The 54,363-nt window shown below is 72.5% G+C and carries 58 protein-coding genes and 1 pseudogene (2 of these 59 running past the window's edge); 31 read left to right on the top strand and 28 right to left on the bottom strand.

What is annotated here, in order from left to right; genetic code table 11:
- A protein-coding gene (locus AB0C12_RS16580; RefSeq protein WP_360548617.1) for an extracellular solute-binding protein crosses the window boundary here: on the top strand, positions 1–1,309 show its 3' portion. Its footprint begins 125 nt before the window's first position; only the last 1,309 of its 1,434 coding nucleotides appear in the window; its start codon lies beyond the left edge, outside the window; it ends in the stop codon at positions 1,307–1,309.
- A complete protein-coding gene (locus AB0C12_RS16575; protein WP_360548615.1) occupies positions 1,306–3,324 on the top strand; it encodes an ABC transporter permease subunit in 2,019 nt (672 codons plus the stop codon). Before AB0C12_RS16580 ends, AB0C12_RS16575 begins: the two co-directional genes overlap by 4 nt.
- 6 nt (positions 3,325–3,330) lie before the next feature.
- Here AB0C12_RS16575 and AB0C12_RS16570 read toward each other — a convergent pair whose 3' ends face one another.
- Positions 3,331–3,573: a hypothetical protein gene (locus AB0C12_RS16570; RefSeq protein ID WP_360548613.1), complete on the bottom strand. Its 243-nt coding sequence runs from the start codon at positions 3,571–3,573 to the stop codon at positions 3,331–3,333.
- Between the two features lie 122 nt (positions 3,574–3,695).
- Between AB0C12_RS16570 and AB0C12_RS16565 the strand changes: the two genes are divergently transcribed.
- A complete protein-coding gene (locus AB0C12_RS16565; RefSeq protein WP_360548611.1) occupies positions 3,696–3,893 on the top strand; it encodes a hypothetical protein in 198 nt (65 codons plus the stop codon).
- A gap of 313 nt (positions 3,894–4,206) precedes the next feature.
- A complete protein-coding gene (locus tag AB0C12_RS16560; RefSeq protein WP_360548609.1) occupies positions 4,207–4,422 on the top strand; it encodes a hypothetical protein in 216 nt (71 codons plus the stop codon).
- On the opposite strand, the gene AB0C12_RS16555 is transcribed toward AB0C12_RS16560, so the two are convergent.
- The 4 genes from AB0C12_RS16555 to AB0C12_RS16540 are packed head-to-tail and all read right to left on the bottom strand — an operon-like array spanning position 4,419 to position 6,679.
- Positions 4,419–5,213: a hypothetical protein gene (locus AB0C12_RS16555; protein WP_360548607.1), complete on the bottom strand. Its 795-nt coding sequence runs from the start codon at positions 5,211–5,213 to the stop codon at positions 4,419–4,421. The two genes, AB0C12_RS16560 and AB0C12_RS16555, sit on opposite strands and share 4 nt — an antisense overlap.
- Positions 5,214–5,229: 16 nt before the next feature.
- On the bottom strand, positions 5,230–5,547 hold the full coding sequence (locus AB0C12_RS16550) for a hypothetical protein (RefSeq protein WP_360548605.1): 318 nt from the start codon (positions 5,545–5,547) through the stop codon (positions 5,230–5,232).
- The gene (locus tag AB0C12_RS16545; RefSeq protein ID WP_360548603.1) at positions 5,544–6,275 is read right to left on the bottom strand and encodes a hypothetical protein; all 732 of its coding nucleotides are present in this window, start codon (positions 6,273–6,275) and stop codon (positions 5,544–5,546) included. Before AB0C12_RS16545 ends, AB0C12_RS16550 begins: the two co-directional genes overlap by 4 nt.
- Positions 6,272–6,679 carry a hypothetical protein gene (locus AB0C12_RS16540; RefSeq protein WP_360548601.1) on the bottom strand — a complete coding sequence of 136 codons (408 nt, stop codon included), beginning with the start codon at positions 6,677–6,679 and terminating at the stop codon, positions 6,272–6,274. Before AB0C12_RS16540 ends, AB0C12_RS16545 begins: the two co-directional genes overlap by 4 nt.
- A gap of 129 nt (positions 6,680–6,808) precedes the next feature.
- Between AB0C12_RS16540 and AB0C12_RS16535 the strand changes: the two genes are divergently transcribed.
- The 3 genes from AB0C12_RS16535 to AB0C12_RS16525 are packed head-to-tail and all read left to right on the top strand — an operon-like array spanning position 6,809 to position 8,606.
- Positions 6,809–7,471 (top strand): helix-turn-helix domain-containing protein, encoded by a 663-nt coding sequence (locus AB0C12_RS16535; protein WP_360548599.1) that lies wholly within the window; start codon positions 6,809–6,811, stop codon positions 7,469–7,471.
- Complete coding sequence (locus AB0C12_RS16530; protein ID WP_360548597.1) at positions 7,468–8,205, top strand: MIP/aquaporin family protein; 738 nt, start codon at positions 7,468–7,470, stop codon at positions 8,203–8,205. The genes AB0C12_RS16535 and AB0C12_RS16530 overlap by 4 nt, the downstream gene beginning before the upstream one ends.
- The gene (locus AB0C12_RS16525) at positions 8,202–8,606 is read left to right on the top strand and encodes an arsenate reductase ArsC (protein ID WP_360548595.1); all 405 of its coding nucleotides are present in this window, start codon (positions 8,202–8,204) and stop codon (positions 8,604–8,606) included. Before AB0C12_RS16530 ends, AB0C12_RS16525 begins: the two co-directional genes overlap by 4 nt.
- Here AB0C12_RS16525 and AB0C12_RS16520 read toward each other — a convergent pair.
- On the bottom strand, positions 8,581–9,399 hold the full coding sequence (locus AB0C12_RS16520) for a hypothetical protein (protein WP_360548593.1): 819 nt from the start codon (positions 9,397–9,399) through the stop codon (positions 8,581–8,583). The genes AB0C12_RS16525 and AB0C12_RS16520 overlap by 26 nt on opposite strands.
- A 140-nt stretch (positions 9,400–9,539) precedes the next feature.
- On the opposite strand from AB0C12_RS16520, the gene AB0C12_RS16515 reads away from it, so the two are divergent.
- Positions 9,540–10,001: a DUF4386 domain-containing protein gene (locus tag AB0C12_RS16515; protein ID WP_360548591.1), complete on the top strand. Its 462-nt coding sequence runs from the start codon at positions 9,540–9,542 to the stop codon at positions 9,999–10,001.
- On the opposite strand, the gene AB0C12_RS16510 is transcribed toward AB0C12_RS16515, so the two are convergent.
- Together AB0C12_RS16510 and AB0C12_RS16505 are read right to left on the bottom strand one after the other, a co-directional pair.
- A complete protein-coding gene (locus tag AB0C12_RS16510; RefSeq protein ID WP_360548589.1) occupies positions 9,947–11,350 on the bottom strand; it encodes an NAD(P)/FAD-dependent oxidoreductase in 1,404 nt (467 codons plus the stop codon). The two genes, AB0C12_RS16515 and AB0C12_RS16510, sit on opposite strands and share 55 nt — an antisense overlap.
- Before the next feature lie 212 nt (positions 11,351–11,562).
- On the bottom strand, positions 11,563–11,904 hold the full coding sequence (locus tag AB0C12_RS16505) for a hypothetical protein (RefSeq protein ID WP_360548588.1): 342 nt from the start codon (positions 11,902–11,904) through the stop codon (positions 11,563–11,565).
- Positions 11,905–12,036: 132 nt separating this feature from the next.
- Here AB0C12_RS16505 and AB0C12_RS16500 point away from each other — a divergent pair, with 132 nt between their 5' ends.
- The 3 genes from AB0C12_RS16500 (at position 12,037) to AB0C12_RS16490 (ending at position 13,616) form a co-directional block, all read left to right on the top strand.
- Positions 12,037–12,441 carry a helix-turn-helix transcriptional regulator gene (locus AB0C12_RS16500; protein WP_360548586.1) on the top strand — a complete coding sequence of 135 codons (405 nt, stop codon included), beginning with the start codon at positions 12,037–12,039 and terminating at the stop codon, positions 12,439–12,441.
- Positions 12,442–12,500: 59 nt separating this feature from the next.
- Positions 12,501–13,046, top strand: a complete 546-nt coding sequence (locus AB0C12_RS16495) for a hypothetical protein (RefSeq protein ID WP_360548584.1) — start codon at positions 12,501–12,503, stop codon at positions 13,044–13,046.
- A gap of 159 nt (positions 13,047–13,205) precedes the next feature.
- Positions 13,206–13,616: an HPF/RaiA family ribosome-associated protein gene (locus tag AB0C12_RS16490; RefSeq protein ID WP_360548582.1), complete on the top strand. Its 411-nt coding sequence runs from the start codon at positions 13,206–13,208 to the stop codon at positions 13,614–13,616.
- A 21-nt stretch (positions 13,617–13,637) separates the two neighbouring features.
- On the opposite strand, the gene AB0C12_RS16485 is transcribed toward AB0C12_RS16490, so the two are convergent.
- Entirely contained in the window at positions 13,638–14,186 is a 549-nt protein-coding gene (locus tag AB0C12_RS16485) for a dihydrofolate reductase family protein (RefSeq protein ID WP_360548580.1), read from the bottom strand.
- A gap of 124 nt (positions 14,187–14,310) precedes the next feature.
- On the opposite strand from AB0C12_RS16485, the pseudogene AB0C12_RS16480 reads away from it, so the two are divergent.
- From AB0C12_RS16480 to AB0C12_RS16470, 3 genes and pseudogenes are all read left to right on the top strand, one after another.
- Positions 14,311–14,412: pseudogene (locus AB0C12_RS16480) on the top strand (VOC family protein); the annotation flags it as partial.
- Between the two features lie 92 nt (positions 14,413–14,504).
- Positions 14,505–16,049 carry an aldehyde dehydrogenase family protein gene (locus AB0C12_RS16475; RefSeq protein WP_360548578.1) on the top strand — a complete coding sequence of 515 codons (1,545 nt, stop codon included), beginning with the start codon at positions 14,505–14,507 and terminating at the stop codon, positions 16,047–16,049.
- 27 nt (positions 16,050–16,076) lie between these two features.
- Entirely contained in the window at positions 16,077–16,898 is an 822-nt protein-coding gene (locus tag AB0C12_RS16470; protein ID WP_360548576.1) for a TrmH family RNA methyltransferase, read from the top strand.
- On the opposite strand, the gene AB0C12_RS16465 is transcribed toward AB0C12_RS16470, so the two are convergent.
- The gene (locus tag AB0C12_RS16465) at positions 16,895–17,311 is read right to left on the bottom strand and encodes a VOC family protein (protein WP_360548574.1); all 417 of its coding nucleotides are present in this window, start codon (positions 17,309–17,311) and stop codon (positions 16,895–16,897) included. The genes AB0C12_RS16470 and AB0C12_RS16465 overlap by 4 nt on opposite strands.
- Before the next feature lie 62 nt (positions 17,312–17,373).
- Between AB0C12_RS16465 and AB0C12_RS16460 the strand changes: the two genes are divergently transcribed.
- The 7 genes from AB0C12_RS16460 (at position 17,374) to AB0C12_RS16430 (ending at position 24,909) form a co-directional block, all read left to right on the top strand.
- The gene (locus tag AB0C12_RS16460) at positions 17,374–18,354 is read left to right on the top strand and encodes a YafY family protein (protein WP_360548572.1); all 981 of its coding nucleotides are present in this window, start codon (positions 17,374–17,376) and stop codon (positions 18,352–18,354) included.
- An 80-nt stretch (positions 18,355–18,434) separates the two neighbouring features.
- Positions 18,435–18,827 carry a type II toxin-antitoxin system RelE/ParE family toxin gene (locus AB0C12_RS16455; protein ID WP_360548570.1) on the top strand — a complete coding sequence of 131 codons (393 nt, stop codon included), beginning with the start codon at positions 18,435–18,437 and terminating at the stop codon, positions 18,825–18,827.
- Complete coding sequence (locus AB0C12_RS16450) at positions 18,827–19,141, top strand: helix-turn-helix transcriptional regulator (protein ID WP_360548568.1); 315 nt, start codon at positions 18,827–18,829, stop codon at positions 19,139–19,141. Before AB0C12_RS16455 ends, AB0C12_RS16450 begins: the two co-directional genes overlap by 1 nt.
- Before the next feature lie 57 nt (positions 19,142–19,198).
- On the top strand, positions 19,199–20,116 hold the full coding sequence (locus AB0C12_RS16445) for a phosphotransferase (RefSeq protein ID WP_360548566.1): 918 nt from the start codon (positions 19,199–19,201) through the stop codon (positions 20,114–20,116).
- A gap of 33 nt (positions 20,117–20,149) precedes the next feature.
- Positions 20,150–21,355, top strand: a complete 1,206-nt coding sequence (locus AB0C12_RS16440; protein ID WP_360548564.1) for an EAL domain-containing protein — start codon at positions 20,150–20,152, stop codon at positions 21,353–21,355.
- 110 nt (positions 21,356–21,465) lie between these two features.
- Positions 21,466–24,039, top strand: a complete 2,574-nt coding sequence (locus tag AB0C12_RS16435) for an AAA family ATPase (protein WP_360548562.1) — start codon at positions 21,466–21,468, stop codon at positions 24,037–24,039.
- A 60-nt stretch (positions 24,040–24,099) separates the two neighbouring features.
- Positions 24,100–24,909, top strand: coding sequence for a class I SAM-dependent methyltransferase (locus tag AB0C12_RS16430; RefSeq protein WP_360548560.1), 810 nt, complete (start codon positions 24,100–24,102; stop codon positions 24,907–24,909).
- Between the two features lie 3 nt (positions 24,910–24,912).
- Here the strand turns inward: AB0C12_RS16430 and AB0C12_RS16425 are convergent, their stop codons facing one another.
- Positions 24,913–26,148, bottom strand: a complete 1,236-nt coding sequence (locus tag AB0C12_RS16425) for a pyridoxal phosphate-dependent aminotransferase family protein (RefSeq protein ID WP_360548558.1) — start codon at positions 26,146–26,148, stop codon at positions 24,913–24,915.
- 236 nt (positions 26,149–26,384) lie between these two features.
- Between AB0C12_RS16425 and AB0C12_RS16420 the strand changes: the two genes are divergently transcribed.
- Entirely contained in the window at positions 26,385–28,445 is a 2,061-nt protein-coding gene (locus tag AB0C12_RS16420) for a methyl-accepting chemotaxis protein (protein WP_360548556.1), read from the top strand.
- A gap of 65 nt (positions 28,446–28,510) precedes the next feature.
- On the opposite strand, the gene AB0C12_RS16415 is transcribed toward AB0C12_RS16420, so the two are convergent.
- A complete protein-coding gene (locus tag AB0C12_RS16415; RefSeq protein WP_360548554.1) occupies positions 28,511–28,933 on the bottom strand; it encodes a protein-tyrosine phosphatase family protein in 423 nt (140 codons plus the stop codon).
- Complete coding sequence (gene dhaL, locus AB0C12_RS16410) at positions 28,930–30,630, bottom strand: dihydroxyacetone kinase subunit DhaL (protein WP_360548552.1); 1,701 nt, start codon at positions 30,628–30,630, stop codon at positions 28,930–28,932. The genes AB0C12_RS16415 and dhaL overlap by 4 nt, the downstream gene beginning before the upstream one ends.
- 195 nt (positions 30,631–30,825) lie before the next feature.
- Between dhaL and argS the strand changes: the two genes are divergently transcribed.
- The gene (argS, locus tag AB0C12_RS16405) at positions 30,826–32,484 is read left to right on the top strand and encodes an arginine--tRNA ligase (protein ID WP_360548550.1); all 1,659 of its coding nucleotides are present in this window, start codon (positions 30,826–30,828) and stop codon (positions 32,482–32,484) included.
- Here argS and AB0C12_RS16400 read toward each other — a convergent pair.
- Positions 32,481–33,431 carry an RDD family protein gene (locus tag AB0C12_RS16400; RefSeq protein ID WP_360548548.1) on the bottom strand — a complete coding sequence of 317 codons (951 nt, stop codon included), beginning with the start codon at positions 33,429–33,431 and terminating at the stop codon, positions 32,481–32,483. The genes argS and AB0C12_RS16400 overlap by 4 nt on opposite strands.
- Positions 33,432–33,471: 40 nt before the next feature.
- Here AB0C12_RS16400 and AB0C12_RS16395 point away from each other — a divergent pair, with 40 nt between their 5' ends.
- Together AB0C12_RS16395 and AB0C12_RS16390 are read left to right on the top strand one after the other, a co-directional pair.
- Entirely contained in the window at positions 33,472–34,467 is a 996-nt protein-coding gene (locus tag AB0C12_RS16395) for a stage II sporulation protein M (protein ID WP_360548546.1), read from the top strand.
- Positions 34,468–34,471: 4 nt separating this feature from the next.
- Positions 34,472–34,888 (top strand): hypothetical protein, encoded by a 417-nt coding sequence (locus AB0C12_RS16390; protein WP_360548544.1) that lies wholly within the window; start codon positions 34,472–34,474, stop codon positions 34,886–34,888.
- A 5-nt stretch (positions 34,889–34,893) separates the two neighbouring features.
- Here AB0C12_RS16390 and AB0C12_RS16385 read toward each other — a convergent pair whose 3' ends face one another.
- Genes AB0C12_RS16385 through AB0C12_RS16365 form a run of 5 tightly spaced genes read right to left on the bottom strand, consistent with a single transcriptional unit; the run spans position 34,894 to position 39,940 of the window.
- Positions 34,894–36,213 (bottom strand): DUF58 domain-containing protein, encoded by a 1,320-nt coding sequence (locus AB0C12_RS16385; protein ID WP_360548542.1) that lies wholly within the window; start codon positions 36,211–36,213, stop codon positions 34,894–34,896.
- A 7-nt stretch (positions 36,214–36,220) separates the two neighbouring features.
- Entirely contained in the window at positions 36,221–37,168 is a 948-nt protein-coding gene (locus AB0C12_RS16380) for a MoxR family ATPase (RefSeq protein ID WP_360548540.1), read from the bottom strand.
- Between the two features lie 23 nt (positions 37,169–37,191).
- The gene (locus tag AB0C12_RS16375; RefSeq protein ID WP_360548538.1) at positions 37,192–38,529 is read right to left on the bottom strand and encodes a DUF4350 domain-containing protein; all 1,338 of its coding nucleotides are present in this window, start codon (positions 38,527–38,529) and stop codon (positions 37,192–37,194) included.
- Entirely contained in the window at positions 38,526–39,107 is a 582-nt protein-coding gene (locus AB0C12_RS16370) for a DUF4129 domain-containing protein (RefSeq protein ID WP_360548536.1), read from the bottom strand. Before AB0C12_RS16370 ends, AB0C12_RS16375 begins: the two co-directional genes overlap by 4 nt.
- Positions 39,104–39,940, bottom strand: a complete 837-nt coding sequence (locus AB0C12_RS16365) for a hypothetical protein (RefSeq protein WP_360548534.1) — start codon at positions 39,938–39,940, stop codon at positions 39,104–39,106. The genes AB0C12_RS16370 and AB0C12_RS16365 overlap by 4 nt, the downstream gene beginning before the upstream one ends.
- A 142-nt stretch (positions 39,941–40,082) precedes the next feature.
- Here AB0C12_RS16365 and AB0C12_RS16360 point away from each other — a divergent pair, with 142 nt between their 5' ends.
- Positions 40,083–41,885: a 5'-nucleotidase C-terminal domain-containing protein gene (locus AB0C12_RS16360; protein ID WP_360548532.1), complete on the top strand. Its 1,803-nt coding sequence runs from the start codon at positions 40,083–40,085 to the stop codon at positions 41,883–41,885.
- Positions 41,886–42,152: 267 nt separating this feature from the next.
- On the opposite strand, the gene AB0C12_RS16355 is transcribed toward AB0C12_RS16360, so the two are convergent.
- Positions 42,153–42,935: a hypothetical protein gene (locus AB0C12_RS16355; protein ID WP_360548530.1), complete on the bottom strand. Its 783-nt coding sequence runs from the start codon at positions 42,933–42,935 to the stop codon at positions 42,153–42,155.
- A gap of 171 nt (positions 42,936–43,106) precedes the next feature.
- Between AB0C12_RS16355 and AB0C12_RS16350 the strand changes: the two genes are divergently transcribed.
- Positions 43,107–44,399 (top strand): vanadium-dependent haloperoxidase, encoded by a 1,293-nt coding sequence (locus AB0C12_RS16350; protein WP_360548528.1) that lies wholly within the window; start codon positions 43,107–43,109, stop codon positions 44,397–44,399.
- A gap of 27 nt (positions 44,400–44,426) precedes the next feature.
- Positions 44,427–44,756, top strand: a complete 330-nt coding sequence (locus tag AB0C12_RS16345) for a nucleoside triphosphate pyrophosphohydrolase family protein (protein ID WP_360548526.1) — start codon at positions 44,427–44,429, stop codon at positions 44,754–44,756.
- Positions 44,757–44,760: 4 nt separating this feature from the next.
- Here the strand turns inward: AB0C12_RS16345 and AB0C12_RS16340 are convergent, their stop codons facing one another.
- From AB0C12_RS16340 to AB0C12_RS16330, 3 genes are all read right to left on the bottom strand, one after another.
- Entirely contained in the window at positions 44,761–46,317 is a 1,557-nt protein-coding gene (locus tag AB0C12_RS16340) for a serine/threonine-protein kinase (RefSeq protein WP_360548524.1), read from the bottom strand.
- 138 nt (positions 46,318–46,455) lie between these two features.
- Positions 46,456–47,031, bottom strand: a complete 576-nt coding sequence (locus AB0C12_RS16335; RefSeq protein WP_360548522.1) for a YdeI/OmpD-associated family protein — start codon at positions 47,029–47,031, stop codon at positions 46,456–46,458.
- Positions 47,032–47,112: 81 nt separating this feature from the next.
- Complete coding sequence (locus AB0C12_RS16330) at positions 47,113–47,610, bottom strand: hypothetical protein (RefSeq protein WP_360548520.1); 498 nt, start codon at positions 47,608–47,610, stop codon at positions 47,113–47,115.
- A gap of 342 nt (positions 47,611–47,952) precedes the next feature.
- On the opposite strand from AB0C12_RS16330, the gene AB0C12_RS16325 reads away from it, so the two are divergent.
- Complete coding sequence (locus AB0C12_RS16325; RefSeq protein WP_360548518.1) at positions 47,953–48,321, top strand: STAS domain-containing protein; 369 nt, start codon at positions 47,953–47,955, stop codon at positions 48,319–48,321.
- A gap of 76 nt (positions 48,322–48,397) precedes the next feature.
- Positions 48,398–49,633, top strand: a complete 1,236-nt coding sequence (locus tag AB0C12_RS16320) for a serine/threonine-protein kinase (protein WP_360548516.1) — start codon at positions 48,398–48,400, stop codon at positions 49,631–49,633.
- Positions 49,634–49,637: 4 nt separating this feature from the next.
- Here the strand turns inward: AB0C12_RS16320 and AB0C12_RS16315 are convergent, their stop codons facing one another.
- From AB0C12_RS16315 to AB0C12_RS16295, 5 genes are all read right to left on the bottom strand, one after another.
- Positions 49,638–50,483, bottom strand: coding sequence for a 5'/3'-nucleotidase SurE (locus AB0C12_RS16315; RefSeq protein ID WP_360548512.1), 846 nt, complete (start codon positions 50,481–50,483; stop codon positions 49,638–49,640).
- Positions 50,480–51,418, bottom strand: a complete 939-nt coding sequence (locus AB0C12_RS16310; protein WP_360548510.1) for a PfkB family carbohydrate kinase — start codon at positions 51,416–51,418, stop codon at positions 50,480–50,482. Before AB0C12_RS16310 ends, AB0C12_RS16315 begins: the two co-directional genes overlap by 4 nt.
- 90 nt (positions 51,419–51,508) lie before the next feature.
- Positions 51,509–52,525 (bottom strand): methyltransferase, encoded by a 1,017-nt coding sequence (locus AB0C12_RS16305; protein ID WP_360548508.1) that lies wholly within the window; start codon positions 52,523–52,525, stop codon positions 51,509–51,511.
- A gap of 44 nt (positions 52,526–52,569) precedes the next feature.
- Positions 52,570–52,881, bottom strand: coding sequence for a hypothetical protein (locus AB0C12_RS16300; protein WP_360548506.1), 312 nt, complete (start codon positions 52,879–52,881; stop codon positions 52,570–52,572).
- Between the two features lie 76 nt (positions 52,882–52,957).
- On the bottom strand, positions 52,958–53,872 hold the full coding sequence (locus AB0C12_RS16295) for a cation diffusion facilitator family transporter (RefSeq protein WP_360548504.1): 915 nt from the start codon (positions 53,870–53,872) through the stop codon (positions 52,958–52,960).
- A 135-nt stretch (positions 53,873–54,007) separates the two neighbouring features.
- Between AB0C12_RS16295 and AB0C12_RS16290 the strand changes: the two genes are divergently transcribed.
- On the top strand, positions 54,008–54,363 hold the 5' portion of the coding sequence (locus tag AB0C12_RS16290) for a superoxide dismutase (RefSeq protein ID WP_360548502.1). It continues 568 nt past the right edge of the window; 356 of the gene's 924 nt are visible here — the first part of the coding sequence; the start codon lies at positions 54,008–54,010; its stop codon lies off the right edge, out of view.

Below are 54,363 nucleotides of genomic sequence, written 5' to 3'. Positions count from 1 at the left end.
GGTTCCGCAGGAGCTGATCGACGCCGCGGCGACGATGAAGGGCTCCTCGATGGGGGTGCTGTCGCAGAAGCTGTACTCGACGGCGGCGAACGAGGCGCTCGACAGCTCGATCGCCAAGTTCGCGTCGGCCACCGGCACGAAGATCGAGAACAGCCTGGTCCAGGCGGACGCCGGTGACGTGGTGGCCAAGATCGACGCCGAGGTCAAGGGCGGGGTGGCGCGCGACCTGGCGTTCATGACCGACTCGCGGTTCGTCGCGCAGTTCCAGGCGCTGGGCGACCTGGAGGACGTGACGGACGTCGTCAAGGCGCTGACGGCCAAGTACGGCGAGCCCTGCGCCGAGGCCAAGAACTTCTGCGTCTTCGACGGCAAGTGGTTCGCGATCCCGTACCACTTCATCGGGATCGGGTCGTTCCTGCGCAAGGACTGGATGCAGGACAAGGGCATCACCCCCAAGGAGGGCTACAGCTGGGAGGAACTGCGGGACCTGTGCCTGGCGATCTCCGATCCGAGCAAGCGCCGGTACGGCTGGGGCATGACCGTCAACCGGTCCGGCGACGCCAACGGCATGATCGAGGCACTGATCAACTCGTACGGCGGGGCGATCGCCACCAACGACGGCAAGAAGGTCACCTTCGACACCCCGGAGACGGTGCAGGCGGTGACGTTCCTGGGTGACATCTACACCAATCCCAAGTTCAAGCCGATGCTGCCGCCGGGCGTGGCCAGCTGGACCGACACCAGCAACAACGAGAACTGGCTGGCCGGGATCCTCGGCTACACCCGCAACCAGTTCAGCGTCTACGCCGACTCCCGGACCAAGAAGAACCCGGTCCACGAGAACACGTACGTCTTCTCCGACTGCACCGGGCCGGCGACCGACACGCCGCTGCTGCTCGGCCAGTCCCAGGGCTTCGTCGTCTTCAAGGGCGCCAAGAACCCCGGGCTCGCCAAGCTCCTGGCGCAGTACCTGGTCAGCGCGCCCGCGCTCGCCGGGGTGGCCAAGGAGGCGCCCGGCCTGGTCATGCCCGCCTGGCAGAAGGTCTGGGACGCCGACCCGTTCTTCACCAGCGGCGACCCGGCGTTCCCCATGCTCCGCAAGATCACCGAGCTGTCGCTGCCCCTGAAGACCAAGAACGGGCTGACCTTCCCGCAGAAGGCCAGCGCGGGCCAACAGGCCGTCGGTGGCGCGTACGTCCTGACCGACATGATGCAGCAGGTCGTGCAGGGAACGGCGCCCGCGCAGGCCGTGAAAGCCGCCCACGCCAAGATGGTGCAGATCTTCACCCAGCAGGGGCTGCCACAGTGAGCTCGGTCCGTTCCGCGCCGGCCCCGGCGAAGCGGGCATCCCCGCCGCCGGGGCCCGGCTCCCTGACGAAGACCCAGCGGCGACTGGGTCGTGACTGGCGGCTGGCGGTGCTGTTCCTGGCGCCCACGGCCCTGCTCGTCGGCGGTCTCGTGCTCGTGCCGATCGCCCGGTCGATCATCACGAGCACCACGGAACGGCACGGGCAGGAGAGCGTCTTCGTCGGCCTGGACAACTACCTGGCCCTGGTCAGCGATCAGCAGTTCCACACGGGCGTGGTGAACTCGTTCGTCTTCACCGCGTACGCCGAGATCTTCAAGGTGGTGCTGGGCCTGGCCGCGGCCCTGCTGCTGCACCAGCGCCGCCGGGGACGGGCGGTGATCGCCGGGCTGCTGCTCGTGCCCTGGGTGGTGCCGACGGTGGTGACGGCGTTCAGCTGGCGGGCGCTGCTCGACCCGATCTTCGGCAGCGTCAACAACCTGCTGACCGCCTCGGGGATCGGGCCGCTGCTGGTGGACCTGCACCTGGTCGACAGCTGGCCGGCGGGATGGCTGTCCGACCCGTCGCTGGCCATGCCGTCGGTGATCCTGGTCAACGTCTGGAAGGGCGTACCGTTCTTCACGGTCTGTTTCCTCGCGGGTCTGAAGTCGATCCCGGCCGAGCTGTACGAGGCGGCGACCATCGACGGCGCCTCGACGTGGCAGCGGTTCGCCAACGTGACCCTGCCCGGGCTGCGGCACGTGATCACCGTGACGGTGACCCTGTCGTCGATCTGGACCTTCAACAACTTCGACCTCATCTGGCTGCTGACCCAGGGCGGCCCAGGTGACGTGACAGCACCGTACGTGCTCGTCGCGTACTCGAAAGCCATCCTGCAGTTGCAGTACGGCGCGGGAGCGGCGGTCACGCTGGTCATGCTGCCGATCATCGGCGCGCTGGTGTTCGTGCTGGTCCGGCTGCTGCGCCAGGACACCGGCACCCCGTCGCGCCGGCGGCTCCAGGCGGCCCAGTGGGCCGGCACGGCCCGCAAGGCGCTGCCGTGGGTCGTCGCCGCGGTGGTCACCGGCCTGCTGGCCTGGGCGTCCCCGCAGATCTTCTGGAAGGCCGTGGTGGTCCTCGCGGTGTTCCTGCTGATCGCCGCGGCGGTCGGCCGGGTGGTCACTGGTCTGCAGTCGCGGGGCGGCCGCCGGTCATCGTCGGTCGTGTCGCGGCTGGGGTCCGGTGTGGCGCTGGCCGGACTGCTGGCCTTCGTGCTGGCCCCGCTGTACTGGATCGCCGTCACGGCGTTCAAGTCTGAGGGCCAGGTCGTCATGCGCGACAACGACCTGTGGCCGACGCCGTGGACCCTGGACCAGTTCGGTGCTTTGTTCACCAACCAGCCGTTCGGCCGCTGGTATCTGAACACCCTGCTGGTGTCCGCGGCCTCCACCACGGTCGCCCTGATCTGCGCCGCCCTGGCGGGCTACGCGCTGGCCCGGCTGCGCTTCCGCGGGGCGCAGGGCTTCACCGTCACGGTGCTGCTCACGTACGTGATGCCGGGCGCGCTGCTGTTCATCCCCCTGTACCAGATGCTCATCGGCGTGCGGCTCACCGACTCGTTGTGGTCGCTGGTGGTGACGTACCCGACGTTCACGCTCCCGTTCGCGACGTGGCTGCTGGTGGGCTACTTCTCGTCGATCCCGGTGGAACTGGAGGAAGCCGCGCTGGTCGACGGCTGCACCCGCCTGCAGGCGTTCGGCCGGGTGGTGCTGCCGCTGGCCAAGCCGGGACTGCTGGCGGTCGCGCTGTTCACCCTGACCAACGCCTGGAACGAGTTCCTGTTCGCCTTCGTGTTCATCACCAAGGACGAGTACAAGACCCTCCCGGTGGGGATGCAGTCGATGATCGCCGGGGACGTCGTACCGCAGGGACAGCTCGCCGCGGCGTCGCTGCTGGTCAGCATCCCCGTGGTGATCATGTACGCGTTCGGGCAGCGCTTCCTGACCGAGGGCCTCACCGCGGGGGCGGTGAAGGGCTGACCGGCGTCACTCGCACTCCGGGTCGTCCGGCAGGTCGATCAGCGCGGCTTTGTCGTCGAGGAAGTCGCGGAAGCCGATCGGCCAGTGCACCGGCGCCGGGAACAGGCCGGGCTGGGGCTCGACGGACAGCGCCACCCGGACCAGGATGTCCGCGACCGCCGGTGGCACCGACCGGCTGTCGCGGGCATCAAGCAGCAGGGACCGCTCGCCTTCGCCCAGGGAGTTCCAGGCGTCCTCGAACTGCTCCATGGCCCCACCGTAGGACGGCGCCGCGGGATGCCGAGCTGGTTCGCTCCGGAGCGGTGAATTACGCCGACGTAGTTTGTTTGACCTGGTAGCGGCCTTGATCGACAGGACGTAGCGTCGATCGGATGGAGCCCAAGGTCCAGTACGCGATGCAGACGGCGGACGGCGCGTGGCGCGTCGAGATCGTCAAGCGCGGGCGGACCCAGTGGTACCGGGTCGTGCACGAGGACAACATTCTCGACTGGCTGAGCATCGCGGCGGTCCAGCGGATCCTCGGCGAGGCCGGCATCGACATGGCCGACCTCGGTGAGGCCGCCGCCTAGCTCCGGAAGGTCGCGTTGCCGCTCTCGTCGGCGGCGACCACCTGCTCAGTCTCGCCGTGACGGTCGTGGTCCCGTAGCCGTCGGCGTCCGCGTCGACGGTCGTTGCCGGGCCGTCGTTGAACCGGTAGGTGAACGATGCCGTGCCGGGCACAGCACTCCAGAAGCGGATCGTCCGCGGCTCACCGACCCCGGCGTCCGGCCCGGCCCCGGCGGCCCGCCGGCACCTCGCGCAGGCCCGTCGTGTCCGACGGCAGCGCGATGGGGAAGGGGCACAAGTCCTCCGGTGGTGGCGGGTGGCTCTTACGCTCGGGACGTGGACCGACAACGCGATACCACCGACCCGGCCGCCCTGCTGGTGCTGGCCCGGGACCTCAGAACCGCCGCCGTCGTCGCCGGTCGCGCCGATGTCGTCGCCAAGGTGGACGAGGTCATCCTCCTGATCGCGGGCGCGGACGAGCCGGCCGCCACCGAACGCGACAGCGACAAAGCCGATACCGTCGTCCGCATCCTGGACGGGCTCGGCTTCTAGTCCTTTTTGAGCGACCAGTCCGCGTCGTCGTCCTTGACCGTGCCGTCGCTGTACTGGGCCGAGTTGGACGTCGGCCACACCTTGTTCGGGAAGCTGGACGGGTCGACCGCGTCGCCGTGCAGCAGAGCCAACGCCGTGACCTGTGCCCCCACGAACGCGGTCACCGTCGCCAGGGCGGTGCCGATGATGGCCGTGTTGACGCCCGCTTCCTCCAGCATCAGGGCCGCGCCGGCCCAGGAGAACGCTGCTGAGGCGTACGCGGCGATGATGGTGATGGTCGCCGCGATCAGCTTGGCCAGGACGCCCGCCAGCGTCAGGTAGAAGGCTGCCCCGGCCAGCGCGCACGTCAGCAGGTTGGCCGAGGTGCTGGTCGCGATCGAGCCGATCCGGGAGGCCGCCGCGGCCTGCGCGCCGACCGCCGTGCCGTACGCCTCCCGCGCGTCGCCGGACCACTCCGAGTTGTCGATGGCCAGGTTCTGGTCCGTCAGGTTCGCCGCCACGAGGTTGGCCTCGCCGCGGATCTCCAGCCACTTGAAGCCGTCGATGGCCATGTAGATCGGGGCCACCGCGCCCTTGAGCAGGTCGATGAACCAGTTCAGGATGTCCTGGCCGATCTCCACCGTCTTGGTGGCCAGCCAGGTGATGCCCTCGGCCACGGCGTCGGTGATGTACCAATGGTCGGTGGCCCGCTGCGCCGCCGGCGGGATCTTGCCGAGGTTGGCCGAGAAGGTCGCCATGCCGGACTCGATCTCGGCCAGCGTCGCCTCGAACTGAGCAGTGCTGAAAGTCATCGCAGGGTCCCCGTGGTCAGTAGATGTTGCGGATGCGGTGCTCGCTCGCCTTGTCCTCGGCGTCGTAGGTGTCGGCGACCGAGCGCAGGGTGCGCCCGATCTCCGTCATCGCGGTGGCGCCCTCGCGGGTCCGCGCCGCCACCGCGTCGATGATCTCGTTGTACGGGCCGACCATGATCTGGAACAGCCCCGCCTCCAGCCGGCCGAACTCCCGGGCGGCGACGTCGGTGCTGATCTTGTTGAGCTTGGCGCTCTGGTCGTCCCAGATGCCCGCCTCCTGGCGCAGCACGTTGGTGGCGACCGTCACCTCGTCCGGGGTGGGCAGATCACTCATGAGTTGTTTCCTCCAGCCGGGCGTCGTTCGGTGATCGCGCGCAGGGTCGCCAGCGCGTCGCCGAGCAGCCCGTCCAGGTCGGCACTCGGCGCGGTGGGAGCCGGGACGGCTTGCCGGGCGGCGCGCAGCGCCTGGGTGAGTGCGGCTGTGATGGCGTTGCTGTCGCGCCGGGCGGCCCAGTCGGGGTCGATGGTGCAACGGGCGAGGCCGCCGGGACCGAGCGCCACTGTCACGTACCGCTGCGGGTCCGTGCCCTCGACCGCGCCCGGCGCGGTCTCCGCCGGCTGCTGCACCGAGTGCAGGGCCTTGAGCACGTCCTCGGTGAGCTCGCCGGGATCGCGTTCGGTGCCGGCCGGCGGCCGGGCGACCGGGGCGGCCGCCGGATCCGGGCCGTCCTCCTCGGCGTGGGCGCGCCTGGTCCACCAGCGGTTGTCGTCGAGCTGGTCGGAGAAGGCCTTCATGCCCTGCCGGATCGCGTCGGCATTGGCGTCCATGACGGCCGCGCCCAGCCCGGCGGCCTCGATGCGGCGGTCCCAGCCGTCGCGCACGCTGATCGCCGTGGGCAGGCCGTCGCCGCCGAGCACGACCCGGACCCAGCCGGACGCGTCGCAGCCCTCGGCCTGCTGCGGGACGGCCTGGGCGAGCTGGGTCGCGAGCTCGCCGAACCGGGTCACCTTGGCCTGCAGTTGCTGGAGCCGGGCGAGCATGTCGCCGTCCACGGCCGTCACCGTCCGTTCCCGGCCGGGGAACGCAGTGCGGCCCGCCCGATCAGTGCGATGAACAGCGCGGAGTGGGCCATCAGCAGGGTGAACAACGCCAGGATGCCGGCGGTCGCGAAGCTGACGCCGAGGGCCACGGTCAGCGCCGCCGCGATGAACAGCGCGGTCGCGGTGATCCACCGGAGAGCGCCGGAAACCCCGCGCCACACCAGGATCGTGCCGACCACGGTCACCGCCAGCACGATCACCGCGAGGATCTCGGTGGCCGGGCTGCCGAACGCGGTGTCCTGCGCGAGGTCAGGCGCCGCCGCGCAGAACAACAGCACCCCACCCAGCTCCACCAGCGGCGCGACGAACCACAGGAAGAGCAGAAGACCACGACTGCTTCTGGTACGAGCCGACGACGCGGCCACCGCAACACCCCCGAAGATGACAGAACCGTCAGCCTGCCCGACCCGGCCGCAGCTCAGCAACCCCGCTCCGGCGCCCGCTCGGAGCCACGGCTCTTGCGGTGCCGAACAATCTCAGTAAGTATTGAGTCAATGGACACTGAGCGGAATTCCCTGCGGGAGCGGGCGCGGATCCACGCCGCGCTCGGTGACCCGGCCCGGCTGGCCATCGCGGACGCGCTCAGCCTCGGTGACGCCTCACCCGGCGAGATCGCCCGGGACCTGGGGATGCCCAGCAACCTCGTCGCCCACCACGTCAAGGTGCTGGCCGGGGCCGGCCTGCTGGAACGCACCCGGTCCGAGGCCGACCGGCGCCGCACGTACCTGCGCCTGCGGCCCGGCACTCTCGCCCGGCTGACGCCGCCTCGCCTGCCTGACACCGCCCGGGTCGTGTTCGTGTGCACCCACAACTCGGCGCGTTCGCAGCTGGCCGCCGCCCTGTGGGCGGACCGCACCCACCGGCCGGCCGCGTCGGCCGGCACCCATCCGGCCGAGCGGGTGCACCCCCGCGCGGTGCGGGTCGCCCGCCGGCACGGGCTGCGGCTCGACCCGGCCGCGACCGCGCACGTCAGCGACGTCGTGACCGACGACGATCTGATCATCGCGGTCTGCGACCGCGCTCATGAGGACCTGACTGCGACGGTACGGCCCCAGCTGCACTGGTCCGTCCCCGATCCGGTACGCGCCGACACCGACGCGGCCTTCGAGGACGCCTACACCGACCTGGCCGGCCGCATCGAACGGCTCGCGGCATGACCGGCACCGCGACCTGGCGACGGCTGCTGGCCGAGCTTGTCGGCACCGCGTTGCTCGTGACGGCCGTCGTCGGCTCGGGCGTCATGGCGACCACGCTGTCGCCGGACGACGCCGGCCTGCAACTGCTGGAGAACTCGGTCGCCACCGCGTTCGCCCTGGCCGCGCTGATCCTGACGTTCGGGCCGGTCTCGGGGGCCCACTTCAACCCGGTGGTCTCGGCGGCCGACTGGTTCCTCGGGCGCCGTACCGGAACCGGCCTGACCGCCGCCCACCTGGGCGGGTATGCCCTGGCCCAGACCGCGGGAGCGATCGCCGGCTCGGTGCTGGCCAACCTGATGTTCGACCTGGCGGCGATCGACCTGTCCAGCAAGGAGCGTGCCGCCGGGCACCTGTGGCTCGGTGAGGCCGTGGCCACGGCCGGGCTGATCCTGCTGATCTTCGCGCTGGCCCGGTCCGGGCGGGCGGCGGTGGCTCCGGCCGCGGTGGGCGCGTACATCGGCGCCGCGTACTGGTTCACCAGCAGCACCAGCTTCGCCAACCCGGCCGTGACGATCGGCCGGGCGTTCACCGACACCTTCGCCGGGATCGCGCCCGCTTCGGTGCCGGGCTTCGTCCTCGCCCAGCTCATCGGGGCCGTGGCCGGGACCGGTCTGCTGCTCGCCCTGTATCCCGGCGCCGGCGCGGCCGCCGGCGCCGTGGTCGTCCCCGACACCTCCGAGGAGTCCGTCCGATGAGCAAGCTCAGCGTCCTGTTCGTCTGCGTGCACAACGCCGGCCGTTCCCAGATGGCCGCCGGCTGGCTGCGCCACCTGGCCGGCGACCGGGTCGAGGTCCGTTCGGCCGGCTCCGCGCCCGGCCGGACGATCAACCCGGCCGCCGTCGAGGCGATGGCCGAGGTCGGCATCGACATCACCGACCAGACGCCGAAGAAGCTCGAATGGGAGACCGCCGAGAGCAGCGACGTCATCATCACCATGGGCTGCGGCGACGCCTGTCCGATCTTCCCGGGTAAGCGCTACGAGGACTGGAAGCTCGAGGACCCGGCCGGCCGGGGCGTCGAGTCGGTGCGCCCGATCCGCGACGAGATCAGGACGAGGATCGAGAAGCTGCTCACCGAGTTGGTCCCGGCGACCTGACCGGTCCGCTCAGCTCGGTGCAGTGCGCGATCGTCGCGTCGTCGGGGGACACCCCGCGGTCGGCTTCCGCCGCCCGGACCCGATCGATGACGGCGGCGGGTCCGCGCGCCGCCAGCGTGGCCAGGACCTCCGGCCACCCGGCCGGCCCGAACTTGTCGACGATCCGGCCGGCGCCATTGCTGAGCAGGACGGCACTGTCCAGCTCGGTGACCGGGCGGCTGCCGGTGAGTGCCTCGTACGCCGCCCGCGGATCGTCCTTGGCCACCCAGAAGCCGCCCGGCTCGTTGCGGTGGCCGCGCAGTTCGTCCAGGAGCCGCTGGTACTCGGCGGTGCCCTGGCCGGCCGCCGCCAGCGCGGGCAGATACGACCGGCTGACGACCACCTCGCGGGGATCATTGACCACCAGCGGCGCACCGGCCGTCCGGTCGAGCACCACAGTCGAGTCACCGAGCACGAGGTGGTCGGCGCGGCCGGCAGACACCCGCAGGACGGCCACGGTAGCCGACGGACTGATTCGGCTGGCGACGTCGCAGGTGTCCCGGTGATCGTCGGTGACCCGCACGATCGCCTCGGCGAGCAGCGCCGGGAGATCGTTGTCCGGCATCAGGGCGAGCAGGCTGAGGAGGCTGCCGCCCAGCCGGGTGGCATACCAGGCGACGCCGTGCCGGCAGACCGATCCGGCCCCGGGAATCCCGGCGCCGTCGACCACCACTGCCGCCATCGGTACGGCACCGGCGAAGTCCTCGTTCACCCGGCCGGCCCGGGCTGCCGCACTGACCATCGCCACCCGCACGCCGCCGCCCCTAACTGTCGGTGCGCTCGATGCCGTCGAGCAGCAGATCGATCGTGAACGCGAACTCCACCTGGCTGTCGCACCAGCCCAGCGTCGGGTCGGCGGCGTCGTGCGCCTCGGCCGCCATCATCGCCGACAGGTTGGGGGAGGGCCTCGGCCATCGCGGGCAGGTCCGCCTCGGTCGCTTCGACGTCCATGGTGCCGCCGGCCGCGGCCGGGCGATCCTGACCAGCTCGGCCCTGCTCGCGACCGTGGCCGACGTCGCCCGGAACCCGGTCGGCGACGCCGCGGCGGGCGTGCAGCTCATGTATCTCGTCAGCGGTCACCTGTGGACCGTGGGTGGGTTGTTCTTCGGACTGTGGCTCATTCCGATGGGCTGGTGCGTGCTGCGTTCCGGCTCGATGCCGCGGGCGTTGGGTTGGATCCTCCTCGGCGGTGGCCTCGGTTACGTGCTCAGCGCGTTCGTCGCCTACCTCGTGCCGGCGGCGGGCGGCGTCGCTGACGTGCTCGCGCTGCCCGCCTCCGTCGGCGAGTTCTGGATGATCGGCTACCTGCTCGTCCGGGGCGTGCCCGCGGCGACCGGGGTGCGGGAGCCGGCGTAGTCGTCCGGGGCGGCCGCGAAGGGATCGCCGTACCGGCGCATCGCGCTGCGGGCGTGGACCTGTTGCAGCGTGGTCACCCGTTCCGAGCGACCGCGGCCCAGGAAGCTGACCGCCCAGTGCAGCACCGCGGACACCCGGTTCTTGAAACCGACCAGGTAGAACAGGTGCACCACCAGCCAGATCAGCCAGGCCGGGAAGCCCGACAGGCGCAGGCCGCCGATGCTCGCCACCGCCGAGAAGCGGGAGATCACCGCGAGGCTGCCCTTGTCGAAGTAGTGGAACGGCTGCCCGCTCGGCCGGCCCGCGAGGCGGCGCTTGATCTGACCGGCCGCGTGCCGTCCGCTCTGGATCGCCACCTGGGCCACCCCGGGCAGCTGCTTGCCGTCGTCACCCGGCAGCGCCATCAGGTCACCCACGACGAAGATCTCCGGGTGGCCCGGTACGGTGCCGTCCGGCTCGACGTGGACGCGTCCGGCGCGGTCGGTCCCGGCGCCGGTGACCTCGGCCAGCCGGCGGGCCAGCGGCGGGGCCGAGACGCCGGCGGCCCAGACCTTGGTCATCGCGGGGATGCGCTCGTGGCCGCGTACGGTCTCGACCTCGATGCCCGTCGGGTCGACGCCGACGACCTTGGTGTTCAGCTCCACCTCGACGCCGAGCTGGTGCAGCTCGCGCAGCGCGCGGGTGGACAGCCGGTCACCGAAGGTGCTGAGCACCGCGCCGACCGCGTCGACCAGCACGACCCGGGCCCGGTGCGGGTCGATGTGCCGGTACTGACCCGGCAGGGTGCGGTGGGCCAGTTCGGCGATCTGACCGGCCATCTCGGTGCCGGTCGGGCCGGCGCCGACGATCACGAAGGTCATCCAGCGCTCGATGTCGGCCGGATCGGTCTGCAGGTCGGCGATCTCGAACGCGTGGAAGATCCGGGCCCGCAGCTCCAGGGCGTCGTCCACACTCTTCATGCCGGGCGCGTCCTCGGCGAAACCGTCGTTGCCGAAGTACGACTGGGAGGAGCCGGCCGCGAAGATCAGCGTGTCGTAGCCGACGGTGTAGGAGACACCCGGGCCGGCCACGTCGACGGTCTTCGCCTCGACGTCCACGTCCCGGACCCAGCCGAGCCGGACGTCGACGTTGCGCTGCTTGCGCAGGATCTCGCGGATCGGCGGCGCCACCTCACCCTCGGAGAGAATCCCGGTGGCGACCTGGTAGAGCAGCGGTTGGAACAGGTGGTACGTCGTGCCGTTGATCAGCGTCACGTCCACATCGGCGTGCCGCAGCGCCTTGGCGGCGAACAGCCCGCCGAACCCCGCTCCGACGATGACGACCCGGTGCCTCTGCGTTGTTCCTGACATCTTCAATTCCACCCTTTCACCCGGTAGAACGCCGTGGACCGGCGGCTACTGCCCGAAAGGGGTTCCGCTGAGGTGTGATCTGCCGAACCTCACGCGCGTCGCCACCGGTCTCGTCATCAGGACGAGTCGTCACCCGAAGGCGTGACACTTCCGGCGGGCAGCCAGGTGTGATGCGTGCCTCCGTACGGGGTCGGAGGAAGCGCTCGCCAGGGTCAGGCGCGGCCGGCGCGGGTGCGGGCGGCCGGGGCCGGGGCGAAGCGGGTGAAGCCGTTGTTGCGGGTGCGCCGGACCGGGGACGGTGTGGTCACCGTCGGAGCAGGCACGGTGGAGAGCACCGGCTGCGAGGGCTTGCTCGGTGCGACGGCCGGGGCCGGAGCCGGGGTCGGCGCAGGTGCCGCCGCGGTCGGGGGCAGGCTGGGGGCCGGCGGTGGCGGCGGGGTGTAGCTGCCGGTGGGCTCGTCCGGGCCGCGGGTCCAGCCCGGCCGGTAGGTCAGCAGGACGCCCGAGACGGCGCAGATCGCCAGCACGCCCATCAGGATCATTGTTTGCGTCATCCCGCCACGACCTTCCGCTCCACGCCCGAGCCGTTGGTTATCTAACCAATGACGGTAGCAGTGCCTGCGTCTTCAACCAATTGCCCGGCCGAGGTGGGCCGGATTCGATCGGAGTGGGCCTATTCTTGGCCCGTGACGCCTTCCACGCCGGAGGCCGGCTTCGGCGGCTACCTCAAGGAAGCGATCCAGGCTGCGCGGTTCCCGACGCCGACGCACTTCGCCCGGGCGGCCGGCACCGATCCGTCCGTCGTGCTGCGCTGGCTCAGCGGTGAGCAGCGGCCCACCATCAGGTCCATCGAGCGGATCGCGCCCGTGCTGGGCCGCGGCATCAACGAGATCGTGGTGGCCGCCTACCCGGACCGGGTCGGCGGGCCGGTGCCGGCGCCGCCGGTCACCCCGCCGATCGTGCACGAGCTGGGCCGCATCCTCGCCCCGGACTCGCCCATCCCGGAGGCCGACCGTAAGGCGCTGGAGGCGGTGCTCGACCGGATGCTGGACCCGTACCGGAAGGTACTGCGCCGGCGCCGGTCGGCGTGACCGTCACGATCAGCTTGCCGGGTGTCGCGCCCGGGCACGGATGTCCGTAATCTCGGACCATGACTGAGCGGGCCCGCGCCGATCATGGGTCCACCGTGGGCGGACTGCATCTCCAGCTGAGCAGACTGCTGCTCGGCTCCCTGATCGCCGCGGTGGCCGCCACCGGCGCGCTCATCCTCACGGTGATCGTCGGAATGCCGCCCGGGCATCCGCCGCCGCCCCCACCCGGCGGCATGCCCCCGCCGCCCCCGTTGACGTCACTCGCGGTCTTTCCGGTGATCACCGGGTTGTTCGTGCTGGCCTGGCTGGCGGTCGTGGTGGCGTTCTCCCGCGACCAGATCCTGCGCCGGATCGAGCAGCTGCGCGACGGCCCGGTGACCGACGGGCGGCAGTTCGACGAGGTCCTCGCCGAGCTGCGGGCGCAGCTCGCCGCCGACCGCGAGCGGGAGCTGCACGTGCTCGAGGAGCGCATCGCGGAGCTGACCGAGGAGTACGGCGAGCAGCGGGAAACCGACGGCTACCTCAACGGCATGCGCGTGGCGACGGGAGAGGAACCCGTGTCGGCCAAGGTGCACTCGATCCGCCGTACGCCGCCGCAGCGCTGACGCGCCCAGGTGATTCGAGCGCCTCGTCCGTTTCCGGGGCCCTTCCGGCGGGGTACAGGAAGATCAGGAACATCCCCGAGCCGAAGGGTCAGCGAAGATGGTGACCGTACGACTGTGCACCTCCCGGTCCGTGTCCGCCCGGCGGCAGGAGGTGCGGCGATGAGCCACGTCGCGAATCCCGCCACCGTTGACGAGTGCCTGCGCGTGGGCGCCGGCTTCTCGCAGGGTGACCGGAACTGGATCGCCGAGCAGTTCGGCACGCTCGACGCCCGCCTCGCCGGTTTCCACGCCGACACCACCGAGCTGGAGGTGTCGGTCAAGGACCGCGAGGCCCCGGGGCAGAAGGTGACCCTGGAGTGCTGGATCGCGGGCCGGCAGAAAGTCGTCACCACCTCCTCCGAGGAGGACCTGCACGCCGCGCTCAACGACGTGCGCGACGACCTGCGCCGCAAGCTCAACGACGCGAAGACCAAGCAGGAGCCGCGGCACAACCGCCACCTGCGGGAGAACGCGCTGCCCGACCCGGCGGCGATCGACGAGGGCGATCTCCTCAAGAACGACCAGATCTGAGCGTCGCGTCCTGCCCGCCGCTCAGCCGGCGGGCAGGACGCGGAACCGCAACAGGGACGCGAGCGGCACGCCCGAGAGGTGGATGCGCTCCAGTCCGACGGTACGGCCACCCGGCTGCTCGAACAGCCGCACCCCGTCGCCGAGCAGCACGGGCGCGACACAGGTCAGCACCTCGTCCAGCACGCCCGCCGTCAGGCACTGCCGGGCGACGTCCGCGCCGAGCACGTTCACGTACTTGTCGCCGGCCGCCTCCTTCGCCTGCCGGACCGCCTCGGCGAAGTCGCTCACGAACGTGATGCCCGGCCAGTCGGCCTCGGGCACGTGGTGGGTCAGCACGATCTGCGGCCCGGACCAGCCCCCACCGAACGCCTCACCCTCGCTGGGCGTGTCCTTGTAGGGGTCGTCGCCGCGGAACGTGCGGTTGCCGACCAGCAGCGACCCGATGTCACCGATCAGCTCGTCCACATACGGATTGGGCCCGAGGTACGGGGTCAGCCACGACATGTCCCCGCCCGGCCCGGCGATGAAGCCGTCCAGCGACATGGTGACGGAGTAGAGCAGCTTGGCCATGTCCGCCAGTCTGCCTCTTGTGCTCAATCCGGGTTCAGGGTGCAGGGTGGTCGGATGATCGATCCGCTGGTTTCCGTACGCCTGGCCCGGCCGTGTCGTGATCTCGCCGCCGTACGAGGCGAACGGTGGCACCCGGGTGTCCCAGGGCGACTACTGGGACCAGTGAGGAGTGACTGTGGAGGGCCCGGACGGATATCGCCTCGTTCTTTCCGTCCGGAGCTGGTGAAGAACGAGAAAACTTACGCCGAGGGTAAAAGGATCCACCCACGACGTCGTCTGGCGGTGGCGATCAGGGCTGCCCGCTTCGCACAGTGAGGCATGAGCCTGACCCTCGCCCCTGGAACAGCCTGGTCCGACGTCCTCGCCCGGGTCGCGGCCGCCGCGCCCGAAGCGCTCACGGCCGACCGGTTGCGCAATCTCTACGCCGGCAAGTGGCGCGACATCGGCACACCGGCTGAGCTCCGTACCCCGGTGGACGGCACCCTGCTCACGCACCTGGCCAAAGTCGATGCCGGCACCGCGGCCGAGGCCGTGCGGGCCGCGACCGCGGCCCACCGGAGCTGGTCGGCGACGCCGCTCGCCGAACGCCGGGACCGCGTCGCGGCCGCCGTCGAGGCCCTGGCCCGGCACCGCGACCTGCTGGCCTTGACCCTGGCCTGGGAGATCGGCAAACCGTGGCGGCTGGCCTGCGCCGACGTCGACCGGGCCCTGGACGGCGTGCGCTGGTACGCCGAGCAGATCGACCGGCAGGTCGCCGGCCGGGAACCGCTGCCCGGACCGGTCAGCAACATCGCCTCCTGGAACTACCCGATGAGCGTGCTCGTGCACGCCGAGCTGGTGCAGCTGCTGGCCGGCAACGCGGTCATCGCCAAGACGCCCTCGCAGGGCGGCGCCGTGTGCCTGACGCTGGCCCACGCGCTGATGGTACGGGCCGGGCTGCCCGTGACGCTGCTCTCCGGCAGCGGCGAGGAGCTCTCCGAGGTGCTGGTCCGGGCGCCGGAGATCGGCGCGGTCGCGTTCGTCGGCGGCCGCTCCAACGGCGGCAAGGTGGCGGCCGCCCTGCTCGACTCCGACAAGCGGCACTTCATCGAGCAGGAGGGCCTCAACGCGTGGGGGATCTGGGAGTTCTCCCAGTGGGACCGGCTGGCCGGGCACCTGCGCAAAGGCTTCGAGTACGGCAAGCAGCGCTGCACGGCGTACCCGCGGTTCGTGGTGCAGCGGGAGCTTGTCGACGCGTTCCTGGACGTCTACCTGCCGGTGGTCAAGGCGGTCCGCTTCGGGCATCCGCTCGCCGTCGAGACGCCCGGCGATCCGCTGCCCGAGCTGGACTTCGGGCCGCTGATCAGCGCGGCCAAGGCCGGCGAGCTGCGCCGCAAGGTCGACGAGGCGATCCGCGGCGGGGCGGTGCCCCTGCACCGGGGCGCGAGCTCGGCGGGCCGGTTCCTGGACGGGCAGGACACCAGCGCGTACGTGGCGCCGGCCGCGTTGCTGGCCCCGCCCGGACGCTCCCGGCTCATGCACGCCGAACCGTTCGGTCCTGTCGACACGATCATCGTGGTGGACACCGAGGACGAACTGCTGTCGGCGATGAACGCCAGCAACGGCGCGCTGGTGGCGAGCCTCGCCGTGGACGACGAGGAGCTGGCGGCCAAGCTCGCCCAGGACGTGCAGGCCTTCAAGGTGGGCATCAACCGGCCGCGTTCGCGGGGCGACCGCGACGAGTGCTTCGGCGGCCGCGGCGCCTCCTGGAAGGGCGCGTTCGTCGGCGGCGACCTGCTCGTGCACGCGGTCACCGTCGGCGAGCCCGGCGAGCGCCTGTACGGCAACTTCCCCGACTACAGCAGCTACCCGCCGGACATGTGAGCGCCGGCCTGCACCAGACTGGAGGCCATGCCCAGGACGATGCGGATCAGCACGCGCAATGCGACGTTCCAGCAGTGGGAGGCCCTGCTGACCAACCGGAACAAGCGGCAGCGCGCCGGTGAGTTCCTGGTCCAGGGCGTGCGCCCGATCTCCCTGGCGGTGGAACACGGCTGGGAGATCCGTACCCTGCTCTCCTCGGACGGTCCCGGCCTGTCCAAGTGGGGGCGCGAGGTCATCGAGACCGCCGGTGCGCCGCGGGCCGTGGTCGCCGCCGAGCTGATGCGCGAGCTGGGCGGCAAGGACGAGGACGCGCCGGAACTGCTGGCCGTGGTGGGCCTGCCGCCGGACGACCTGACCCGCCTGACGGCCGGCGTGAACCTGCTGGTGGTGGTCTTCGACCGGCCCACCACGCCGGGCAACATCGGCACCCTGGTGCGCTCGGCGGACGCTTTCGGCGCCACCGGCGTGGTCGTCACCGGGCACGCCGCGGACCCGTACGACCCGAAGGCGGTCCGGGCCAGCACCGGGTCACTCTTCGCGCTGCCGGTGGTGCGGGTGCCGAGCCACCGGGAGGTCCTCGACTGGGCCGGCGGTCTGCGCGCGGACGGCGTGCCGGTGCAGGTGGTCGGCACCGACGAGCGCGGCCCGGTCGAGATCGCCGAGCACGACCTGACCGGGCCGACGGTGCTGGCGGTCGGCAACGAGACGCACGGGCTGAGCGCCGGCTGGCGGGAGGCCTGCGACCAGATGGTCCGGATCCCGATCACCGGCGCGGCCAGCAGCCTGAACGCGGCCTCGGCGGCGAGTGTGGCGCTGTACGAGGCCGCCCGCCAGCGGCGCCGCCGTTAGCTGCGGGCTCCCTGGCTGCCGGCGAACTTCGCGATGGCGGCCGGGGTCACCGGGGTGAAGAAGTTGACGAGGTTGCCGTCGGGGTCGCGCACCAGCAGGGACCGGTTGCCCCAGGGCATCGTGGTCGGCTCGGCGACGACCTCGTCGACCCGGCCGGCGATACCGCGGTAGACAAGATCGACGTCGTCGACGAGGAACTCGATGATCACTGTGCGGTTGTCGGCCGGCCGGGACGCGCCGGGCGCGAACAGATCGACGGTACGGGTGCTGCCGATCGCGAGGGTGGCCCGCTCGGTGGTCAGCTCGGCGAAATCCTCGGTGAACCAGTGCGCCTGCACCCCTGTGACCTGCTCGTAGAAGGCGACCAGGCGCGCGGCGTCAGCGGTGATGATGCGGATCGAGACGATGTTCATGAGGGCACCCTAGAACCGATACTGGACAGAAACGGCCCAGTATTCGCGCTAGATTTCCGCCCATGGCCCGACCCGCCGCCCAGGTCCTCACCCTGCTGGAACTGCTCCAGTCGGGCGGCATCCGAACCCTGACGGAACTCGCCGACCGGCTGGGCGTCGACCCGCGCACCGTACGGCGGTACGTGGCCCACCTGATCGACCTGGACGTGCCCGTCGAATCGGTGCGCGGCCGGCACGGTGGCTACCGGCTCGCCTCCGGTTTCCGCATGCCACCCCTGATGCTCAGCGACGACGAAGCACTGGCGGTGCTGCTCGGGCTGATCGCCGGTCGCCGTACGGGCCTGGCGACGACCACGGGCACGGCGAGCGAGACGGCGGCGGCCAAGATCCGGCGCGTGCTGCCGGAACGGCTCGCCCGCAAGCTCGACACCGTGCTGGAGTCGCTCGCGTTCACGGCCGCGCCCGGCGAGTTCGCCCTGCCGGAGACCGCTGTGCTGCTGACGGTCGCGGATGCGGTGCGGCACTGCCGGCCGGTCGCGATCACGTACAGCGGAGGCGACGGGCGGCGAAGTGCGCGGACGGTGCATCCGTACGGGCTGGTCGCGCACTCCGGGCGGTGGTACGTCACCGGCGTCGACCCGGATCTCGGGGCCGACCGGACGTTCCGGCTCGACCGCATCGCTGACGCCAGGACGTTGCCGGGCTCGTTCGAGGCGCCCGCCGGGGTGGATCCGGTGCGGCGGGTGCTGTCCGGGTTGGCGGGGGCGCCGTACCGGCATCGGGTGAGCCTGCGGATCCAGGCGACGGTCGAGCACATCCGGAGCCGGCTGCCCGCGGGAGTGGCGGAGCTCGACCCGGACCCGGAGGGCGGGGGGTGGGTGCGGGCTGAGCTGCGAGCTGAGCGGCTCGACTGGATTCCGGGGGTGCTGGCGTCGCTGGACCGGCCGTTTGTGATCGAGCGCCCGGACGAGCTGCGAGGGCTGGTCGCCGCGCTCGCCGACCGGCTCGCGGCCGCGGCCCGCGCCACTTCAGGCGGCGCGTAACTTGGCCATGAGGAGCGATCAAGCGCCCGGTGCCACGGCCGGGCTAGATACGGTTGTTTAGTTCGAGCTATAGTTTTGGAGTGGCATCCGATTCGACGCGTCGCTGGGCGATCCGTACTACCGGCGAAGTCCGTGACTGGCTGCGGGCTCTACGCCAAGTTGATCCCGGGACGTACCGGTCGGTGAACGTCGCTATCGACATGCTGGCCGAGATCGGTCCAGCTCTCGGCAGACCGCTGGTAGACACTTTGCAGGGCTCTCACCTCGGCAACCTCAAGGAACTGCGGCCGCGTTCGGGCCGGGACGTCGCCATCCGGATCTTGTTCGTTTTCGATCCCTGGTCACAGGCGGTGCTCCTGGTCGGCGGGAACAAGGCGGGCGAGTGGGCACGATGGTACGAAGTGGCGATTCCGGCGGCTGAGGTCTCCTACGAGGCGTGGCTGGCGACGGAGAGAAAGCGGAGGGAGGCGTGATGACGGACTTTCACGACTGGGATGACGTGCGGGCCGAGCTGCACGATGGTGACGATGCTGCCCTCGTCACTGAGCGGGCCCGGACGGAAGCATGGATCTCCGCTTTTCACCTGGCGGAGGAGCGCAAGCGGCTGGGTCTTACGCAGCGGGAGGTCGCCGACCTCATGGGGGTGACCCCCGGGCGGGTCAGCCAGATCGAGAACGGTGACCTGGACGCGAACGAGGTGGCGACACTCAGCCGTTACGCCCGGGCGCTCGGGGCTCGGATGCGGATCATTTTCGACTACGGCAACGACCTCCGGCAGATCGCCTGAGGCCTGACGCCGGGTAACCCGGTCGCCGGGGGAGGGCGGCGACCGTACGGTCGCAGCATGGTCCCCACCCTGCGCTCGATAGTCGACCCCGCAGCGCTGGCCGGCATCGCCGCCCGGGAGTACGGCCTCGAGGTCACCCGCTGTGTCCTGCTGCGCTCCCTGGTCAACGACGTCTACCGGCTGGACACGCCGTCCGGCCCGCGGGTGCTCAAGCTCTACCGGGCCGGACACGCGTCCGCCGCCTGGGAAGTAGCACTGGCAGCCCATGTCGGGGCAGGCGTCGCTCAGGGCGTACCGCTGCTCGACGGCCGCCCAGCCGGTGACCTGACCGCCGCCGAGGGTTCGCGGGCTTTCACGCTCTGGGAGTGGGTGCCCGGCGACAAACCGTCGAAGCCGCGCACCGACGAGCTCTACCACCGTTTCGGTATCGCCACGGCCGCGTTCCACCAAGCCGCCTCCGGCTTCCCCGGTCCGCCGGCCGTCGACGTGGGCGAGCTGGTCGACGAGGTCCTGGCCCGGGTGCCGGACGCCGCCGACCGGGCGTTGATCGCCGCGCTGGCGGCCGAGGCCGGCCGTCGGATACGCGCGGCCGAGCTGGATCGCGGGATCTGCCACGGCGACGTCACCCTGGACAACGTGCACCAGGATGGCGACCGGATCATTTTCTTCGACCTGGACCGGGCGGCCGACGACTTCCGGGCCGCGGATCTCGCCCCGGTGGCGGGGACGCCGCACTGGCCCGCGTTCCTGGCCGGCTACCGCTCGGTGCGCCCGTTCCGGGCCGCGGACGAGGCGGCGGTGCCCTGGCTCGGCGTGCTGATGCGGATCGACTACCTGCACTTCCACCTGTACGCGAAACCGGCGATGCGGGGCACCGAATCGCTGACCGAGGGCTGGGTCGAGCAGAACCTGACCGAGCTGCGCGCCGCGGGCCGACGGCTCGGCGACTCAGCTGGGGGCTTCGCCGACCGATGAGAGGGGCAGTCCGGCCCGACCGAGGAGGCGATCGTGCGGCACAAACGCAACGAGGCTGAGCAGCAGGTCGCGGAGCTGTTGCGGACCGCCCGGGAGTCGTTGGGGCTCAGTCTTGCCTTCATGACCCGGATGGACGGCACCACCCAGCATCTGGAGGTGGTCGAGTCGCCGCTGCCGTGGGTGTTCCGGGACGGCAACACCCAGCCGCAGGCGACCACGTTCTGTCAGGCGATCATGGATGGCAAGCTGCCCGCGGTCATGCCCAATGTCAAGGATTTCCCGGCCGCCATGAAGCTGCCCTCGGCCCGGATGCCGCGGATCCGCAGCTTCGTGTCGGTGCCGATGGTGCTCAGCGACGGCACCGTCTACGGCACCTTCTGCGCCGCCGGGTTCGCCGCCGACAAGGAGCTCAGCAAGCGGGACAAGGCGTTGATGGAGGTGCTGTCGCGGGCCGCATCGGTGATCATCGAGCCCGGGGTGCGGGAGCGCAAGCGCAACGCCGAGATCGAGAGCCGGTTGCGGCCGGTGATCGACGGTGGGGGCCCGCTCGTGCTGTTGCAGCCCATCGTCGACCTCGTCACCCGGCGGCGGGTCGGCACCGAGGCGCTGAGCCGGTTCCCGCGGGAGTGGAACCTCGCGCCCGACCTGTGCTTCGCCGACGCGGACCTGATCGGTGAACGCGAACGCCTCGAGGTGCTGGCCCTGCGGCGGGCCGGGGAGCACCTCGACCGGGTGGCCGGTTACGTCGCGATGAACGTGTCACCGGCCACGCTGTTCACCGATGACTGCGCCGACTTCCTGGCCCGGATGCCGCTCGACCGGGTCGTGCTGGAGCTGTCCGAGCACGAACCGATCGAGGACTACGACGCCCTGAAGGCCGTGCTGGCTCCGTTGCGGGCCCGCGGCATGCGGCTGGCCATCGACGACGTCGGCGCCGGCTTCTCCTCGTTGCGGCACATCGTCGTCACCGCGCCCGACGTCATCAAGCTCGACCGCAGCATCGTCACCGGGCTCGGCGACGACCCGGTGCTCTCCGTGGTGGTGCACTCCCTGGTCGACCTGGCCCGGGCCACCGGCGCCCAGGTCGTCGCCGAAGGGGTCGAGACCGAGGCGGACGCCGCGGCGCTGGCGAAGCTCGGTGCCGGCCTCGGCCAGGGCTGGCACTTCGGTCGGGCCACCACCCCGGGCGAGCTGCGCGACGACTACCCCGTGGCCGCGCCGGCGCCCGCGTTCGGCTGACCGCGGCGGCGTACCCGTGGCCGGAACGCCCCGGTCCGCCCGATTGAGCTGCGAAGACTGTCCGGTTGTCGGCAGTGCCGGGCGGCCGCGCGTCAGTACGCTCGGCCGCGATGGACCTTCTGGAGCGCGACGGCGCCCTCGCCGACCTGGACGCGCTGCTGGCCGACACGGCCGGCGGCGGGCGGATCGCTGTCGTCTCCGGTGAGGCCGGCGCCGGCAAGTCCAGTCTGGCCGCCGCCTTCGCCGCCATGGCCGGCCCGCGGGCGTGGGTGCTCTGGGGTGCCTGCGACCCGCTGCTCACCCCACGGGCCCTCGGGCCGTTGCACGACATCGCCCGCGAGGTGGGCGGTGCCCTGCGGGAACGGATGGCCGCGGGGGAGCGGAGCGCGGTCTTCGACGCTCTGCTCGACGCGCTCGACGGTCCCCGGCAGCGCCGCCGGCCGGTGGTGGTCATGGAGGACCTGCACTGGGCCGACGAGGCGACCCTCGACCTGGTGGCGTTCCTGGGGCGCCGGCTCGCGGTGCTGCGGGTGCTGCTCGTTCTCACGTACCGTGATGATGAGATCGGTCCCGACCACCAGCTGCGGACCGTCCTGGCCGGCCTGCCGCGGACCCTGGTCCGGCGGTTCCCCCTGGCCCCGCTGTCGGTCCAGGCGGTCGACGAGCTCGCCCGCCGCGCGGGCCGGGCGTCCTCCTCCGTGTACGCGGTGACCGGCGGTAACCCCCTGCTGGTCACCGAGGTCCTCGCCGCGACCGACTCCGCAGTGCCGGCCACCGTGCGCGACCTGGTGCTGTCCCGGCTGTCCGCGCTGTCACCGCAGGGCCGGGAGGCCGCCGGTTTCGTGGCCGTCGTGCCGTCCCAGGCCGAGCCCGCCCTGCTGGCCTCACGCGGCGCCGGAGTCGAGGAATGCCTGGCCGGAGGCGTCCTGAGCGCCACGGCTGACGGGGTCGCGTACCGGCACGAGCTGCTGCGCCGGGCGGTGGAGCAGGAGTTGTCGCCGGTGCGCCGAGCCGCGCTGCACGCCGACGTGCTCGCCCAGCTCGCCGCCCGGGCCGGCGTGGACCCGGCCCGGCTCGTGCACCACGCCCACCACGCCGGGGACGCCGCCGCGGTGCTGCGCTGGGCGCCCGTCGCCGCCGTACGGGCCGCCGGGGTCGGTGCCAACAAACAGGCCGCGGCCCACTACGAGCTGGCGTTGCGGCACGCGGCCGGCGCGCCGGCGGTGGAACGGGCCGAGCTGCTGGAGGCGTACGCGACCGTCGCCTATCTGGCCGGGCAGATCGTGGAGGCGCTGGCGGCCCGGCGGCAGGCGCTGACGTTGCGCGAGCAGGCCGGTGACACCGTACGGATCGGCGAGAACCTGCGCTGGGTGTCCCGGCTCAGCTGGTGGCGGGGGTACACCGGGCAGGCCCGGCAGGCCGGCGTCCGGGCGGTGGAGGTGCTCGAGTCGATCGCGCCCGGACCGCAGCTCGCGATGGCCTACAGCAACCTTTCGCAGCTGCACATGCTCGCCGGCGAGGCCACCGCCATCGAGTGGGGCGAACGCGCCATCGACCTGGCCCGGCACTTCGGCGACCTCGACACCGAGGTGCACGCCCTGGTCAACGTGGGCTCGACCCGGATGGCCCGGGACTTCGCGCGGGGCGGCGCGGAGCTGGAGCGGGTCGCCGCGCTCGCCGCCGCGGCCGGGCTCGACGACCACGCCACCCGGGCCCTGGCCAACAAGGCCTGCCAGGCGGTCGAGTGGTGCGACTTCGACGTCGCCGAGGACGTGCTGGACCGGGTGCTGGACTTCGCCGAGGCCCGCGACCTGGACGGCTACGTGCGCCACCTGCTCGGCTTCCGGGCCGCGATGCTGCTGGCCCGCGGCGACTGGGCCGGTGCCCGGGCGGATGCCGAGGCGGCCATGGCGGGTCGCGATCGTCCCGGCCCCTCCCGCAGCACCGCGCAGGTCGTGCTCGGCCGGCTACGGGCCCGCCGCGGCGAGCCGGACGCCGTCGACATCCTGCTCGACGCCGAAGGGCCGGCCTACGAGGCGGACGAGATGCAGTTCGTCGGGCCGGTCTCGACCGGGCTGGCCGAGTACCACTGGATCGCCGGGGACCCGGCCCGCTCGGCTGCCGAGGCGCGACGCGGGTACGAGGTGGCGGTGCGGGTCGGGCATGCCTGGTTCGCGGGACAACTCGCCTACTGGCAGTGGCGGGCCGGGGAGCCGATCCCGGTCACCGAGCTGATCGCGCTGCCGTACAGGTTGCTGATCGAGGGGGACTGGCGGGGTGCCGCCGCCGAATGGGCGCGGCGGGGTTGCGCGTACGCCCGGGCCGAGGCGCTGAGCTGCGGTGACGAGGAAGCTACCGCGGAGGCGCTGCGCATTGTGGACGGTCTCGGCGCGGTGGGCACGGCCCGGCGGCTGCGCGCCGAGCTGCGGGACAAGGGGGCCAGGGTGCCGCGCGGGCCCCGTCCGGCGACGGCCGCCCATCCGACCGGGTTGACGGCCCGGCAGCGGGAGGTGCTGACGTTGCTCGCGGAAGGACTGAGCAACGCCGACATCGCCGCGCGGCTGACGTTGTCGGCCAAGACTGTCGACCATCACGTGTCGGCGGTGCTCGGCAAGCTCGGCGTACCGTCGCGGGGCCAGGCCGCCGCGGCCGCCCGCCGCCTCGGCCTGCTCGCGCCCCACTGACGCCAACATGGGGAGAAATCCCCACGCGGGCCCCGGCCCGCCGCTCCTAACGTCAGCCGCATGACGAGTTCACTTGCCCTTGACGGGATCAAAGCACGCCAGCAGAAGACCTGGGCCAGCGGCGACTACGGCGCGGTCGCGGCCCTGATCCAACCCATGTCCGAGGCGCTCGTGCAGGCCGCGGACCTGTCCGCCGGGTCGCGGGTCCTCGACGTGGCCACCGGTACGGGCAACGCGGCCATCGCGGCGGCCCGGTGCCTGTGCACGGTGACGGGCGTCGACTACGTACCCGAACTGATGGACCGCGGCCGGGCCCGGGCCGCCGCCGAACACCTTCCGGTCCGCTTCGTCGAGTGCGACGCCGAGGCGCTGCCGTGCGACGACGGCGAGTACGACGCCGTCCTGTCCGTGGTCGGCGTCATGTTCGCGCCCGACCAGGAACGCGCGGCCGCCGAACTGACCCGGGTGTGCCGGCCGGGCGGCACGATCGCCCTGGCCAACTGGACGCCGGACGGCTTCATCGGCGAGCTCTTCCGCACCGTCGGCCGCCGCGTCCCGCCGCCGCCCGGCGTGCGCGCGCCCGTCGAATGGGGCAACGAGCCGCGGCTGCGGGAGCTCTTCGGCGACCGGGTCACCGACCTGCGGGTGACCCGGCGCGAGTTCGTCTTCCGGTTCGGATCCCCGGAGGACTTCGCCGACTACTTCCGGGCGCACTACGGGCCCACGCTGAAGGCCTTCGAGGCGCTCGGCGAGGACGGCAAGCTGCTCCACGCCGACCTGGTCGACCTGGTCACCCGGTACGACGTGGCCACGGACGGCACGATCAAGGTGCCGTCCGCGTACGTCGAGGTGCTGGCCACCCGCGTCTAGCGCTCAGTCGACCGGCCGGCGCGGCTGGGGGACGGCGGTCCGCAGCGCCCCGTCCCCGGCCAGCTCGGTCAGTACGTCGTTGAGGGCGTCGACCTGGGCCTCGGTGTGCGCCGCGGTCAGCTGGACGCGGAAGCCGATCTCGTCGCGGGGCACCCCCGGGTACGGCGCCAGCGTCACGTACTGCCCGGCCCGCCACAGCCGCTCGGAGACGGCGATCAGGTCGTGCTCGGGCGAGATCGGGATCTCCACGACCGGGGTGTCGTCCCGGTTCAGGGTGTGCACGCCCAGGCCCCGGACGTGCGAGAGCAGCTTCATGGTCAGCCGGTAGAGGTGCGTGCGCAGCTCGTCACCGCGCTTGTCGTTGACGTCCAGGCCGGCCATGACCGTGGCCAGCGACGCCACCGGGGACGGGCCGGAATACAGGTACGTCGGCGCGGCGACCTTCAGCCGGTCCTTGACCGCCGTCGGCAACGCCAGGTACGCCAGCAGCGACGAGTAGGCCTTGGAGAAGCCGCCGACCAGGATGATGTCGTCGTACGTCTCGCCGCTGTGCTTGACGATGGCGTTGCCCCGCAGCCCGTACGGGGACTGCTCGACGGGACTGCGCTCACCGATCACGCCCATGCCGTGCGCGTCGTCGACGTACAGCACCGCACCGTTCTCCCGGCACAGCCGCGCGTACGTCTTCAGGTCCGGGATGTCGCCGGTCATGCTGTTGACGCCGTCCATGCAGACCATCACCGGCCGGGCGGTGGCCTCCCGGAGCAGCCGGGCGAGCTCGTCGGTGTCGCCGCTGCGGAAGCGGCGCAGCGTCGCGCCCTGCCCCCGCGCGAACACACACCCGTCGTAGATGGTCTTGTGCGCCCGGCTCTCCATGATCAGCGTGCCCTGCTGGACCAGCGCCGGGATGACCCCGAGATGGATCTGGGAGATGGTGGGCAGCAGCAGGACGTCCTCCGCGCCGAGCAGGTCGCTCAGGCGCTCCTCGAGCTGCGGATAGAGCCGCGGGCTGCCGAGCATGCGCGACCAGCTCGGGTGGGTGCCCCACCGGCGCAGCTGCGGCTCGACCGCGCCGATGACCTCCTCGTCGAGGTCCAGGCCGAGATAGTTGCAGGAGGCCCAGTCGACCAGCCAGTCCTGGCCGATCCGGATCCGGCGGCCCTCGATCTCGTCGATGACGGCGTCGTACATGCGGCTGTGCAGGCGCAGGTCTTCGATGTCGTGCGTCAATGCCGGCACGAGTGAACCCCTCTCCCAGAACGAATCATGAAGGCGTACCCGGGCGGCTCGCGGATGAACCCGGCGGATGCAGAATGCAGGGACGATCACGTCAGGCGGGTTTCCGCGGTGGCGAACTCGGTCTCGCCCACTGTGCCGTTTCGCCCGATCATGAGGCTTTCGCGTGGTGGAATCGGGGCATGCGGATGACGGTGAGGGCCGAGCACGCGGCGTACCGGGATCGGCCCTAGCCGGCGATGCAGAGTGAATCCACCGCGCCGGCGCTGCTGCGCCCGGTCCTGCCCATCGCGGACCGGATGCGCACCAGTACGCGCCTGGCCGCCCTCATCCTGGTGCTGATGATCCCCGGGATCGTGGCCACGTCCGCCTATGTCCGCGAGGCCCGGGCGCAGATCGCCTTCAGCGAGGCCGAACGGCAGGGCCTCGAGGTGGTCCGGCCGGCCCTGCTGGCGCTGGCGAACACGGTCGCCGCCCAGGAACCCGACCTGGCCGCTGTCCGGGCCGCCGTGGCCGCCCATCCCGAGCTGCGGCTCGACGACTCCGTGCGGGCCGTGCCGGGGCGGCTGGGTCCCACCCCGATCCAGCGATTCGCGCTGGCCACGGCGCTGGCCGGGCTCATCACCGACGCCGGCAACAACTCGAATCTGATCCTGGACCCGGACCTGGACTCGTTCTACGTCATGGACGCCCAGATCGTGCAGCTGCCGAAGGCGCTGCTGGGCGCGGCCAAGATCGCCGCGGCCGATCTGACCGGCGGGACCAACGCCATCGCGACCCAGGCGGTCCGGGCGGGGGAGCTGGCCACGGCGGCCGACAATCTGCGGTACGACGTGAGCACCGCGGCCGCCAACACAGCGATGGACGGGCTCGACAGCCGGCTGACCGAGATCGCCGCCGCGGCCGACGCCATGACCGCGCTGGCCGGCCGGCTCACCGACAATCTGGGCCGGCCCGGCCCGGTCGACGTGGGCCCGGTGGCCACGGCCATGGCCGGCGCGGTCGGGCCGCTCGCCGAGGTCCTGGACGACCTGCTCGAAATCCGGGTGGACGGTTTCGAACGCGAACGGCTGATCGTCCTCTGCGTCACCATGGGCGGTTTTGTGCTCGCCGCGTGGTTCGCCGTCGGCGTGCTGTGGCGCACCCGGCACGACGTCGCCCTGGCCGTCCGCGGCGTCACGGCGATCGCCGACGGCGACCTGGAGACGCGCCCGGTCCCGGCCGGCCGGGACGAGCTCGGTGACATCGGCCAGGCCTTGACCACCGCCCGGTCCCGGATGGTGGCCCAGGAGGAGGAGCTGGCGCGCGCCCAGGTCGTCCGCGAGGAGCAGCTGCGGACCAGCTTCCAGCATCAGCGGCAGGCCGAGCTGCGCCTGCGGGACCGCGCCCAGCACATCATCGACGGGTCGACCACGGTCATCGCCGAGGAGCTGCGCCGGGTGACCGACCAGGTCGGTGACGTCCGGCGGGCGGCCGAGACCATCGACAGCGGCATCTCGGCCACCGGCGCGGCCACCGAGGCGGTGGTGGCCGACGCCCGGCGGGCCGAGGACGTGATCGCCTCGCTGGAGCAGAGCCTGCGCCGGGTCGCCGAGACGGCCACCCTGGTCAAGGGCATCGCGGGGCAGACCCGGCTGCTGGCCCTCAACGCCACCATCGAGGCCGCCCGCGCGGGTGAGCTGGGCCTGGGCTTCACCGTCGTCGCCGACGAGGTCAAGGAGCTGGCCAACAGCACGTCCGTCTCGACCGAGCAGATCGCCGGGACGATCAGCGAGCTCGAACGCGACACCCAGCAGATGGCCGACACCATCGCCGCGATGGTCGCCGGTATCGCCGGGGTGGGCGACGCCGCCACGTCGCTGCGCGCGGTCGCCGCCGACCAGGGCACGGTGGTGGGCCGGCTGGCCGACCAGATGGGCCGCACGATCGGCCGGGTCGAGGAGATGTCGGGCCTGTCCGCGCAACTCGAACGCCGGGAGAGTGACCGGGTGACCATGTCCGGCACCGTCCGGGTGCAGCGGGCCGGCGACACCTACACGACCGAGATGATCAACGTCAGCCGCGGCGGCATCCGGGTCCGCCTGGACGCGGCCAGCCCGCTGGGCATCGGCGACGCCGTCCGGATCGAAAGCCTCGGGCCACTGCACGAGGGCATCCCGGCCCGGGTGGTCAGCCTGGGCGCCGGCGACGAAGCGGGTGAGGCCGGCCTGCAGTTCATGATCCCGGACGACGCCCTGGCCGAGCGGGTCGACCGCTACGTCGCCGACCTCATCGAGGGCGCCGCCCTACCGGCGACCTGAGGCCGGATGTCCGAGGCCGGACGCCCGACGCCCGAGGCCGGCCATGCCTAGCCGGCCGGCCGGCCTCATCGGAACGTGCGGACGTAGCGGCGTTGCCACGGCGTTTCGACAGCCCCGCGGTGATAACCGGCGCGGACGAAGGCGACCGCCTCCGACGGGGGCACGCCGTCGAGCACGGCCAGGCAGGCCAGCGCCGTACCCGTGCGTCCCCGGCCGCCGCCGCAAGCCACCTCCACCCGCTCGTCCGCGGCCCGTTCCCAGGCCTCGCCGAGCAGCTTCACCGCCTGGTCCCGGTCGGCCGGCAGCCGGAAGTCGGGCCAGCGCAGCCACCGGCTCTCCCACGCCACCGGGGCCGGTTCGGCGCCGAGCAGGTACACCCCGAACTCCGGTACCGGCCCGGGCGGCAGCGGCCGGCGGAGTCCCCGCCCGCGCACCAGCCGCCCGGACGGCAGGGCCAGGATCCCGGGTCCGGCGGGGTCCCAGGTCATGCCGCGGTCAGGGACGACGCCACGGACGACAGCCACAGCACCACGGCGCGGGCGCCGGGGTCCGGGTGGCCGATCACCCGGTCGCCCAGGTAGCTGGAGCGGCCCAGCCGGGCCTGGATCGCCGTGGTGCCCTGCGCGCCGTTGCGGGCCGCGTCCACCGCGGCGGCCAGAGCGTCCCGGCCGGAGCCGCCGTCGCGCAACGCCGCTGCCATGGCCTCGGCGGCCGGGGCCAGGGCGTCGACCATCGTGCGGTCGCCGACCTCGGCCCCGCCGACCTCGCGGACGCCGTCGGTGCCCGCTCGCAGCGCCGCCGACCACGCGCGGGCCGGGTCGTCCGGGCCGGCCTCCTCCAGGGCGGCCGCCGCGCGCAGCAGCATGATCGCGTACAGCGGGCCGGAGGTGCCGCCGATGCTGCGCCGTACGGTCGCCGACGTGGCCCGCAGCACCGCCGCCGGGCCCTGCTCGCCGGGATATTCGGGGCATTCCGCGAGGACCGCCGCCGCGCCGCGGGCCATGCTGATGCCCATGTCGCCGTCGCCGACCTCGCGGTCCAGCTCGGTCAGCTCGTCGCGGTGGGCGACCAGCGTCTCCGCCACCGCTTCCAGGGCCCGGCGCACCGGATCATCGGCCGGCAGCGTGCCGGTCGGGCCCTCGGCCGGAGCCGGCGCCGGGATGACCGCGCCCTCGGCCGCCGGGATGGTGCGCGGCCAGGCCGGCGCGGTGGTCGGCGCGTCCAGGGCGGTCAGCAGCTCCTCGTCGACGGCCAGCAGGCTGACCGAGACACCGGCCATGTCCAGCGCGGTGAGGAAGTTGCCGGCCCAGAGCCGGGGCACCGGGTTGCCGCGTTTGCGCAGCTGCCGGACGGCGGCGTCGGTCACGATGGACAGCTCCATCGGCGGGGTCGCGCCGAGCCCGTTGACCAGCAGCGCGACCGGCTGACCGGGAGCGATGCCCCGGTCGTCGGCGATCGCGGTGACCAGCCGCTCGGCCACGTCGTGGGCCTCCTGCAGGGCGGCTCGTTCCACCCCGGGTTCGCCGTGGATGCCCAGGCCCCACTCCGCCTCGTCGGCGTCGAGCAGGAAACCGGGCTGGCCGGCCGCGGGCACGGTGCACGCGCTGAGGGCCAGGCCCATCGTGCCGACCGAGTCGGCGACGCGCTGGGCCCGGCGGGCCACCTCGGCCAGCGGCAGGCCGGCCGCGGCGGCCGCGCCCGCGACCTTGTGGACCAGCACGGTGCCGGCGAGGCCCCGGCGGCCGGCGCCGCCCTCGGCGGCCAGCGCGACGTCATCGGCGACCACGACGGTGGCCACGTCGACGCCCTCGGCCCGGGCCAGCTCGGCGGCGAGGCCGAAGTTGAGGCGGTCGCCGGTGTAGTTCTTGACGATCAGCAGGACGCCGCCGGGTGTCGCCACCGCCCGGATGGCGTCCAGAACGGCGTCCACGGACGGCGAGGTGAACACGTCACCCGCGACCGCCCCGGTCAGCATGCCGGCGCCGACGTAACCGGCGTGGGCCGGCTCGTGCCCGGCGCCGCCGCCCGAGAGCAGGGCGACGTGCCCGGCCGCCCGGACGTCGCCGATGTCGGTACGGACAGCGGTGGTCGAGCCGGCCAGGCGGGCGATACCGGCGGCGGTGAGCGTGAGTCCGTCCAGGGCCTCACTGACGACATCGTCAACGGCATTGATGAGCTTCTTCACCCGGATCATTCTCCTCCCCAACACGCGGATCGACCCGGTAACATTCCCGCCGTGCACAGCAACTACAGCGAGCGACGCCGGATGAGCCCCCTCCGGTTGCGTTAGCACGTGCCTCCAGCCGGCGGGTCGATCCCGCCGGCGTGAGTGGCACCGGCACCTGTCGACCCGTCTCCGCGTCGAAGTCGATGGGTCGTCATGAATCTCGAAGCTCTCCTCACCGCCCGGCTCGCCCCCGCGTTCGCCCAGGTCGCCCAGGCGACCGTCGATCCGGCCGTACGGCGTTCCCGGCACGCCGACTTCCAGTCCGGCGCGGCACTGCCGCTGGCCGGCCCGCTCGGCCGGCCGCCGCGCGACATCGCGGCCCGCGTGCTGGCCGCGGCCGACCTGGCCGGGATCGCCACCGCCGAGATCTCCGGACCCGGTTTCCTCAATCTGCGGCTGACCGACGAGGTGATCGCCGCGGGCGTCAATGACCTCGCCGCCGATGCCCGGCTCGGGGTGCCCCGCACGATGCGCCCCGAGCGGATCGTCGTCGACTACTCCTCGCCGAACATCGCCAAGGAGCTGACCGTCGGGCACCTGCGCTCGACCGTCATCGGTGACGCCATCGCCCGGCTGCTGGAGTGGCTCGGCCACGACGTCGTGCGGGCCAACCACCTCGGTGACTGGGGCACGGCGTTCGGCATGCTCATCGAGCATCTGGGCGGTGGGGACGCCGACGAGATCACCGATCTGACCGCTTTCTATCAGGCGGCGAGGGCCCGCTTCGACGCCGACGAGGACTTCCGGACCCGGTCGCGGCTCCGGGTGGTGGCGCTGCAGGGAGGCGACGAGGACACGTTGCGGCAGTGGCGGCACTTCGTCGCGGCGTCGCAGCGGTACCTGCTGGCCGCGTACCACCGGCTGCGGGTGACGCTCGCTCCGCAGGACTTCACCGGCGAGAGCTTCTACAACGACAAGCTGGAGCCCGTGGTGGCCGAGCTGGCCGGGAAGGGCCTGCTGCGGGAGAGCGAGGGCGCGCTGTGCGCGTTCCCGCCGGGCTTCACCGGCCGCGGCGGCGATCCGCTGCCGCTGATCGTGCGCAAGAGCGACGGCGGTTTCGGGTACGCGGCCACGGACCTCGCCGCCCTGCGGTACCGGACCGGTGAGCTGGGCGCGACCCGGCTGCTCTACGTCGTCGGCGCCCCGCAGCGCACCCACTTCGCGATGGTCTACGCGGTGGCGGCGGCCGCGGGCTGGCTGCCGGCCGGCGTACGGGCCGAACACGTCGGCTTCGGCTCGATCCTGGGCACCGACGGCAAGATGTTCCGGACCCGCTCCGGCGACTCGGTCAAGCTGGCGGCCGTGCTGGACGAGGCGGTCACCCGGGCCGCCGCGCTCGCCCCGTCGGCCGAGGTGGCGCGGGCGGTGGGGATCGGCGCGGTCAAGTACGCCGATCTGTCCGGCGACCGGATGTCCGACTACGTGTTCGACTGGGACCGGATGCTCGCGCTGACCGGCAACACCGGGCCGTACCTGCAGTACGCGTACGCCCGGACCCGGGGCATCCTGCGCAAGGCGCAGGCGGCGCCGGGACCGATCCGGATCACTGCCCCGGCCGAACGCGCCCTGGCGGTGGAACTGCTGGGCTTCGCCCAGGTGGTGACCGGGCTGACCGAGTCGCTGGAGCTGCACCGGCTGGCCGGCTACCTGCACGGGCTGGCCCAGACCTTCAGCGCCTTCTTCGAGGCGTGCCCGGTGCTGAAGGCGCCGGCCGGGGTCCGGGAGAGCCGGCTCGGCCTCTGCGAGCTGACCGGCCGCACCCTGCGGCAGGGCCTCGACCTGCTCGGCATCGAGACACCGGAGCGGCTCTAGAGCGGACGCCCTTCCTCCTTGACGACGCCGAGCAGCGGCCGGTTGGCGCCCGCCGGGTCCCAGGTCGGGTCGGTGACGGCCGGCTGGGCCCAGTCCAGCCGGCCGAAGCCGGGCCAGATCCGCTGGGTCAGCGCGCGGGTGGTGTGCACCCGCCGGCCGGCCCGGCGGCGGCGTTCGGCCAGCACCGCGCTGAGGAACATCCAGGGCGGGATGCCGGGCGGCGGGGCCTGGGAGATCTTCTCGGCGACCTCCTGAGCCAGGGTGTGCGCGAAGCGCCCGTTCTGCGGCTGCCGGATCTCGCCGGCCCGGGCCAGGTAGTGCCGGGTGGCCAGGGCCAGCTCGTCGTCGAGGCCGCTGAGGTCCAGCTCGGCCGCCCAGCCGGCGAGCTGCGGCGGCATCGACGGCACCCAGCCCCACGGCGCCGGGGACCGCTCGTGGATCACGAACGTGCCCGCCGCCTGATCGCCCAGCCGCCGGCCCTGCGGCGAGAAGATCATGGTGGTCAGCGCGACCGCCCAGGTCAGCGGCGGGAACAGCAGACCGGGCCACTCCACGGCCACGCCGACCAGGGTGCGGGTCAGCGCGTGCCGCAGCCGGATCGGGCCGCCGTCGACCCGGACCACCCGCAGGCCCATCGCGCGCTTGCCGATGCTGCGGCCGTTGGTCAGCGTCTCGGCGATCGTCGGGTAGGCGATGAACACACCGATGACCCCGATGGTGAAGGCGGCCTGCATGAAGGCGCCGTCGGCCACCCCCGGCGGCAGCACCGACGTGCCGATCCCGATGAGCATGACCGTCAGCAGGACGAAGACCAGCTGCATGGCGATGTCGATGATCAGCGCCAGGCCGCGCGAGCCGACCCGGGCCGGGCGTACGTCGACCTCGACGGCCTCCCCGTTGACGATCGGCTCGTCGCTCCCGCCGCCCGCCGGCACCGCCACAGTCATGCGGGTAGTTAACCCGATCGGCGTTGGCTACGCTGCGCCGGTGGACCTGGACGCGTACGTCGCCGAGCGCCGCGGGGAGTGGAACCGCCTCGAGGTGCTGGCCCGCCGCCGGCGGCTGTCCCCGGACGAGGCCGACGAGCTGGTCCTGCTCTACCAGCGGGCGGCGACCCACCTGTCCGTGGTCCGCAGCCACTCACCGGACCCGATCCTGCTGGCCTCGCTGTCCCAGCTGGTCATCGCCGGCCGTTCGGCGGTCACCGGCGGCCGCAGCTTCTCCTGGCAGCCCGTCCGGCTCTTCTTCACCTCGGCGTTCCCGTCCCAGCTCTACCAGGCCCGCCGCTGGTGGCTGACGGTGATGGTGGTCGACGTCCTGGTCGCCTGGGCCCTGATGTGGTATTTCTCCGCCCACCCGGACGTGATCAGCACCTTCGGCACCGGCCAGGAGCTGCAGCGCTACGCCGAGCAGGACTTCGTCGGCTACTACAGCGAGTTCCAGGCGCAGAACTTCGCGGCCAGCGTCTGGACCCACAACGCCCTGATCGCGGCCCAGTGCCTGGCCTCGGGTGTGCTGATCCTGCCGGTCATCTACATCCTCGGCCAGAACATCTTCGCCCTGGGCATGTCCGGCGGCGTGATGATCTACACGGGCCACGCGGACACCTTCTTCGGCTTCATCCTTCCGCACGGCCTGCTCGAGCTGACCTGCATCTTCGTCGGCGCGGGGGTGGGCCTGCGGATCGGCTGGGCCTGGATCGCGCCCGGCCCGCACCGCACCCGCGGCCAGGCGCTGGCCGAACGCGCCCGCGGCGGCATGCTGGTCGCGCTGGGCCTGGCCGTGACGCTGGGCGTCGCCGGACTGCTGGAGGCGTACGTGACACCGTCCGGCCTGCCGACCGTGCTGCGGATCGGGATCGGGGCGGTGGTGTGGGTGGCCTTCATGGCGTACGCGCTGGGCGTGGGCGGCGCCGCGCACCGCCGGGGCGAGACCGGTGACCTGGCCCCGGAGCACTCGGTCACCCCGGTGCCGACCGCCTAGCCCAATGGACTCCTCTTCCTCCGCGCCGTTCCTGCTGGCGTCGGGCGCGCTGCACCTGGGTTTCCAGCTGACGGTGTCCCTGGTCGTCTATCCAGCGCTGGCCGACGCGCCGGAGTCCGCCTGGCGCGAGATCCACGACGCGCACAGCCGCCGGATCACGCCGGTGGTGGTCATCGTCTACGGCCTGCTCGTCGTCGCCTGCGGCTGGGCGGTGCTGGCCGGACCGGACGGCTGGACGATCGTGTCCGTCGCCGCCGCGGCGGTCGCCGGGCTGCTCACGGCCTTCGGTGCGGCGCCGACGCACGGCCGGCTGGGGCAGAGCTGGTCCCGGGAGCTGGTGCACCGGCTGCTGCTGATCGACCGGGGCCGGACCGCGGCGGCGGTGGTCTGTGCCGTGGCCGCGTTCCTGGCCGCCCGCTGAGCGGGTCAGAGGCGCCCGGCTGCCTTCAGCATCAGGTAGACGTCGGCCACCTTCGAGGCGAAGTTCTCGCGCAGCTCGTCCACGACCAGCACTCCCTGCTGTTCCAGCAGCGCCCGCACCCGCCCGCGTTCGGCCAGGGCCAGCTCCGCCGCCGCGGCCACGTGCACGTCCGTGGCGGTGGCGCCCTCCGGCGGCAGTTCAGCCAGCTGCGCCGTCTCGGGGTCGCGCACGCTGGCCAGGACCACCCGGTGCCGGGTGGTCAGCCGGGACAGCATCGGCAGCAGGCCCTCGACGATCGGTGCCGCGTCCAGCGCCGTGAAGATGACCACCAGCGAGCGCTTGTGGTCGCGGCGCAGCAGGTCGCCGGCCGCCAGCCCGAAGTCCGTCTCGACCAGCGCCGGCTCCAGGGCGGCCATCGAGCTGATCAGGCGGGGGAGCTTGGTGCGGTGGCCGCCACCCTCCACCTTGGCCCGGACCGCCGTGTCCAGGGCCAGCAGGTCGACCCGGTCGTCGGCCTTGGCGGCCAGTACGGCCAGCAGCAGGGCGGCGTCGATGGCGGCGTCGAGGCGGGGCTCGTCGCCGATCCGGGCCGCCGAGGTGCGGCCGGTGTCTAGGACGCAGATCACCCGGCGGTCGCGTTCCGGGCGCCAGGTGCGGACCACCACGTCATGGGTACGGGCACTGGCCCGCCAGTCGATCGAGCGCACGTCGTCGCCGATCACGTACTCGCGCAGCACGTCGAACTCGGTGCCCTGGCCGCGCCCGCGGGTCACCACGGCGCCGTCGAAGATGCGCAGCTTGGCCAGCTTCTCGGGCAACAGCCGGCGCGACGGGAAGCGCGGCAGTACGCGCAGTGTCGACTCCGGCGTGACGGCTTCGTTCCACTTCTGCCGCCGCTGCCGGTACGCGAGCCCGAGCGGCCCGTACGAGCGCAGCGTCACCCGCACCGCCCGCCGGTCGCCGTGCCGGGTCGGGGTGAGCGTGGTGGTGAGCTCCTGTTCCTCGCCGGGCAGCAGGTTGAACCGGTGCTCGGTGTTGTCGGCGCCGGCGGACGGCACCCAGCGGTCGCGCAGCCGCAGCCACAGCGGCCGGCGGGCGGCGTTGCCCACGGTCAGCGCCATGGTGGTCGTCTCGCCCAGCCACACCGTCGCCTCGCCCGAGCGGCGCAGGGTGACCCCGGTGAGCGGTGCCGCGACCAGCACGTCCAGCGTTGCCGCCACGACCGCGAGCCCCAGCACGGCCGCGGTCAGCAGCCACGGGCCCGGCAGCAGCGCGGGCAGCGGGAGGCCCAGCGCCAGCAGCAGCGCGAAACGCCTGGTGATCACGGTCGGCTCAGCGGGGCGCGGGCACGGCGCCCAGCACGGTCCGCAGCACCGAGTCGGTGGAGACGCCGTCCAGCTCGGCCTCGGCGCGCAGGCGTACCCGGTGCCGCAGGGTCGGGATGGCGAAGGCCTTCACGTCGTCCGGCAGCACGTAGTCGCGGCCGCTGAGCCAGGCGCGGGCCTTGGCCACGGCGAGCAGCGCGGTCGTGCCGCGCGGGGATGCGCCCAGCTCCAGCGCGGGTGACACCCGGGTGGCCCGGCACAGGTCCACGATGTACTCCAGCACCGGCTCGGCGACGGCGACCCGGCGGGCGGCCTCGCGGCCCGCGGCCAGGTCGGCGGCGGTCGCCACCGGCCCGACCCCGGCGGCCTTGAGGTCCCGCGGGTCGAAGCCGTGGTGGTGCGCCTTGAGCACGCCGAGCTCCTCCTCGCGCTGCGGCAGCGGCACGGTGAGCTTCAGCAGGAACCGGTCCAGCTGCGCCTCCGGCAGCGGGTACGTGCCCTCGTACTCGATCGGGTTCTGGGTGGCGACCACGATGAACGGCTCGGGCAGCCGGCGGGTCTCGCCGTCGGTGCTGACCGTGCGTTCCTCCATGGCCTCCAGCAGCGCCGCCTGGGTCTTCGGCGGGGTCCGGTTGATCTCGTCGCCGAGCAGCAGGTTGGTGAAGATCGGCCCGGGCCGGAAGTTGAACGCGGCGGTACGCGCGTCGTAGACCAGCGAGCCGGTCACGTCACCGGGCATCAGGTCCGGGGTGAACTGCACCCGCTTGGTGTCCACGTCCAGCGCCGCGGCGAGCGCCCGCACCAGCAGCGTCTTGGCCACCCCGGGTACGCCCTCGAGCAGCACGTGCCCGCTGCAGAGCAGCGCGATGACCACTCCGCCGACCACCGCGTCCTGGCCGATGACCGCCTTGGCGACCTCGGCCCGGAGGCGCTGCAGCGCGTCGCGTGCCGCCATGGCCTCCATCCCTGCGGAAGACGTCACGTCAGATTCCCCTCGTCTGTTCCCTGTTGCCAGTTCTGCTGCCCCGTCACGAACCGGACCAGGTTCTGCACGGTCGTCGCGGCGCGGGCGAGCTCCTCGTCGCTGTCCTCGACGCCGCCGCTGAGCATGTGCCGGACCTCCAGCACCGGCTGGCCGACGGTGGCCGCGACGCGCTCCGCCACCTCGTCGGCCGGGACGTCCGCGGGCAGACCGTAGTGCTCGGCCAGCCGCGCCCGGGCCGCGCCCTGCAGAGTGGCCAGCGACGTGCTGCGCGCCCCGGCCCGCTGGTAGAGCCCGCCCAGGCCGCGGACGGTCTCGGCGGCCCGGACCCGGACCGGCAGCGGCTCGGCGACGGGGGCACCGAGCCGGCGCGCGGAGGCCGCGGCCAGCGCGAGCGCGGCGAGGGCCAGCAGGGCCAGGGTGGCCCACACCGCCGGCGGGAAGGCCCGGGCCAGCGGGCTGTCCGAGACGCCGTTGCCGCCGCCCTGGGTCGAATCGGCCTCGCCGCCGTCCTGCGGCTCACCGGTCGGCTCCTCGTCGGGCAGGTCGCCGTCGGGGCGTTCGCCGCTGTCGTCCCCCTGATGGTCGTCGGTGCCGGGATCCGGCTGCTGCGGCTCGGTGGGCCGGCCGGCGCTGTCGTCGGGGTCCGGCTCGCGCTCGTGCAGGTCGAGCCAGATCACCGCCGGGTCGCGGGCCAGCAGGCCGCGGGCCAGCGCCCGGTTGCCGTGCTCGTCGGCCCGGTCGTTGCGGAACGGGTCCGCGGCGCCGACCAGGGTCATCGCGACGCGCTCGCTGCGGAACTCCACCAGGCCGTCGTTGTAGCAGCGCACGGCCTGGTAGGCGGAGACGTCGTACCGCAGGCGCTGCACCGCGGCCGGGCCGGCGGCGTTCACGTAGTCCGTCGAACAGCCCGGCTGGGGCGCCGTGGCCGTCCAGCGTGGCCCGCCCACCGGGACGGAGAGACCGGCCGCGGTCAGCTGGTCCTGGCCCGGCGCGACCATGACCACGCGGACCTGCTCCGGCAGCGCGGCCAGCCGGGGCAGGTAGGACGGGTGCATCAGCTCAGGGGTGGTGACGAAGAGCGTGACCGGCCCGCCCACCTCGGCGTCGGCGAGTGCGTCGAGGCTGCTGCGGTGCACGGTGATCCGTACCCCGGCGCTGGTCAGGGCATCGGCGAGCAACCGCGCGCCGTCGCCTTCGTCGCTGGTGGGGGACAGGAACGAGGCATCGGTCGGGTCCGGCTGCTGCACCACGTGCGCGACACCGGTCATCGTGGCCAGCCCGGCGACGACGACGAGCGGCAGGACGAAACGCAGCCAGCGGCGTGACTTCACGACGGAACCCCGCGTATCCGCATCCGGACGTCACCGGTGAGGGCGCGCATGCGTTCGTCGTGGGCGGGCAGGGCCGGGCGGTTGCCGTACCAGATCTCGGAGAACAGGTCGGTGGCCCCGGCGAGCGAACCGGCGACGGCCGGGCGCTGCGCGGCCGCGGCCGCCGCGACCTCGGCGGCGGTGTTGCCGGGCAGCGGCGCGACCACGCCGGCGGCGGTGAGGTCGCCGACCACGTCGCGCAACCGCTGCCGGATGGCCTCGGCGTAGCGGCCCTCGGCCGCCAGCCGGTCGGCCAGCAGCGTGCCGTCGGCCAGCACGACGGTCGGGGCGAAGACCGGCTCGACCTTGGTCTTCGCCTTCCTTGCGGCCTTGGGCTTCCGGGTACGCCGCCGGCGCGGCAGCCGCCAGCGGGGCATGCGCAGGCGCGGCATCCGGGGCAGCCGGGTCGGCACCCACGCCGGGTACCAGTACCAGAGCGCGCCGGTCAGCCCCGCGATCGCCAGCAGGAGCAGGAGCAGCACCTGTGGCGGGACGACGTCGAAGACCGCCGCCGCGAACTCGTCCCAGACCCGGGTCACCGGGCGTACACCAGGGCGGCGGAGTCGTCCTCGCCGCGGCTGCGGGCCCGGCCGACGGCGATGTCCAGTCCCTCGGTGCGGATCCGCGTCTCCAGCAGCAGGACGGCGGCGACGCAGGCCAGCGCGGAGTAGGCCACGGCGTTGGCGAGCACCCAGGCGGCCGGGGTGAGCCAGGTCAGCCAGGCCGGCTCGCCCCCGCTGAGCTGGGTCAGCACCCACACCCACCCGCTGCCCAGCGCGAACCGGATGACGAACCAGGTCAGATAGGCGCTGAGCAGGGTCCAGAAGCCGCGCAACGCGCCGCGCGTGGTCAGCCGGGCCGAGCGCCACAGCGCACTGAACGGGTTGCCGGCCCGGTCGATGACCAGGACCGCCGAGGTGAGGCCGAACAGGCCGTACAGGATCAGCCAGGGCACGAACCCGGCGAACAATGCGACTCCGCCGGCCAGGCCGAGCACGAGGGCGATGCTGACGGTGGACAGTGGCCGGGTGCGCGACCAGAGCTCACGATGGCGTACCGCCCGGCCGAGCAGGGCCGGAGCGGCGGCGGCCGCGGCGAGGGCGCCGAGCAGCGTGAGGATGACGGTCTCGGTGGCGAAGCCGAGCGCGGTGACGATCCACCACTGCCCGAAATGGCCACGCGCCGGACCGTAGTAGGGCGCGGTGACGAAGGCGGCGGTGCGCAACGGCACCAGCAGGGCCTGCTCCAGCAGCCCGAGGACGGCGGCCGTGGCGAGCAGGGGAAGGGCCCGGGCCCGCAGCAGGGCCATGGCGGCGTCCAGCAACTCACCGAGCGTCATCGGACGCAGCGGCAGGTCCGGCTGCGCAGGCATGGCGGCGATCCTACGAGATGCCCGCCGGTCCCGTGACATCTGCCGGGTCCCGCGGCAGCTCTCGCCTGGAAATGCATCGGCGGTTATGGTGCCTCGTGGGCGCCCACGAGGCGCGTGCACTTTTCCCCTCGAAAGGTTCCTGATGACCCTTCCCGCAGGCGTCTCGCGGCGGGGCGTTCTCGCCGCCGCAGCTGCCGGTGCCGCCGCTCCGCTCGTGCTCGGTGACGCGGCCGGCGCCGCTCCCGCGACACGTCCCGGTCACGGCCACCACCCGAAGACGTATGACCTGACCGTGCTCGGCACCTCCGACACCCACGGCAACGTCTACAACTGGGACTACTACAAGGACCTGGAGTACGACGACAGCGCGCACAACGACGTCGGTGTGGCCAAGCTCGCCGCCCTGGTCAACCAGATCCGGGCCGAGCGGCGGGGCAGGGCCACCCTGGTGCTCGACGCCGGCGACACGATCCAGGGCACGCCGCTGGCCACGTACTACGCCAAGCAGGAGCCGATCACCGCGACCGGTGAGAAGCACCCGATGGCCAAGGCCATGAACGTGCTGCACTACGACGCGGTGACGCTGGGCAACCACGAGTTCAACTACGGCCTGCCGCTGCTCAACCTGTGGATCCGCCAGCTGGGCTTCCCCGCGCTGGCCGCCAACGCGCTCGACGCGACGACCAAGCGGCCGGCCTTCACGCCGTACGTGATCAAGAAGGTCTCCCTCGGGCACGGCGCACCGACGCTGCGCGTCGGGATCCTCGGCCTGACCAACCCCGGCGTGGCCATCTGGGACAAGGGCAACGTCGAGGGCAAGCTGGTCTTCGCCGACATGATCACCACCGCCGCGAAGTGGGTGCCGGTCATGCGGGCCCGCGGCGCCGACATCGTGCTGATCTCCGCCCACGGCGGCGACAGCGGCACGTCCAGCTACGGCCCCGAGCTGCCGAACGAGAACCCCAGCGCGCTCATCGCCGAGCAGGTCCCGGGCATCGACGCGATCCTGTTCGGGCACGCCCACGCCAACGTCCCGCAGCGTTTCGTCACCAACCAGCAGACCGGCGCCCAGGTGCTGCTGTCCGAGCCGTCGAAGTGGGGCCAGCGGCTGAGCCGGATGGACTTCACGCTGACCCGCGACCGCGGCCGGTGGACCATCACCGACAAGAAGTCCGACCTGCTCAACACCAACACGGTCACCGAGGACCCGCGGGTGCTGGCCGTGGTCAAGGCCCAGCACGCCAAGACGGTCGCGTACGTCAATCAGGTCGTCGCCACCTCCACGGTGGAGCTGACCACGGTCGAGTCGCGGTACAAGGACACGCCGATCCTGGACTTCATCAACAAGGTGCAGACCGAGACGGTGACCGCGGCGCTGGCCGGCACCCCGTACGCGTCCCTGCCGGTGCTCTCGCTCGCCGCGCCGTTCAGCCGGACGGCGGTGTTCCCACAGGGTGACGTCAAGATCCGCGACGTGGCCGGCCTGTACGTCTTCGACAACACGCTCGAGGCCGTGGTGCTGACGGGCGCCGAGGTGAAGGCGTACCTGGAGTACTCGGCGAAGTACTTCGTGACGCTGCCGGTGGGGGCCACGCCCGACCCGGCGACGATCAGCGACCCGGCGGTGCCGGACTACAACTACGACGTGTTCTCCGGCGTCGACTACGACATCGACATCAGCCGCCCGGTCGGTGACCGGATCACCCGGCTGGAGATCGCCGGTGCCGCGGTCGCGCCGGACGCCCAGTTCGTGGTCGCGGTGAACAACTACCGGCGCAGCGGCGGCGGCAACTTCCCGGGCATCGTCAAGACCCAGGTCTACAACGCCCAGCAGGAGATCCGGCAGCTGCTGATCGACTGGGCGCAGGCCAAGGGCGAGATCAACCCGGCTGACTTCTTCGTCGCCAACTGGCGCCTGGTCCGCGCGGGCGTCCCGGTCTTCTGACCGAGGCCGCCGGCAACAGGAGGCCGTCGTGATGGTCCCCCCGGAACATCACGACGGCCCACCCACCCCATCCCGGCCGGCCACTGTTACGGCCGGGAGGCTCACCGCCGGCCGCTCTCTCGGCCGGGAGGCTCATTGCCGGCCGCTCTCTCGGCCGGGAGGCTCATTGCCGGCCGCTCTCTCGGCCGGGAGGCTCATTGCCGGCCGCTCTCTCGGCCGGGAGGCTCATCGCCGGCCGCTTCCTCGGCCGGGAGGCTCATTGCCGGCTCAGCGGCCCGGCCCTGACTGCCACTGGCCGTCCTCGTCGGCGGTCAAGGTCAGCGAGGCGGTGTGCCCGTCGTCGAGCGTCAGCCGGCACAGGTACTCACGCATGCCCTCGACGTCACGCTCGCCCACGGCCCGGCACCGCGCCGCCGTGACGTTGATCCGGGCCGCCTTGAGCTGGCCGTCCCCGACGACGTTGCGCTGCACCGCCTCCAGGCGCTGGTTCTCCCGGAGCTCGGTGACGAGCGGGCCGACCAGCACCGCCGAGGCCACGAAGGAACAGAAGGCGCCGGCCACGAGGGAGATCAGGAACGTGATCCAGTACGGGGCGGTGCTGTTCCGGGTCCGCCGGGCCTGATCGGCGCGGCGCTTGGCGGAGATGGCTCCGAAAATGCCGAACAGCATGGTGAAGACGGCCACCGGCCACACGGCGGGCGCCTGGGCGCGGGAGGCGTGCCGCATCTCGTCGGGGAACGGGACCAGCAGGCCGCCGTACTGCGGCAGCGGCTGCTCCGGCGGCGTGGGCGCCTGCCCGGCGGTGGCCCACGGCGGGGCGGTCGGATAGGCCGAGGGCGGGGGATGGGCGGCGGCCTGCGGCGGGCCGCCGGGCTGCGGATACGGTACGGGCTCCGGATAGCCGGCCGCGCCCTCCTGCGGGTACGAGACGGCCGGGTAGCCGCCGCCGGCCGACTGCGGAGGCGGATATGCCGCGTAACCCGTGGTGAACTGGGGGTAGTCCTGGGGCGCGACCGCGTTCTCGGGGCCGGGGGGAACCTGAGTGGTCATGCGGGGCCTTTCCGGGGGCGGCTCGGGAGCAGTGCCGTGCCAGAGCCCTTCCCATCGGCCCACCGCCGCCGGACTTGAGCACACTCGCCCGGCGCCGCGTCGTGTTCCCGACTCACTCGATGGACATCGATGGCTGGAGGAGGAAGGTCGAGCCGTATCGGGAGGTGCGTCATGCGGAAACTCTTTGTCGCGGCGACAGCCGGTCTGCTCCTGGCCGGCCTGACCACTCCGGCCCGGGCCGACAGCGGCCCGGCGGCCGGGTTCGACGGGGTGCGGGCCTGGAACGAGGCGGCATTCCAGGCGGTACGCACCACCCGGGCGAGCGACGCCGACGCCGCCCGCTGGTACGCGATGCTCAACGTGGCCATGTACGACGCCGTCAACGGCATCGTCTCCGGCCGTTCGGAGCCGGCCCGCCACCAAGCGCTGATCCCCGGCCCGGGCCCGCGTGACGCCGACCCGTACGCGGCGGCGGTGTCCGCGGCGCACGCGGTGCTGGTGGCGGTCGACCCGGCCCGGACCGCGGCCTACGACACCCGGCGCGACGCCGACCTGGCGCGCGTACGCCCCGGCCATCGCCGGGCGGCGGGCGCCCGGTGGGGCGACGAGGTCGGCCGGGCAGTCGTGCGGGCGCGGGCCGACGACGGCTCGTCACCGGTACGCACCCAGCCGGCGGGGACGGGACCGGGGGTGTTCCGGGCGGAGTGGTCCGGGGTGCAGTACGGCGACGTGCGCCCGTTCGCCGTCCGTGACCCGGCCGCCTACGTGCCCGGCCCGCCGCCGCCCCTGGCCAGCGTCGAGTACGCGGCGGCGTTCGCCGAGGTCGCAGTGCTGGGAGACGCCGCCGTGCCGGCACCGGAGCTGCTGGCGACGTACCAGTTCTGGTCGGTCCCGGCGGGCTCCGACCAGCCGCCGGGCGAATGGCTGCGGATCGCGCTGACTGTGGGCGGCGATCTGTCGCTGGCCCAGGGGACGCGGATGACGGCGCTGGTGAGCATGGCCCTGGCGGACTCCACGGTGACGACCGTGCGGACCAAGGAGACGTACCGGCACTGGCGGCCGACGACGGCGATCCGCGAGGCGGACACCGACGGCAACCCGCTGACCACGGCGAACCCGACGTGGTCAGCGCGGGCGGGTTCCGTGGGAGGCAGCCCGGAGTGGACGTCGGGACACAGCTCGTACAGCAACGCGGGGGCTACGGTGCTGGCCGGGTTCTTCTGCTCGGACAACGTGCGCTTCACGCACGTGAGCGACACGGCGCCGGGTGGGCAGGCCCGCAGCTATCCGAGCTTCTCGTCAGCCGCAGCGGAGGCCGGCCGGTCGCGGGTTTTCGGCGGTCAGCACTTCGCGTTCAGCGACCGGGCGGGCCAGGGGATCGGACGAGGGATCGGGGACGAGGTGCTGGCCACGCAGCTGCTGCGGCTCCACGGGAGCACCCACGTCGGCTCTTGTCCGCGCTGATCTGCTGCGCGGCCATAATCACCGACCATGGACCTGGACGACTACCAGCGCGGTGCCCTCCGCACCGCCGCTCCCCGTGACAAGAAGAACGAGCTGCTCCACCTGGTTCTCGGCCTGGTCGGCGAATCCGGGGAGATCGCCGAGAAGTTCAAGAAATGGGTCCGCGACCTCGACAGCGACGAGTCCCGGATCGACCGGGACGACATCACCAAGGAACTCGGGGACGTGCTCTGGTACGTCGCGGTGCTGGCCGACTACCTCGACCTCTCACTGGACGACATCGCGCAGGCCAACTTGGCCAAACTGGCCAGCCGGCAACATCGCGGTGTGCTGAGCGGCAGCGGCGACGACCGCTGACCCGTCAGTTGTTGCCGGTGCCCGTGCCGCCGCCGTCCTCGCCGCCGCCGCCACCTTCCGGCGGTGGCGGCTCGGTCGTGGGCGCCGCCGGGGTCGTGGTGGCCGGCTCGGTCTGGGGCGGTGTGGTCGTCTTGTCCGGGGTCGGGGACGTGGACGTGGAGGCCGACGTCGACACCGACTTGCTGGGGGACGGCTTCTGGGTGGGCCGCTGGGTGTTGGCCGGCGGGTTCACCGGGCGGGGACCCTCGGTCGTCTCGGTCGGCTCCACCGGCGCTTCGGTCTCGTCGTCGGCTGTGGCTGACTCGGTCGGCACGATGGTGTTCGGCTTCTGGTCCGCGTCGGCGTTGCCGTCCTGCAGGGCGATCGCCAGGGCCAGGCCGCCGGCCAGGATGAACAGGCCGATCACGGTGAGCAGGACGGCGAGCTCGTTCCTCGTCCGGCCGCGCTTGCGGGGCGGGGCCTGCACCGGGGGTGCGGCTTCGAGCAGGTTGCGCTGGCCCGGCATGGTGCGGCGGGGCGCGGCCGGGCTCATCGGCCTGGTCAGCGAGGTGCCGCTCATCGACGTGCCGGTCTGTCCCAGGCCGGTGCCGGTCAGTCCCGCACCGCCCAGTCCCGCACCGGCCAGGCCGGCGGCGCCCAGAGTCGTGCCGGTGGTCGACGGGCCGTGCATCGTCGGGCGGCGCAGGGCCGTGCCCGTCATCGAGGTGCCGGTCTGCGAGCGCCAGTCGAGGGTGCCGGCGGCGGCCACCGCAGCCGCGGCGAACTCGGCGGCGTCGGCGAAGCGGTCCTCCGGGTGCTTGGCCATCGCGCGGCTGATCAGCTCGCGGACGGCCGGCGGCACGGTGGTCTCGGGCAGCGGCTCCGGGTCGTCCTCCAGGTGCCGCAGCGCCACCTGCAGAGCGTTGTCACCGTCGAACGGCGGGTGGCCGGCGAGGCAGTGGTAGGCGACCGCGCCGAGGGCGTACACGTCGGTGGCCGGGGTGACGTTGCCCTTGGCGACCTGCTCGGGTGCCATGTACAGCGCGGTGCCGACGATCGCGTTGAGGCCGGTCACGCTGGTCACGGCGGCGGAGCGGGCCACGCCGAAGTCGACCAGGATCACCGTGCCGTTGGGCTTGACGATCAGGTTGCCCGGCTTGACGTCGCGGTGCACGGTGCCGTTCTCGTGGGCGGCGTGCAGGGCCTCGGCCGCCTGCGCCACGATCGACATGGTCTCGGCGACGCCCAGGCGGCCCTGCTCCTTGAGCCGGGCCGAGAGCGGCTCGCCGTCGACGTACGCCATCACGAGGTACGCGCAGTTGTCCTCGTCGTTGGCGTCACCGGCGCTGTAGTCGTACACCTCGACGACGCCGGGGTGCCGGAAGGCGGCCATCATCCGCGCCTCGCCGTAGAAGCGGGCGGCGAACTCCGGGTCGGACAGCATGGCGCTGCGCAGCACTTTGACGGCGATCGTGCGGCCGAGCACCACGTCGGTGCCGCGCCACACGTCACCCATGCCACCCGTGGCGATGCGCTCGTCCAACCGGTAGCGGTTGTCCAGGAGACTTCCCGAACTGAGCACCAGCGGACCTATCTACTCGGGTGTCGCCACGGACGGATGACGCGGAACGGGGGCCCGGCTGCGAGCCGGGGCCAACTGTACAGATTCACGTCACCTCCAGGCGAGGTCGGTGGGTCGCCGGCCGGGCGTGGTGCCGGCTCATCGGCGGGTCAGCGGCGGCACCGTCCGGCCCGCCGCGGAGTCGGTGATCAGCTGGTCGAGGCGCCGCTGCCGGGTTTCCGGCCGTTTGGCGCCGACCACCCAGTGCACGGCGGCCCGGCGGTAGGACGCGGGCTGCGCCGAGAACCATTTCCATGCCGCCTCCTCGCCCTCGAACCGGGCAGTCTGCTCAGCGTCGAGCACCGCGTCGGCGGGCTGCTCGTACGAATACGCCGCCACCCGTCCGGGCTGGCGGGACTCGAAGGCGTGCAGCCCGGCCGGGTGCATCCGCCCCGCCGCGGTCAGCTCGGCGATCTTGGCCACGTTGACCGCGCTCCACACGCTGCCCTCGCGCCGCGGGGTGAACCGGACCTGGTAGCGCTCGTCGTCGATGCGGCGAGCGATGCTGTCGATCCAGCCGAAGCACAGCGCCTGCTCGATCGCCTCGGTGTGCTGCACCGTGGGCCGGCCGGTGTGCTTCTTGTAGTAGCCCACCAGCAGCTCGGGCGCGTCGCAGTGATGCTCCAGGAACCAGGCCCGCAGCTCGGCGGCGTCGGCGAAGAACACGGGCTCCATGGCCAAGAGCCTAGGCGCGGGGTCCGACAGAGAACAGCGACCGCCGGGCGGCAAAGGGCTCCGTCCGGCGGCCGTTGCCGGTCAGTTGTCGTAGGTCGGTGTGACCACGACCACCGCGTCGGGCTCTGACTCGGCCAGCTCCAGCTGCTCGTTCTCCGCCTGGCGCTCCAGCGCGGCCCGGGCTGTGGTCGCGGCGGCCCAGCCCAGCGCGACGCCGAGCAGGCCGGCGCCGATGAGCAGGCCCCAGGGCAGGCCCGGCTTGCGGCCGGCCAGCGCGTTCGCGGCCAGCGTGGCGCGCTCGTACGCCTCGTCGCTCACCTCGGCGAGCTTGGCGGCGGCCTTGTCGGCCAGCTTGCTGCTCTTCTTGCTGGCCCGGTCGGCGAGCTTGCCGCTCTGCTTGCCGGCCTTGTCAGCGAGCTTGGTGGCGGTGGCCGCGGCGACCGCCGCCTTGGCGCTGGCCAGGTCGGCGGTGTGCTTGCCGGCGTCCTTGGCGCTCTCGCCGGCGTCCGCCATCGCGGACGACAAGTAGTCCCAGGCCTGCGCGGCTGTGCGCTCGGCAGTGTTCTTACGAGAGAGCATCTCCTCGGTACCTCCTGCGATCGCCGGTGCCGGCGGGTGGGTCGTCGACTCATAGCTCGTGCCCAAGCGCCACGAAAAGCAAACGTACCGGTGAACGGGCGACGTCAGTCGGATGTGGACAGCGTCACGTCGGCTAAAACGGTGGACATCGCTGGGTACGCTTGCGTCGGTTCACACGAGGCACACAGGTGTCTGCCAGGTTCACGCACTACGGTTCGAGCAGTTTCACCGAACCCGACGGGGGTAGTCATCGCCGCCCCCGACGACAGCGGCATCAGGTACGGCCGCCGTCGTGCAGAGGAGAAGACGCTCGGGGCATCCCGGGCGGGTGGAGGTAGTGGCGTGACGCTGTCGATAACGACGTCGACACTCCCCGCAGGGGTGGTGGAGATCTCCCCGGCGGGTGAGATCGACGTCGAGAACGCGTACGAGATCAAGGATGCCGTGGCGGGTCAGCTCGCCGCCGGGCGTCCCGAGCGCATCGAGCTCGACATGCACGGCGTGACCTTCATCGATTCCGTGGGCATCAGTGCCCTGGTCGCGGCGTTCCAGCTGGCCAGCGTCAGCGGCGTCAAGCTGGTCGTCACGCGGCCCAGCCGGTTCGCGCACCGCCAGCTCTGGGTCACCGGCCTGCTCGGCCTCTTCGGCGCACCGCAGCCGTGCGCGGATTGTGACGAGCCTTCTCATCAGCCCCTCGTGTCCGGCGCCTGACCGCGAGTGATCATGGAAGTTAAGCCTTCCTGAGGCGGCTTGTCCGGGTGCTCGGCGGTAGGGGATAGTGCCCTGCGTGGCGAAACTTCCGATGGGCACCGCCATCCTCCGGCGATATGTGCTGATCGGCGCCATCGGTCAGGGCGGTGTCTCGACCGTCTACTCGGCCGTCGACGCCCGCCAGGGGCGCAAGCTGGCGGTGAAAGTGCTGGCCCCGAGCCTGGCCGACGACGTGCAGGCCCGCGAGGACGTACGGCGCGAGGCGCTGATCACCGACCGGCTGCGGCACCCGAGCGTGCCCCGGGTCTTCGAGTACGGCGAGGCGCCGCTGCCCGACGGCAGTGTGGTGCCGTACGTGGTGCTGGAGTTGCTGGCCGGGGTGCCGCTCACCGAGCGGCTGGCCCGGGGGCGGCTGGAATGGCCGGAGGCTGTCCGGATCGCCGCTACGGCCGCTGACGTGCTCGCCGTGGCCCACCGGCGGGGCGTGGTGCACCGGGACCTGACCGCCCGCAACATCATGGTCAGCCCGGCCGGTATCAAGATCATCGACTTCGGCCTGGCCACGGCCGCGCTGCGCACCGGCGACTCCGGGGCCCACCCGGTCGTGATCCGCCGCGGCGCCGCTCGCGAGGGCCCCACCCGCGGCGCGGTGATCCACGGCGGCGGCCCCCAGCACGGTGCCCCGCGACATGATGGACCGGACCACGGCGTCGCCCGTCACGCCGACCCGGACCGAGGAGCGGCAAGGCCCGCTGACCTGGACCGGAGCGGCCTGGACCGCGGCGGCCTGGACCGCGGCGGCCTGGACCGCGGCGGCCTGGACCGAGGGGCGGCAAGGCCCGCCGGTCTGGACCGGGGCGGCCTGGACCGGGGCGGCCTGGACCGGGATGGCCTGGACCGAGGGGTGGCAAGGCCCGCCGGTCTGGGCCGGGGCGGCCCGCGGCACGAAGGCCCGAAGCGGGGCGGCCTCGAACGCGGCGGCGACGCGAACGCCCTGCCCTCGCATCCCAAGACGGCGTTCGCCCGTCCGGCCGACGACGTCTACACCCTCGGCGTGCTGCTCTACGAGATGCTGACCGGCCGCTCCCCGTACCCTCCGGCGGTCGCGGCCATGATCGTGGCCGCCGGCCGGGCCGGTCACCTGGCGCCGACGCCCGTCCTGGCCATCCCCGGCCTGCCGCCGCCGCTGCGCGATCTGGTCCGCGCCTGCATGGCGAAGCGCCCCGAGGACCGCCCGCCGAGCGTCGACGTCGCGCTGGACCTCTGGCGGATCCTGGACGGCGTCAGCCTGCCCGAGCCCTCGGTCAACTGAGACTTCAGATCGCGGGTGTCTGCACGACGATCGACTCGAGGTTGAACTTCACGTCGGTGGCCTCGGCCGGCGACCGGATCGGGGTGACCACCGCGAAGCCCTCGGCCAGCGCGGCCAGGTCGGTGCCCGGTTCCAGCGGCTCGTCGGCGGCCTGCACCGCGGTGCGGACGAAGCCCTCGCCGGCCTCCGCGATGCTCATCTGCACCTGACCGAATCTGGCCAGGGTGGCCCGGCGCAGCCCGCGGATGCCGTCCACGTGCAGGTCCGGCACGTTCAGGTTGAGCACCGTGCCCGGCGGGGTGTGGGTCAGTGTGGGCAGCAGTTTCATCGCCAGGCCGGCGGCGCTGTCCCAGTGCCGGTTCTCGTCGTCGGCGTGTTCCAGGTCGGCGATGGCCTGGCCGCCGCTGGCCGCGGTGCCGTTGGCCGGGGAGAGCACGTCCAGGGAGACGGCGAGCCCGTGCAGTCCCGCGTGCGAGGCCGTCAGCGTGGCGCCGACCGTGCCGGAGTGCACGACCGCCGCGCCCGCGTTGGCGCCGCGGTTGATGCCGGACAGGACGATCTGCGGCGGCGGGCCGAAGGCGCTGCGCAGGGCGAGCAGCACGATGAAGGCGGGGGAGGCCGCCACCGCGTACGCGGGCACGTTGCGCACCCCGGGCAGCTCCCGCTGCGACACCACGATCTTGCCGTTCTTCTCCACCGCCGTCATGGCGGCGCTGGTGCCGCTGGCCTCGGTCAGCGGCGCCGCGACCACGATGTCGAGGCCCTGGCGGGCGGCGGCCCGGGCCAGGTGGCGCAGCCCAGGCGCGTCGATCCCGTCGTCGTTGGTGATCAGGATCCGTGGCGTCGTCATACCGGCACCTTCGTGTCGACGGGCGTCAGTCTCACCCGCTCGGTCAGCACCTGGACGGCGTCGATGCGCCCGGTGCCGAGCCCGTGGCGGGTCACGTTGAGGGCGCCGGCCGCGGCGCCCGTGCGTACGGCGTCACACAACGTGCCGCCCTGGGCGAGCACCGCCGCGACGCCGGCGGTCATCGAGTCGCCGGCCCCGCGGGACTCGGCGGCGATCATCTTGGGCATGTCGACCTCGTACACCTGGTCCTCGATGAGAGCCAGCGCGCCCTCGTCGGCCCGCGAGACAAGCGCCATCCCGGCCCCGTCGTCGTGCAGCTTGTGCAGCGCGCGGGTCAGCGACTCGGTGGAGCCGTCCTTGACCATGCCGTCACGGATGAGCTCCTCGTGGCTGACCTTGACCACGTGCGGGCGTGCTTCGAGCGCGGCGGCCAGGTGGGCCGCGGACAGGTCGACGATGACCTTGCAGCCGTTGGCGCCGAGGTCGGTGGCGAGCCGCCGGTAGATGTCGGCGGGCACGACGGACGGGTGGGCGGGCCCGCTGAGCACGGCGATGCCCGCCCGCAGCCCCTCGGCGAGGGCGAGGCTGTAGAGCTCGTCCATCTCGTGCCGCGACAGCGGATGGCCCGGGTCCTCGGCCAGCTCCTCGCGCTGGCCGCTGCGCCGGTCGTGGACGTACCAGCCGGTGCCGGAGTCGCGCTTGATCGTCTTCAGCGTCACGCCATGGAACTTCAGCAGCGGCTCCAGCACCCGTCCGACCTCGCCGCCGGTGGCCGAGCAGAGGGTGACCTGGGCCCCCAGCAGAGTGATCATCCGGGCCTGCCAGACGCCCTGCCCGCCCGGGTGCACGTGCAGCTCCGCCTTGTCGTGCTGCTGCTCGAGCGTCACGGTCAGCTGGGGCGCAGGCACGAACACCATGACGCCTTTGTGGCTCATGAGCACAGTCTTGCGGACGGGCCCGCGCCGCGGGCGTGATCGCTGATTTAGGCGGTCCCGTCCGGGACGAGGCGAACCGCTCGGTGCTGCTCAGGGTTTGACGCCGAGCACCGCCCCGTTGGCACCCGGCGCGTCGAAGCGGACCGTCCGCACCTCGCCGAAACCCGCGCCGGTCAGCCAGTCGGCATACTCCGCGTCGGAGTAATTGCGGCCGCCCACGGTCTCGACCAGCATGTTCATCCCCATCAGGGCGGCCGGGGCGGGTCCGGTGCGGTCCGCGTCCAGCAGCAACTCGGAGATGATCACCAGGCCGCCGGCCGGCAGGGCCGCGTAGGCCTTGGCCAGCAGCTCCCGGTTGGTCGAGGCGTCCCAGTCGTGCAGGATCATGCTGAACAGCACCGTGTCGTGACCGCCGGGCAGTGCGGCGTCGGTGAGGAAGTCGCCGGCCCGGGTGGTGATCCGGTCGGCCAGTCCGGCCAGCTCGATCTTGCCCGCGGCGATCTCGACGACATGCGGCAGATCCAGCACGGTGGCGGTGAGGTCCGGCTGCTGCCGGCAGAGCTCGATCGGGTACGCCCCGGAGCCGCCACCCACGTCCAGCAGCCGCTGCCGCCCGGCCAGGTCCACCGCGCCGCCCAGCGCCCGCGCGGTGAAGATCGACGTGGAGTACATCGCCTCCCAGAAGGTGGCCAGCAGCTGCGGGTCGGCGGTGGTGAACATCGACTCCTGGGTGTCCGGATCCCAGGTCAGCGGCCGGTCGGTGTGCAGCGCCTCGCCGATGCGGTGCCACGGCAGATAGGTGCGGTGGTCGCAGTAGGTGACCTGCCCGCCGAAGTAGTACGGCCGGCCGCGGACCAGGAACTCCTCGGCCAGCGCGGTGTTGCGGTAGCCGTCGCCGGCGCGTTCCAGCAGCCCGAGCGAGGCGCAGGCGGTGAGCAGCAGGTCGGCCGGGCGATCGGGCAGGCCCAGTTCCTGCTCGGCGGCCGCGACGGTCAGGGTGCGGCCGCCCGCGAGCCGGGTGAACAGGTCGAGCTCGACGGCGGCGGCGAAGGTCTTGAAACTCCAGAAGCCGGTGACGAGGTCCATCAGGGGTGTCGGCGTCAACATGACGCAGATCATGGCAAAGGGGCGCTCGCGGCGCGCCCGGGTCGTTATCGGGCAGCGGCCTCGGTCAGCTCACGCAACGGCGTGACCAGCGACGGGTCGCTGCGCAGCAGGTCCTCCAGGCGGACCCGCCACCGGCCGGCCTCGATGTCGGCGGTGAACCGGTCGCTGTCGCTGCTCTGCACCGACGCCTCGAGCAGACGCTGGCGGGTGGTGGCCAGTTCGCCGTACATCTCGGTGCCGAGGCGGTTGAGCACCCGGCCCGCGTACGCGTCGTAGCTCGGCCCGGCGGCCATCCGGACGAATGCGCGGGCGGCCTCCCAGGCCACCCGGGGCTGGTGGATGACGGACTGCGTCATGGCGATCCCCTCTGTGGTTGGCGTCACAAGGAGTGTAGGAGCCGGACGCCTTCCGGGGGATGCTTCGAACGGCTTGCTACCAACCCGCCGGGGTGCACGGGCCGCCGGCGCCGACCGGTTCGACCTGCAATGTCGCGTGATCGATGGCGAAGTCGTGGTGGAGAGCCTCGCGGGCGGTGGCCAGCACCGTGCCGAGCTCGGCGGTGGGCTCCAGGCTCAGGTGGGCCGAGGCGACGTCCATGCCCGAGGTCAATGTCCAGACGTGCAGATCATGGACGTCGCAGACGCCCGGTACGGCGGCCAGCCGCGACCGCACGTCGCCCACGTCCAGGCGCTCGGGCGCGGCCTGCACCAGGATGCGGACCGCGGCGCGACCCAGGGCGAAGGTGCGGGGCAGGATCGACAGGGCCACGACCACGGCGACGATCGGGTCCGCGTACGACCAGCCGGTGACCGCGATGATCGCGGCCGCGACGATGACGCCCGCCGAGCCCAGCAGGTCGCCGAGCACCTCCAGATACGCCCCGCGGACGTTGAGACTCTCCTTGGCCCCGGCCCGCAGCAGCAGGAAGGCGACGATGTTGATCAGCAGGCCACCGGTCGCCACGATCAGCATCGCGCCGGCCGGCACGTGCGGGGGATCGGAGAAGCGGCGCACGGCCTCGATGAGCACGTAGATCGCGACACCGGTCAACAGCAGGGCGTTGGCCAGGGCGGCCAGCACCTCGAGCCGGTAGAGCCCGAACGTGCGCTGCGAGTCGGTGGCGGCCCGGCCGGCGGCGTGGATCGCGGCCAGGGCCATCGCGATGCCCAGCACGTCGGTGAACATGTGCCCGGCGTCGGAGAGCAGGGCCAGTGAGCCGGTGGACAGCGCAGCCGCCGCCTCGACCAGCATGAACGCGGCCAGCAGCCCGGCCGCCCACCACAGGCGGGCGCGGTGCCGCTCGCCGGCGCGCAAGGCCTGGCCTCCGTGGTCGTGCCCGGCTCCCATGAGCCCTACCTTCCGTCGCCGCGCTGAACCTCGGCCAATATATGTTCACATCGCTATGTATGCAACTTGAACTTGAATGCCATTCCGCGGGTACAGAGAGGTGCCAGAAAGTTCCCGCCTGGAAGGAATCACCCCTTGTCCAGAGGCACTCTCGCACTCGTCACCACGGCAGCCCTGGCCGTGGTGCTCGGCGCCGCTCCCGCCGAGGCCGCCCACCGCGGCGGCTCCCCGCAGAGCACCATCCAGCTGCCGAACGGCTTCCAGCCCGAGGGCATCGCGATCGGCAAGGCCCCGTACGCGTACTTCGGGTCCCGGGTCGACGGCGACATCTACCGGGCCAGCCTGCGCACCGGCCGCGGTGAGGTCATCAGCCAGGGCCCCGGCACGCAGTCGCTCGGTCTCAAGATCGACGACCGGGGGCGGCTCTTCGTCTCCGGCGGCAGCGGCGGCGACGCCCGCGTGATCAACGCCGCCACCGGCGCGGTGCTGAA

It is taken from the genome of Actinoplanes sp. NPDC048967 (genome assembly GCF_040649415.1).
In the GTDB taxonomy this organism is placed as follows: domain Bacteria; phylum Actinomycetota; class Actinomycetes; order Mycobacteriales; family Micromonosporaceae; genus Actinoplanes.
The sequence above is the reverse complement of the archived record's forward strand: the minus strand, read 5'-3'. Positions and strand labels throughout refer to the sequence as shown.

Excerpts from the sequence above, each read along its gene's own strand:
- AB0C12_RS16330 (WP_360548520.1), bottom strand. The coding sequence starts at position 47,610 with ATGCTCTCTCGTAAGAACACTGCCGAGCGCACAGCCGCGCAGGCCTGG.
- AB0C12_RS16510 (WP_360548589.1), bottom strand. The coding sequence starts at position 11,350 with ATGTCAGGAACAACGCAGAGGCACCGGGTCGTCATCGTCGGAGCGGGG.
- AB0C12_RS16350 (WP_360548528.1), top strand. The coding sequence starts at position 43,107 with ATGCGGAAACTCTTTGTCGCGGCGACAGCCGGTCTGCTCCTGGCCGGC.
- AB0C12_RS16495 (WP_360548584.1), top strand. The coding sequence starts at position 12,501 with ATGACTGAGCGGGCCCGCGCCGATCATGGGTCCACCGTGGGCGGACTG.
- AB0C12_RS16380 (WP_360548540.1), bottom strand. The coding sequence starts at position 37,168 with ATGGCGGCACGCGACGCGCTGCAGCGCCTCCGGGCCGAGGTCGCCAAG.
- AB0C12_RS16485 (WP_360548580.1), bottom strand. The coding sequence starts at position 14,186 with ATGGCCAAGCTGCTCTACTCCGTCACCATGTCGCTGGACGGCTTCATC.
- AB0C12_RS16525 (WP_360548595.1), top strand. The coding sequence starts at position 8,202 with ATGAGCAAGCTCAGCGTCCTGTTCGTCTGCGTGCACAACGCCGGCCGT.
- AB0C12_RS16310 (WP_360548510.1), bottom strand. The coding sequence starts at position 51,418 with ATGAGCCACAAAGGCGTCATGGTGTTCGTGCCTGCGCCCCAGCTGACC.
- AB0C12_RS16550 (WP_360548605.1), bottom strand. The coding sequence starts at position 5,547 with ATGAGTGATCTGCCCACCCCGGACGAGGTGACGGTCGCCACCAACGTG.
- AB0C12_RS16335 (WP_360548522.1), bottom strand. The coding sequence starts at position 47,031 with ATGGAGCCCGTGTTCTTCGCCGACGCCGCCGAGCTGCGGGCCTGGTTC.
- argS (WP_360548550.1), top strand. The coding sequence starts at position 30,826 with ATGAATCTCGAAGCTCTCCTCACCGCCCGGCTCGCCCCCGCGTTCGCC.
- AB0C12_RS16535 (WP_360548599.1), top strand. The coding sequence starts at position 6,809 with ATGGACACTGAGCGGAATTCCCTGCGGGAGCGGGCGCGGATCCACGCC.
- AB0C12_RS16435 (WP_360548562.1), top strand. The coding sequence starts at position 21,466 with ATGGACCTTCTGGAGCGCGACGGCGCCCTCGCCGACCTGGACGCGCTG.
- AB0C12_RS16460 (WP_360548572.1), top strand. The coding sequence starts at position 17,374 with ATGGCCCGACCCGCCGCCCAGGTCCTCACCCTGCTGGAACTGCTCCAG.
- AB0C12_RS16355 (WP_360548530.1), bottom strand. The coding sequence starts at position 42,935 with ATGACCACTCAGGTTCCCCCCGGCCCCGAGAACGCGGTCGCGCCCCAG.
- AB0C12_RS16530 (WP_360548597.1), top strand. The coding sequence starts at position 7,468 with ATGACCGGCACCGCGACCTGGCGACGGCTGCTGGCCGAGCTTGTCGGC.
- AB0C12_RS16420 (WP_360548556.1), top strand. The coding sequence starts at position 26,385 with ATGCAGAGTGAATCCACCGCGCCGGCGCTGCTGCGCCCGGTCCTGCCC.
- AB0C12_RS16475 (WP_360548578.1), top strand. The coding sequence starts at position 14,505 with ATGAGCCTGACCCTCGCCCCTGGAACAGCCTGGTCCGACGTCCTCGCC.
- AB0C12_RS16345 (WP_360548526.1), top strand. The coding sequence starts at position 44,427 with ATGGACCTGGACGACTACCAGCGCGGTGCCCTCCGCACCGCCGCTCCC.
- AB0C12_RS16315 (WP_360548512.1), bottom strand. The coding sequence starts at position 50,483 with ATGACGACGCCACGGATCCTGATCACCAACGACGACGGGATCGACGCG.
- AB0C12_RS16305 (WP_360548508.1), bottom strand. The coding sequence starts at position 52,525 with ATGTTGACGCCGACACCCCTGATGGACCTCGTCACCGGCTTCTGGAGT.
- AB0C12_RS16365 (WP_360548534.1), bottom strand. The coding sequence starts at position 39,940 with ATGCCTGCGCAGCCGGACCTGCCGCTGCGTCCGATGACGCTCGGTGAG.
- AB0C12_RS16430 (WP_360548560.1), top strand. The coding sequence starts at position 24,100 with ATGACGAGTTCACTTGCCCTTGACGGGATCAAAGCACGCCAGCAGAAG.
- AB0C12_RS16400 (WP_360548548.1), bottom strand. The coding sequence starts at position 33,431 with ATGACTGTGGCGGTGCCGGCGGGCGGCGGGAGCGACGAGCCGATCGTC.
- AB0C12_RS16490 (WP_360548582.1), top strand. The coding sequence starts at position 13,206 with ATGAGCCACGTCGCGAATCCCGCCACCGTTGACGAGTGCCTGCGCGTG.
- AB0C12_RS16465 (WP_360548574.1), bottom strand. The coding sequence starts at position 17,311 with ATGAACATCGTCTCGATCCGCATCATCACCGCTGACGCCGCGCGCCTG.
- AB0C12_RS16555 (WP_360548607.1), bottom strand. The coding sequence starts at position 5,213 with ATGACTTTCAGCACTGCTCAGTTCGAGGCGACGCTGGCCGAGATCGAG.
- AB0C12_RS16470 (WP_360548576.1), top strand. The coding sequence starts at position 16,077 with ATGCCCAGGACGATGCGGATCAGCACGCGCAATGCGACGTTCCAGCAG.
- AB0C12_RS16565 (WP_360548611.1), top strand. The coding sequence starts at position 3,696 with ATGGAGCCCAAGGTCCAGTACGCGATGCAGACGGCGGACGGCGCGTGG.
- AB0C12_RS16360 (WP_360548532.1), top strand. The coding sequence starts at position 40,083 with ATGACCCTTCCCGCAGGCGTCTCGCGGCGGGGCGTTCTCGCCGCCGCA.
- AB0C12_RS16295 (WP_360548504.1), bottom strand. The coding sequence starts at position 53,872 with ATGGGAGCCGGGCACGACCACGGAGGCCAGGCCTTGCGCGCCGGCGAG.
- AB0C12_RS16450 (WP_360548568.1), top strand. The coding sequence starts at position 18,827 with ATGACGGACTTTCACGACTGGGATGACGTGCGGGCCGAGCTGCACGAT.
- AB0C12_RS16390 (WP_360548544.1), top strand. The coding sequence starts at position 34,472 with ATGGACTCCTCTTCCTCCGCGCCGTTCCTGCTGGCGTCGGGCGCGCTG.
- AB0C12_RS16570 (WP_360548613.1), bottom strand. The coding sequence starts at position 3,573 with ATGGAGCAGTTCGAGGACGCCTGGAACTCCCTGGGCGAAGGCGAGCGG.
- AB0C12_RS16505 (WP_360548588.1), bottom strand. The coding sequence starts at position 11,904 with ATGACGCAAACAATGATCCTGATGGGCGTGCTGGCGATCTGCGCCGTC.
- AB0C12_RS16445 (WP_360548566.1), top strand. The coding sequence starts at position 19,199 with ATGGTCCCCACCCTGCGCTCGATAGTCGACCCCGCAGCGCTGGCCGGC.
- AB0C12_RS16300 (WP_360548506.1), bottom strand. The coding sequence starts at position 52,881 with ATGACGCAGTCCGTCATCCACCAGCCCCGGGTGGCCTGGGAGGCCGCC.
- AB0C12_RS16415 (WP_360548554.1), bottom strand. The coding sequence starts at position 28,933 with ATGACCTGGGACCCCGCCGGACCCGGGATCCTGGCCCTGCCGTCCGGG.